Genomic DNA, 55,530 nt, shown 5'->3' on the forward strand with positions numbered 1-55,530 from the left:
GGCGGATGTTGTCGGCCACGCTGAGCTTGCGGAACACCGACGGCTCCTGCGGCAGGTAGCCGACGCCGAGCTTGGCGCGCGCGTACATCGGTTCGCCGGTGATGTCGCGGCCGTCCAGCTCGATGCGGCCGGCGTCGCTCTCGACCAGGCCGACGATCATGTAGAAGCAGGTCGTCTTGCCGGCGCCATTGGGGCCGAGCAGGCCGACCACTTCGCCGGCGTCGAGGGTGAGGCCGAACTCGCGCACGACCTCGCGGTTCTTGTAGCGCTTGCGCAGGCCCTGGGCGACGAGCATTACTTCTTCTCTCCCGCCGCGGCCGGCGTCTTGTTCTTGGGCTGGATCACGGTGCGCACGCGGGTGCCGTCGCCGCCGCTCTGCATGTCGCCGGTGCGGGTGTTGTAGACCATGCGCTGGCCGGCGCTGGAACCGCGCTCGGACTCGACGCGGTAGTTACCGGTCAGCACGATCACCTCGCTGCTGACGTTGTAGTCGAAGTTGTCGGCGCGGGCATTCATCCAGGTGCCATCGTCCATCTGCTGCTTGAGCGTGGCCTGCTTGCCGGCGAGCAGCACGCGTTCGATCTCGCCATCCTTGCGGATCAGGTCGGCGGTGTCGGAGTGGATTTCCATGGTGCCCTGGGTGATCACCACGTTGCCGCTGAAACGGCACTTGCCGTTATCGGCGAAATTACAGTTGTTGGTGTCGGAATTGAGTTCCATGGGCTGATTGCGATCGGCCGCCTTGGCCCATGCCAGCGCGGGAACGAGCAGGGCGGCGAGCATCGCGGTCACCGCGAGCTTAGCGGGCAGCATTGGGTTCATAGCGGGTCTTGACCTGGGAAAGAAGGGAATACTGCCGGGACTTCAGGTCGGCTTCGAAGCCGACGCCGGTCTGCTCCAGGCCCGGGCGGGTCAGGGTGACGCGCTCGGCGGTACGGGCCTGGTTGCGCTCGGGGAAGACGTCCAGCGCGGTGGTGCGGAAGGTCGTGGACGGGGTGGTGCCATCCCGTGGGCTGTCGCCGGCGACGTTGCCGCGCAGGCGCAGTTCCTCGCCCTTGGCGCTGACCCAGCCGGTATCAGCCTGCAGTTGCCAGTGCTGGCCCTCGGCGTCGGGCAGCAGGAACACGGGCCGGGCGATGGTCGAAGTCTGGTCGGCGGCATTGCGCTCCATGGACGGCGCGCGCAGCGTGGCCGTTTCCTTGCCGTCCTTGTCCAGGGTGACGATCTCGAACTGTCCCAGCACGTAATCGGCGCGCACCTGCGAAGCGCCCGACGGGGCTTTCGTCCCGCGGTGCCGCCACGCCGACCAGCCGCTGGCCAGCGCCGCCAGCAGCAGGCCGGTGCCGATGACCATGCGCCAGTTCATCGCGCGAACTCCGCCACGGCCGCGTCGAGCCTGCCCTGCGCGGCCAGCAGCACGTCGCACAGCTCGCGTGCGGCGCCGCGCCCGCCTTCGCTGCGGGTCTGCCAGTGCACGCGTTCGGCGATCAGCGGGTGCGCATTGGCCGGCGCCACCGCCAGCCCGACCGCGCACAGCGGCGCCAGGTCTGGCAGGTCGTCGCCCATGAACGCCACCTGCTCCAGGCCGATGCCGAAGCGCTCGCACAGCACGCGCACGCTGGCCAGCTTGTCGCCGACAGCAATCTGCGTGTCGATGCCGAGGTCGGCGCCGCGCCGCTGCGCCGACAGGCTGTTGCGCGCGGTGATCAGCACCGGGTGGATGCCGTGCTTCTGCAGCAGTTTCAGGCCCAGGCCGTCCTGCACGAAGAACGCCTTGCTCTCGTTGCCGGCGTGGTCATAGAACAGGCGCCCGTCGGTCAGCGTCCCGTCCACGTCGAAGCAGGCCAGCCGGATGTCGGCGGCGACGGCGTGCAGTGCGGCGGGGAAATGGGTGAGGGGAGACCAGGGCATGGTGCGGGCGATCCGTTGCGGCAGGACGGGCCATCTGGCCCGGAAGCGTGATTGTGCGGGCTTTTAAACCACTTTTGCCCGCAACAGGTCATGAATGTTCAAGGCGCCGACGGCGCGGCCGTCGCCATCGACGACGATCAGGCCGTTGATCTTGTACTGCTCCAGCAGGCGCGCGGCCTCCACCGCCAGCTGGTCGGCGCCGATGGTGCGCGGCGCGCGGGTCATCACTTGGGCGATGCCGGCGGTACGCACGTCCAGGTCGGTGTCCAGGGCGCGGCGCAGGTCGCCGTCGGTGAACAGGCCGACCAGGCGGCCGTCGGCATCGACCACGGCGGTCATGCCCAGGCGCTTGCGGCTCATCTCCATCAGCGCCTCGCTGAGGCTGGCGTCCTCGCGCACGCTGGGCAGGTCGGCGCCGGCGTGCATCACGTCGGTGATGTGCAGCAGCAGGCGCCGGCCCAGGCTGCCGGCCGGGTGCGAGCGGGCGAAGTCGTCGGCGGTGAAGCCGCGCGCGTCCAGCAGAGCCACCGCCAGCGCGTCGCCCATGGCCAGCGAGGTGGTGGTGCTGGAGGTCGGCGCCAGCGCCAGCGGGCAGGCCTCGTGGTCGACGTTCACGTCCAGGTGGACGTCGGCGGCGCTGGCCAGGCTGGACTGCGGCCGGCCGGTCATGGCGATCAGCGGGTTGCCCTGGCGCTTGAGCACCGGCAGCAGCATCAGCACCTCGTCCGACTCGCCGGAGTAGGACAGCGCCAGCACCACGTCGTCCTCGGTGATCATGCCCAGGTCGCCGTGGCCGGCTTCGCCCGGGTGCACGTAGAACGCCGGGGTGCCGGTGGAGGCCAGGGTGGCGGCGATCTTGCGCGCGATGTGCCCCGACTTGCCCATGCCGGTGGCGACCACGCGGCCGCGCGAGCCCAGGATCAGCCGGCAGGCGGCGGCGAATTCGGCGCCGATGCGGCCGCCGGTCCGTTCCAGTTCGGCACGTTCGATCTCGAAGACGCGGCGGCCGCTGGCGACCAGGTCGGCATCGCTCAGGGTGTCCAGCGAAAGGGGGGAAGCAGCCATGCGGGCGCCACTCGGAGGGTAGAATGGGCGTTCATTTTATTAGGAAAGCGCTTTGGACGCCGAGACCATCCAGAACCTGATCGAAGCCGGCCTGCCCGGCGCCCGCGCGCAGGTGCAGGGCGAGGATGGCGTGCACTTCGAGGCCACCGTGGTCTGCGAGGCGTTCGCCGGCAAACTGCCGCTGGCCCGGCACCGCATGGTCTATGCGACGCTGGGTGACCTGATGGGCGGCGCGATCCATGCGCTGGCCCTGAAAACCGTCACTCCCGGCGAAGCCGGCTGAGCCGGCTCCCTCCCACCTACTGGCCTCACACACATGGCGAAAATCGTGGTCACCGGCGGCAACGCGCTGAACGGTGAAGTGAATGTCTCCGGCGCCAAGAACGCCGTCCTGCCCATCCTCTGCGCGACCCTGCTGGCCGATGCGCCGGTGGAGATCACCAACGTGCCGCACCTGCACGACGTGATCACCACGGTGAAGCTGCTCGGCGAACTGGGCGCCAAGGTCACCATCGACCAGGGCACGCTCTCGCGCGGCAGCGCGATCGTCGTCGACCCGCGCAGCGTCAACCAGCACGTGGCGCCGTACGAGCTGGTCAAGACCATGCGCGCCTCGATCCTGGTGCTCGGCCCGCTGCTGGCCAAGTACGGCGCGGCGGAGGTGTCGCTGCCCGGCGGCTGCGCCATCGGTTCGCGGCCGGTGGACCAGCACATCAAGGGCCTGCAGGCGCTGGGCGCGGAAATCACCGTCGAGAACGGCTTCATCAAGGCGCGCGCGGACCGCCTGAAGGGCGGCCGCTTCACCTTCGACATGGTCAGCGTCACCGGTACCGAGAACGTGCTGATGGCCGCGGTGCTGGCCGAAGGCACCACCGTGCTGGAAAACGCGGCGATGGAGCCGGAGGTCACCGACCTGGCGCATTGCCTGATCGCGCTGGGCGCCAGGATCGAGGGCCTGGGCACCGCGCGGCTGGTGATCGAGGGCGTCGAGCGCCTGGATGGCGGCCGCCATGCGGTGCTGCCGGACCGCATCGAGACCGGCACCTTCCTGGTCGCCGCGGCGATGACCGGCGGCCGCGTGGTGATGCGCAACGCGCGTCCGGACACGCTCGACGCGGTGCTGGCCAAGCTCATCGAGGCCGGCGCGAAGATCGAGACCACCGAGGACAGCATCACCCTGGACATGCAGGGCAAGCGGCCGAAGGCGGTCAACCTGACCACCGCGCCGTACCCGGCGTTCCCGACCGACATGCAGGCGCAGTTCATGGCGCTCAACTGCGTGGCCGAGGGGGTGGGCGTGATCAACGAGACGATCTTCGAAAACCGCTTCATGCACGTCAACGAACTGCTGCGCCTGGGCGCGGACATCCAGGTCGAAGGCCATACCGCCATCTGCCGCGGCGTCGAGCGCCTGAGCGGGGCGCCGGTGATGGCCACCGACCTGCGCGCGTCGGCCAGCCTGATCCTGGCCGGGCTGGTGGCCGATGGCGATACCACCATCGACCGCATCTACCACCTGGACCGCGGCTACGAGAACATCGAGGAAAAGCTCGGTGCGCTCGGTGCGCGCATCCGCCGGGTGAGCGCGTGATCCTGCGCGGCAGGTTCACCCCGCGCCGCCGCGCGCTGCTGGTCCTGGTGCTGCTGGCGCTGGGCTGGCTCGGCTGGGCCTGGTATGCCGGCATCGCCATCACCCGCGGCGTGGAGAAGGAGCAGATGGACTGGAACGGCGACGGCCAGGTCAGCCGCGACGAGTTCTTCCAGGCCTTCTATGCCGTCACGGTCAAGGACACGCAGGAAGGCAACCGCCACTGCCGCAGTTTCCTCTGGCGCCGCAACGGCGAGGAATTCCGCCGCGACTGCAGGACGGTGTTCAAGGCCGGCGACGCGGCGGAAGCCGCCAAGCCGTAACCGGCCCCGCGGGAGCGGCTGATGCCGCTCCTGCGGACGGCGCAAGGGCACGTGTTGAAGCCCCTGTCGGCGGTGTCCGGCAGCGATGGCGACAAGGCGGGGGAACTGCTCTCCGCGTGCCGGTCTATCCCGAAAGAGAGCCCATCCGGGCGCTGGCCCATCGCCGGCGTTCCCTGCGATGCCCGCGCATCAAAAGCTCCGGACCGCACGCCCGCGACCGTCGGCCCGCGCGCCATCGCCCCCCCCCCCCCGAAACGCAAAACGCCCCTTGCGGGGCGTCATGCCGTGTCGCGCCTTGGCAGGCAGGTCTTACTTGCGGTTCATCCGCGCATTGCGCTGGCCGGTGGCGGCGGATTTCTCGCCGGCGAACGGGTTGAGCTTGCGGGCGATCCACGGGTACTTCGGCCAGTCGCCCTGCAGCCACGGGTGGCCGGGTTCATTCAGGGCCAGCACGCGGCGGGCGTCGTCGGCCAGGGCCTTGTTGCCCAGGTGGACATAGGACTCGCCGAGCAGGGCCACCGCGTCGTTCTGGAAGGCGCTCTGCGGGTAGGTTTCCAGCAGGTAGGTGGCGCGGCCGGCGGCCGAGACCCAGGCGCCGCGGCGGGCGTAGTACAGGGCGTTGTCCATCTCGTGCTGGGCGAACACGTCGCGCAGCTCGACCATGCGCTGGCGCGCGTCGGCGGCGTAGCGGCTGTTGGGGTAGCGCTCGGTGACGATGTTGAAATCAGCGTAGGCCTGGCGCGGCGTGGACAGGTCGCGGCGGCTGGAGTCCAGCGACCACACCCGGCGCAGGAACACGGTGTCGCTGTTGCCGTTGGCCAGCCCGCGCAGGTAGTACAGGTAGGCGATGTTGCGGTGGGTCGGGTAGGTGCGGATGAAGCGGTCGATGCTGGAGACCGCGTCGTCGTTCTTGCCGGCCTTGTACTGGGCGTAGGCGCTTTCGATCATCGCCTGCTCGGTGTACGGGCCATACGGGTACTGCGCGATCAGCCGCTTGAAGCTGTTCTCGGCGCCGGACCAGTTGCCGCCTTCCATCAGCTTGTGGCTCTTTTCGTAGAGCTTCTCGACCGGCATGCCCTCGTCCGCGTTCTTGCTCTTGGTGCCGCGATGGCAGCCAGTGGCGGCGAAGACCAGGACCAGCAGCAGGGCAGTGATGCGGACGGGAGCGGACAGCAACAGGGAGCGTCGGATCATGGGTCGGGGCGGGACGCGGCAGGAATACGAGGGGGCGATGATAGCCTAGTGGCCTGTCCTGCGACTGACTCCCGTCGCCGGGACCCCCCGAATTCCGCCGATACCCCCTGCCATGTCCGACAACGCTTCCCTTCCTTCCCGCCAGGCGCGGGTGCCCGATGCCGCCGCCGGCCGCCGTTTCGACGCGGTGCTGGCCGAGCTGTTCCCCGAATTCTCCCGTTCCCGCCTGAGCGAATGGATCAAGTCCGGGGCGGTCCTGCTCGACGGCTCCCCGGTGCGTGGGCGCGACCCGGTGCGCGGCGGCGAGGTGGCCACCCTGAATGCGATCCTGGACATCGAGACCGATGCCCGGCCCGAGGACATCCCACTGTCGGTGCTGTATGAGGACGAGCACGTCTTCGTGATCGACAAGCCGGCCGGGCTGGTGGTCCACCCCGGCGCCGGCAACCCCAACGGCACCCTGGTCAACGCCCTGTTGTTCCGCGACCCGGCGCTGGCGGCGGTGCCGCGTGCCGGCGTGGTCCACCGGCTGGACAAGGACACCAGCGGCGTGATGGTCGTGGCCCGCACCCTGCAGGCGCAGACCGCGCTGGTCGAGCAGCTGTCTGCGCGCGACGTGCACCGCCAGTACCTGGCGGTGGTGAGCGGCGCGCTGGTCTCCGGCGGCAGCGTCGATGCGCCGATCGACCGCCACCCGCGCGACCGCCTGCGCATGGGCGTGCGCGAGGACGGCCGCGACGCCGTCACCCACTACCGCCTGCGCGAACGCTTCCGCGCCCATACCGCGCTGGAGTGCCGGCTGGAAACCGGCCGCACCCACCAGATCCGCGTGCACATGGCGCACCTGAAGCACCCGATCATCGGCGACCCGCTGTACGGCGGCGCGCTGAAGCTGCCCAAGGGCGCCACCGACGACCTGGTTGCGCAGCTGCGCGGCTTCAAGCGCCAGGCGCTGCACGCCGAGACGCTGGAATTCGTGCACCCGATCACCGGCGAGGCGATCCGCAACAGCGCGCCGGTGCCGGCCGACATGCTGGCGCTGATGAAGGCGCTGCGCGAGGACACCCAGGTTTTCGCCGAACGCGAGCGGCGCTGAACCATGGCCGCCGCGCTGCCGCTGCTGCAGGCTGCCTGGCCGGCGCCGCCGGGGGTGCATGCCTTCACCACGCTGCGGCGCGGCGCGGGCGGCTCGCAGCCGCCGTTCGACAGTTTCAACATGGGCAACCGCAGTTCGGCCGAGGGCGACGACCCGCTGCAGGTGCAGCGCAACCGCGATGAACTGCAGCGGCTGGCGGGCCTGCCGTCGACGCCGCACTGGCTGCGGCAGGTGCACGGCACCGGCGTGCAGCGCTTCGACGCGCCGGCCGTGGCGCAGGCCGCGGACGCCGAGCCCATCGCCGATGCGGCGGTGACCTCGGCGCCCGGCGTGGTGCTGGCCATCCTCACCGCAGACTGCCTGCCGGTGGTCTTCGCCGCCCGCGACGGCCGTGAGGTGGCCGCCGCGCACGCCGGTTGGCGCGGGTTGGCCGACGGCATGCTGGAAGCGACGCTGGCGGCGATGCGCACGCCGGCGGCCGATGTCATCGCCTGGCTCGGTCCGGCGGCCGGCCCGGCACATTACGAGATCGGTGCCGATGTGCGCGAGGCCTTCCTCGCGCATTCGGACAGTGCCGACACCGCGTTCGCCGCCACCCGGCCCGGGCACTGGCGCGTGGACCTGTACGCGCTGGCGCGGCAACGGCTGCAGGCCGCCGGCATGAATCCGGCCGGCATCCACGGTGGCGACCAGTGCACCATCACCGATCCGTCGCGCTGGTTCTCGCACCGGCGCGATCGCCGCAGCGGGCGCATGGCGACGCTGGTATGGATGGCGCGGTGAACCCGCCGCTGTTCGAGCGCGTGCTGGGTGCCGCGTTCGCGCAGCTGCCGCCGGTGCTGCGGGCGCTGCATGCGGTGCCGCGACGTCAGCTCTGGCGCGGCCAGGGCCGCGTGCGCCGCGGCGGGCATTGGCTGGTGGCACCCTGCGCCTGGCTGGCGCGCCTGCCGCCCAGCGCGGACGCGGTACCGGTGACGGTCGAATTCGTGGTGGATGACGCCGGCGAATGCTGGAACCGCCGCTTCGGCGCCGCGCGCATGGTCTCGCGCCTGTGGCAGCGTGACGGGCGCCTGTTCGAGCGCCTGGGGGCGGTGCGCTTCCGTTTCGCCCTGCACGCCATGGACGGCGAAATCCACTGGCGGGCCGAACGGGTCTGGGCGTTCGGCATCGTGCCGCTGCCGGCCGGCTGGTTCGCGCAGGTGCGTTGCCGCGAACGCGAACATGCCGGCCGCTACGAATTCGAGGTGGACGTGGCGTTGCCGCTGGTCGGTCCGCTGATCCGCTACGAAGGCTGGCTGCTGCCCGGAGAAGACGATGCATGACGGTGCCGCGCCGGTGATCGTGTTCGACGGCGTCTGCGCGCTGTGCAGCCGCTGGGTGCGCTTCCTGCTGCGCTTCGACCGCCGCGGCCGCTACCGCTTCGCGGCGATGCAGGGCGCGCATGGGCGGCAGTTGATGGCCGCACATGGGCTGGATCCGGACGATCCGCTGTCGTTCCTGCTGGTCGAGCAGGGCCGGGCGCATACCGATACCGATGCCATCGTGCGCGTGCTGGCCGGGCTGGGCGGCGTCTGGAAGCTGGCGGCGCTGGCGCGGTTGCTGCCTCGGTCCTTGCGCGACCGCGGCTACCGCTGGCTGGCGCGCAACCGCTACCGCTGGTTCGGTCGCCATGACGCCTGCTACCTGCCGACACCGGCGCAGGCGGCACGGTTCCTGGACTGAAGTCGACGCTGCCTGCGCACCTTTCGTGGATGCGGGGCTTGCCCCGCATGCTTGCCTGCCAATCCGTAGGAGCGCACTTCAGTGCGCGATGGAGTTTGCACGCAGATCCCTCTGCAACAGCCCGCACATCCATGTGCGGGGATTCAAATGGAAAGCCCCATCGCGCACTGAAGTGCGCTCCTACAGGGAATCCTGCATGCGGGCGGCGCCGGTTACGCGCTGCCTTCCAATGCCTGCAGGTAATCGCGCCGCCAGCGGTTGATGTCGTACTCGCGCAGGTGCTGCATCATCGCCTGCCAGCGTTCGATGCGTTCGCCGCGCGGCATGTCCGCGGCGGTGGCGATGGCGTCGGCCACGCCATCCAGGTCGTGCGGGTTGACCAGCAGCGCCTGTTTCAGTTCGTCGGCGGCGCCGGCCAGCAGCGACAGCACCAGCACGCCGGGATCGTCCGGGTCCTGCGAGGCCACGTATTCCTTGGCCACCAGGTTCATGCCGTCGCGGAGCGGCGTGACCAGCCCCACCGCGGCCTCGCGGTAGAAGCCGGTGAGGGTGCTGTGCGCGTAGTTCTGGTTGACGTAGCGCAGTGGCGTCCAGTCGGCCTCGGCATGGCCGCCGTTGATATGCCCGGCGATCTGTTCCAGCTCGGCACGCAGGTGGCGATACTCGGTCACGCCGCCCCGCGAGACCGGCGCGATCTGCAGGAAGGTCATGCTGCCCTTCTGCCGCGGGTAGCGCTCGAGGTAGCGCTCGAAGCCATGGAAACGTTCGGGCAGGCCCTTGGAATAGTCCAGCCGGTCCACGCCGATGGCCAGTTTCCGCGGACGCAGGCTCTGCCGCAGCCGGCGTACGGCGGTGTTGTTGACGGCGGCGGTGGCCTGCCGGGCGATGCGTTCGGTGTCGATGCCGATGGGAAAGGCAGCAGCGCGCAGGCGGTGTCCGCCGGGTGCCTGGATGAGCCCTTCGGCCAGGACGCGACCGCCGCCGAACAGACGCGCGTAGGCCTGGAAACGGTCGGCGTCGCGCTGGGTCTGGAAGCCGACCAGATCGCAGGCGTACAGGCTGGAAAACAGCAGCAGGTGCTCGGGCATGGCCTGCAGCAGATCGGCCGAGGGCATCGGCACGTGCAGGAAGAAGCCGATGCGGCAGCCGATGCCGCGCTCGCGCAGCAGCGCCGCCAGCGGGATCAGGTGGTAGTCATGGATCCAGACGGTGTCATCCTCGCGCAGGTACGGCGCCAGCTTGTCTGCGAACAGCGCATTGACCTTGAGGTAGCCCTCGCGGGTGGCGCGGTCGTAGTCCACCAGGTCAAGGCGGAAGTGCAGCAGCGGCCACAGCGTGCGGTTGGAGAAGCCGTTGTAGTAGGTGTCCAGGTCCGGCTTGCCAAGGTCCAGGGTGACAAAGCGGATGTCTCCATCGACCTGCTCGTGCAGCTCGCCGCTGCCAGCGCGGGCGGTCTTGCCGCTCCAGCCGAACCACAGGCCGCCGCGTTCCCGCAGCGCCGCCAGCAGGCCCACGGCGAGGCCGCCGGCGCGGGTTTCGCCGGGCAGCGCGACCCGGTTGGAGACCACCACCAGGCGGCTCACGAGGCTTCCTGCCAGCTGCGCGACAGGCGCATCGCCGCGGTGATCAGGCCCACGTGCGAGTAGGTCTGCGGGAAGTTGCCCCATTGCTCGCCATCGCTGAAGGACAGGTCCTCGGACAGCAGGCCCAGGTGGTTGCGCCGCGTGAGCACGCTTTCGAACAAGGCCCGCGCTTCGTCGAGGCGGCCGATCGCGGCGAGCGCGTCGATGTACCAGAACGTGCAGATGGTGAAGCTGGTCTCCGGCGCGCCGAAGTCGTCCGGGGCGATGTAGCGGAACAGCGCGTCGCCGCGGCGCAGGCCATGGCCGATGGCTTCGACCGTTGCGACATAGCGCGGGTCGGAGGCGTCGACGAAGCCGATGTCGGCCAGCAGCAGCAACGAGGCATCCAGGTGGTTGCCGTCGAAGGTGTCGGTGAAATGCCCCAGCTGCGCGTTCCAGCTGCGCGCCAGCACCCGCTGGCGGATGCTGGCGGCGCGCTCGCGCCACAGCGCGGCACGTTCGCTCAGTTCCAGCCGGCCGGCGATCTTGCCCAGGCGGTCGCAGGCAGCCCAGCACATCGCCGCAGTGTAGGTATGCACCGCGGTACGGCCGCGGAATTCCCACAGTCCGGCGTCGGGCACGTCGTGCAGGGCATAGGCGCGCTCGCCGAGTGGTTCCAGCCGGCCGAAGGTGTGCAGGTTGCCGGGGTCTTTCAGGCGCTGGTCGAAGAACAGCTGGGTCGAGGCCAGCACCACCGAGCCATAGACATCGTGCTGCTGCTGCAGCCAGGCCAGGTTGCCGCGCCGCACCGGGCCCATGCCACGGTAGCCGGCCAGCGATGGCACCTCGTGTTCGTCCAGCCGTTCCTCCATGCCGATGCCGTACAGGGGCTGCAGACTGCCGTCGGTGGTGGCAAGGTTGAAGATGTAGCGCAGGAAATCCTCCATCGACTTCGTGGCGCCAAGGCGGTTGAGCGCGCGCACCACGAAGGCGGCGTCGCGCAGCCAGCAGTAGCGGTAGTCCCAGTTGCGTGCGCTGCCGGGCGCCTCGGGGATGGAGGTGGTCATCGCCGCGATGATCGCGCCGCTGTCCTCGTACTGGCACAGCTTGAGGGTGATGGCGCTGCGGATCACCACGTCCTGCCATTCCAGCGGAATGGACAGGTAGCGCGTCCATTCGCGCCAATAGTCCCCGGTGCGCTGTTGTGCCTCCTGCGCGTAGCTGGCCAGCGAGCGGTCCAGCGTCTCGTCCACGCCCAGCACCAGTTCCATCGGATGCGCGAGCACGAACGGCAGTGCCTCGCGGATGAAACGCACCGGCACGTCGGTGGTCAGGCGCAGGGTGAAGCCCGGCAACAGCCAGCGCACGTGGTTGCTGCCCCAGGTGGATTCGGGTGCGCGCGCCCCCCAGTCGGCCAGCGGCCGCGCCAGCACGCGGATGCGCGGGCTGCCGGCCAGCGGGCGGATGCGGCGGATCACGCTGGGCGGGCGGTAGAAGCGGCCGTTGCGGCGCCAGCGCGGCGCGAAATCGATCACCTCCACCTGGCCGCCGCGGGTGTCGTGCAGCACCGTGCGCAGGATCGCGGTGTTGGTGATGTAGTGCTGTTCGCTGCCGGCGTAGTCTTCCAGTTCGATGGCGAAATCGCCGCCTTCGTGCCCGCGCGGCGACAGCAGAGCGCAGAACGCCGGGTCGCCGTCGAAGGCGGGCAGGCAGCTCCACACCACGCGCGCGTGGCGGTCGATCAGGGCGCCGAAACTGCCGTTGCCGATGACGCCCATCTCAAGGTTGGCTCGAAGCATCGCTTCCTCCTCGCTGGCAGGGAGGTGCCGGCCTCCCATGGGGTTAGCGCCGCGCGACGTCGGCGACGCGGTGCGGAATCAGGCCGCGCCCGCGCGCAGCCAGTCGTGCATCGCGGCCACGTCGGGCAGGACATGGCGCGCCTGGCTGTCCGGGCGGTCGCCGACCAGGATCCCGTAGCCGCCAAGCCGCGTCGCCGCGGCGAAGCCGTCTTCGTCGGTAAGGTCGTCGCCGACGAAAACGGGGTGGCGGCCGGCGAACGGCGCGGTGTCCATCAGCGTGGTCACCGCGGTGCCCTTGTCGTGGCTGGCGGACACCAGTTCCACGACATGGTTGCCCGGCTGCAGGCGTACGCCGGGCAGCAGCGGCAGCTGCGCGTGCGCGAAGGCGACCACGGCCTGCGCGGCGGCCGGCGCGTTGCGCCAGTGCAGGGCCAGAGCCTGGCCTTTCGCCTCCACCCGCACACCGGGATGCGCATGCGCGAAGCGCATCGCCTGCAGGTGCAGTTCGTGCAGCCAGTGTGCGGTTTCCGCGGGCTGCGGTGCGGCGTCGGCGGTGCGCCGCAGCTGTGCGCCGTGCAGGCCGGCGGCCGGCAGGCGCACCGGCGCGAACAGGTGGTCGAGCTGCGCCAGCGGGCGGCCGCTGACCAGCGCCAGCGCGCCGTCCAGGCGTTCGCCGATGCGCACTATCCAGTCGCGGACCCGGGGCGACAGGCGGACATCTTCAGGTTGCGCGGCGAACCCGACCAGTGTGCCGTCCACATCGAGGAACAGGGCACAAGCGGGATCCAGCGCGGGGGGCAGGCTGGTGGACGCTTTGACCATGCCGGCCACCATGCCACGCACGACGTGAGCGGAAAGTTATCGGTGGTGGATGCGGGGCTGGCCCCGCATCCACGGAGGTGCGATCAACAGCGGTGGAGGCAGGGTCCAGAGACGCGGAGAAACCCGCTTCCCCGTTCCCGCTTCCCCACTCCCGCTCAGAACGCGTAGCGCACGCGGCCGTACCAGTACGCGCCATTGCTGCCGATCGGCGACAGCACGTCGTAGGGCAGGTTGCCGAAGTAGCGGATGTCCTCGTTCGAGCGGTCCGGGTAGTTGTCGGTCAGGTTCTGCCCGCCCACGGCCACGCTCCACTTCGGCGTGATGCGGTATTCCACTTCCGCATCCAGCTGCCATTCCGCGCCATAGGTCTGGGTCGGGATGTAGCCGCCGCCGAAATCGAATACGCGCCGTGCGCTGCCGTGACGGCTCAGGCGGCTGCTCAGCGACCAGCGCTCGTCGGCCCAGCTCGCGGCCAGCTGCGCACGGGTGCGCGGCGCGGCATCGGTCAGCGTGTTGCTCTCCTCCACGCCGAACAGCACGTAGTCCGGGTCCAGCGCCAGCAGCTGCGCCGGCGTGGCCAACACGTTCTTCAGTTCGGCCCTGGCATAGCTCCAGGTGCCGGTCAGCAGCAGGTCGCCGCCACCCAGCGACTGCCGCCAGTTGGCGACGAACTCGGCGCCGCGGGTGCGGGTGTCGGCGGCGTTGACGAAGTAATGCGCGCTTTCCAGTCCGCTCACGCCGAAGCGCTGCTGCACGAAATCGGTCAGCGCATCGCCGGTGATGCTTTCCGACAGCGCGATGCGGTCGTCGATGTCGATCTGGAACAGGTCCAGCGACAGGTCGAGGTGGCTGCCGATCTGGCTGGTGAAGCCCAGGCTGTAGTTGATCGACTTCTCCGGCTTCAGGTCGGTGGCACCCAGCGCGCGCGCGATCGGGTTGTTCACCGACAGCAGGCGGCCCTGCACCAGCTGGCCGCCGGCGGTGTAGCCGGTGGAGGTGGATTCGAAGCCGGTCTGGCTCAGCGACGGCGCGTGGAAGTTGTTGGAGATGGCGCCGCGCAGCGCGAACGCCGGGGCGAACGCGTAGCGCGCGCCGAGCTTGCCGGTGAGCTGGCCGCCGAAGTCCTGATAGTGCTCGTAGCGCGCGGCGACGTCGGTGGAGAATTTCTCGCCGAAGGTGGACGACAGGCTGGTGTAGGCGCTGAACACGTCGCGCGTGAGATGCGCCTCGTCCTGCGGGGTCAGGCCGCCGCCGGCCTGCGAGCCGGTCGGGCGGTCGGTCCAGGGGCCGGCAGCATAGCTGGCCGGGTCGCCGGCGCCGGTCTCGTAGCGCTCGCGGCGCGCCTCCACGCCGAAGCCGAGGCTGTGGCTGTCGTCCTGGCGCACGAAGATGCGGCCGAGGTCGAGGTTGGCCAGGGTCTGCTCGAAGGCATAGTCGCCGGTCTTGAAGCGGGTCGGGCTGGCCGGGCCGAGCGAAGCGTTGAGCGAATCGCGCAGGCGGTAGGTGAAGGCATTGCGGCCATGGTCGAGGCTGGCGTCGTAGTTCCACTCGCCCCACTGGCCACGCGCGCCGGCCACCAACTGCACGTCGAGGTTCTCACCCTCCGAGATCGGGCGGTAGCCGTGCGGGTAGACTTCCTTCCAGTTGGCCTCGCCATCGGGATAGCGGAAGTAATTGGCGCCTTCGGTGTCGCGCTGGTTGTAGGTGCCGAAAGCATAAGCCTTGGACGTAGCGCCGAACGGGATCTCGGCGTTGAACCAGGCATTGAGATCCTTGCTGGCGCCATCGCCCAGCGAATAGTTGCGCTTGCCGGCCAGGGCCAGGTTGTCCGGGGTCTGCGCCTCCCATGGCGGGATCTGGTCGAAACCGGCGCGGTTGGTGGCCTCGCGGTTCTTCAGTTCCAGGCCCACGCGCAGGAAACCGCCTTCCTCGCTCAGCGCGGTGCCGACCTTGGCGCTGAAGTAGCTGGTCTGGCCATCGGTGAGGGTCCGGCCGATCGGCTTGAGGTCGGTGTGGTGGGCGCCGAAGCTGGCTTCGATGGCGCCGCCTTCCGGCGCATCGTCGAGGATCACGTTGATCACGCCGGCCACCGCGTCCGAGCCGTACAAGGCACCGGCGCCATCGCGCAGCACCTCGATGCGCTTGATCGCGCTGACCGGGATGGCGTTGAAGTCCACCGGCGTGGTGCCCTTGCCGATCTTGCTGTCGGTGTTGACCAGCGCACTGTTGTGGCGGCGCTTGCCGTTGACCAGCACCAGCACCTGGTCCGGGGACAGGCCGCGCAGCTGCGCGGCGCGCACATGGTCGGCCCCGCCGGAGTTGGACTGGCGCGGGAAATTGAACGAGGGCAGCAGCGCCTGCAGCGCGCTGCCGAGTTCGCCGTTGACCACGCCGGCCTTGCGGATGTCCTCGGCGGTGAGCACGTCCACCGGCGAGGTGGATTCGAGTACGGTGCGGTCGGTGGCGCGGGTGCCGGTGACGATCACGGTATCGAGCGTGGTCGCCTGGCCGGGAGCGTCCTGGGCGTAAGCGGGCGAGGACAATGCCAGCGCTACGGCCAGGCCGAGCGGAGCCGGGGAAATACGGGCCATGGGGGAACTCCGGGGATGACGTGGGAAAGGGTTCCGGATGCTTTGTTACATTCATCCGGATGGAGCGATATGTTATCTTCGCGTGATGCCGGTCCCGGGTGCAAGCCCCGCATGGCATCAGTTCATCCGCAAACGTGATATGCCGGTGCCGTGACAAGGATGCCACCCTGCAGATCCCTACAGAGGTCATCCATGAAGTTTTCCGCTTTCCTGTTTCCGTTGTTGCTGTGTCTGGGCGGGGTTGCCTCCGCCGCGTCTCCTGCGGCCGATCCGCCGCCTACCGCCGCGTTGCACGGCGACTCCGCACGCCCCGCCGAGGGCGCCCACTGGGTGCGCAGCGAGCTGTATTTTGGCGTGGGCCAGGAGAACGGCGACTCCCGTCGCGAACAGACCGACACGATCAGCGAGGCGCAATGGCGCGCCTTCCTCGACCGCGAAGTGACGCCGCGCTTCCCCGATGGCCTGACCGTGTTCGACGCCTATGGCCAATGGCTGTTCCGCGGTGCGCAGCAGCCCGAACGCCTGCGCACCAAGGTGCTGGTGGTGCTGCACGAGGACACGCCGCAGCGCCGCAACGACATCGAGGCGATCCGCCTGGCGTGGAAGCAGGCGACCCACCACCAGTCGGTACTGTGGTCGCGGCAGGCGGTCGAGGTGTCGTTCTGAGCATCGCGTGAGCCGGCCGGAACGCGGCGCATGCGTTCCGGCGACGGCTTCATCCCTTTCCCTTCCGGTCCGCCCATGGCTCCCATTTCCGCTTCCGCCCGCCCGCGCTGGTTCGTCGCCGGCGACCTCAATGGTTTCTTCGGCCTGGTGGTCGACAACCTGTCCATCCTCGGTTTCATCGCCATGGCGCTGGTCGGCATCTTCCAGTTCCCGGCCGAGGTGGTGTTCGGGCGCATGTTCCCCGGCACCGCGTTCGGCGTGCTGGTCGGCAACCTGCTGTACACGCTGATGGCGCGGCGGCTGACCGCGCGCAGCGGCCGCGACGACGTCACCGCGATGCCGCTGGGGCTGGATGCGCCGACCAGCATCGGCATGGCGCTGCTGGTGCTGGGCCCGGCCTTCGCCGGTTTCCGGCAGCAGGGCATGGAGCCGCAGGCCGCGGCGATGGCCACCTGGCAGCTGGGCATGGCGGCGCTGGTGATCATGGGCGTGCTCAAGCTGGTGCTGTCGTTCTTCGGCGAAGCGGTGACGCGCGCGTTGCCGCGCGCCGCGCTGCTCGGCTCCATCGCCGGCATCGCGCTGGTGCTGATGGGGCTGCTGCCGCTGCTGGAGGCGCTGCGCTCGCCGGTGGCGGGCTTCGTCACTCTTGGCCTGCTGCTGTACGTGCTGGTCGCCAAGGGCCGCCTGCCGGTGCGGGCGCCGGGTGTGCTGGTGGCCTTCGTCGTCGGCACCGCGCTGTACTACGGGCTGGGACTGGCCGGGCTGGGCGCACCGGGCTTCAGGCTGCCGCAGTGGACGCCGCCACAGGTGGTGCTGCCGCTGCCGACACTGGGGTTCATCGACGGCCTGCCGGCGGCGATGGACTACCTGCCGCTGCTGCTGCCGTTCGGCCTGCTGATGGTGGTCGGCGGCATCAACGTATCCGAGAGCGCGCGTGCGGCCGGCGACGATTACCGTACCCGCGACATCCTGCTGGTCGAGGCGGTGGCCACGCTGGTGGCCGGGCTCTGCGGCGGCGTCGCCCAGACCACGCCCTACATCGGCCAGCCGGCCTACAAGCACATGGGCGCGCGCAGCGGCTACACACTGCTGACCGGCTTGTTTGTCGGCATCGGCGGCATGCTCGGGGTGATCTCCGGACTGGTGCAGTGGCTGCCGTTGGCGGTGCTGGCGCCGATCATCGTGTACGTGGCCATCGACATCACCACCCAGGCGTTCGAAGCCACGCCGAAGCGGCATGCCGCGGCGATGGTGCTCGGCTTCCTGCCCTCGGTGGCCTACCTGCTGGCGATCAAGGCGCCGGGCTGGATCGCCCCGGAGCGGCTGGTGGAGCTGACCACCACGCTGGACGGCCACGGCCTGCCGGAACTGGCGGTGATCTTCACCCTCGGCAACGGCTTCATCATCACCGCGATGCTGTGGATCGCCACGGTGGTGGCGATGATCGAGCAGCGGCTTCGCCGCGCGTCGGTGCTGCTGCTGGTCGCCGCGCTGCTGACCCTGTTCGGCCTGATCCATTCGGTCGATCCGCGCGGCGGCGTATACCTGCCGTGGGCGCTGCAGGGCCTGCAGCGCAGCATCAGCTTGCAGTTCGCCGGCGCCTACGTGGCGCTGGCGGCGGTACTCGGCCTGCTGTCGCTGCAACGGCAGCAGCGGGCCGGCTGAACCGGCGCAGGGAACCCCCCGCGATCCCCGGGGTCACACCCAGGGTGATCGCAACGACAGAGGTGGTTCCCGATGCAGGACAGGAAAGCGGTATGGCCGTGGGCCGTGGCCGGCGTGCTGGTGCTGGGCGGCGTGGCATGGTGGTTGTTCCGCGACGATCTGCGGACGGTGGCGACGGCCACTTCACCGTTCGCGGCGCAGCCGCCGGCGGACGGCAGCCGGATCGTTCCCGCCGCGGACATGCCGCAGGAAGCGCCGGCCACGACCACGGCGCCGGCCATGCACCCGTTGCCGCGCGATGCGGCCATCGACGCCGCCCTGCCATCGCTCGACGACAGCGATGCGCGCGTGCGCGAAGACCTCGGCACGCTGTTTCCCGAGCCGGTGCTGGCGCTGCTGCTGCCCGATCACCTGATCCAGCGCCTGGTGACGCATATCGACAACCTCACCCAGGCCAGCGTACCGGCCACCGCGCTGGCATTGCGGCCGGTGTCCGGCAGCCTGCAGGTCGAAGGCGACGCCGCGCGCGGCATCGCCAGCGCCAGCGGCAATGCCGCGCGCTACGCGCCGTACGTCACGGCGTTCACCGCCGCCGACGCCGACGCGCTGGCGGCGGCCTACATGCGCCTGTATCCGCTGGTGCAGCAGGCGTACCGCGAACTGGGTCATTCCGGCGGCCACTTCAACGACCGCCTGGTCGGGGTGATCGACCACCTGCTGCAGACGCCCGAGCCGGCGCAGCCGCCTGCGCTGGAGCGCGACGAGCGCGGCCGCTATCGTTTCGTCGATCCCGACCTGCAGGCGCGCTCGATCGGACAGAAGGCCCTGCTGCGGCTGGATGCGGAACAGGCGCGCGCGGTGAAGCGGCAGCTGCGCGCCATCCGCCAGGCGGTCACGCGGGGTGGTGCGGGCTGATTGCGCCGGATCAAAGCGCTGCTGCCGTGCCGGCCCATACTGGAAGGGCGGAGCGGTCGAGGCTGAACGGGCTTCCAGGCCGGGCTTGAATCACACCGCCGCAACCGCATCTGAACGAGTATCGCCGGCAGCGCCGGCCCCTGATTCGGGATGACCACCATGCGGATGGACAAGCTCACCTCCAACTTCCAGAAGGCCCTGGCCGACGCGCAGTCGCTGGCCGTGGGCCGCGACCACAGCATCATCGAGCCGGCGCACGTGCTGGTCGCGCTGCTCGACCAGGCCGGTGGCAGCAGCCGGCCGCTGCTGGCCCAGGCCGGCGTCAACGTGCCGGTGCTGCGCGAGCGCCTGGCCGAGGCGCTGGACGCGCTGCCCAAGGTGTCCGGCCAGGCCGGCAACCTGTCGATGGGCAACGATCTCAGCCGCCTGCTCAACGCCACCGACAAGCTGGCGCAGCAGCACAACGACCAGTTCATCGCCAGCGAATGGTTCCTGCTGGCCGCCACCGACGACGGCGGCGCCGCCGGCATGGCGCTGCGCGCGGCCGGTGCCGACAGGAAGAAGCTGGAGACGGCCATCGACAAGCTGCGCGGCGGCGAAACGGTGCAGAGCGAGAACGCCGAGGAGCAGCGCCAGGCGCTGGAGAAATACACCATCGACCTGACCGCACGCGCCGAGAGCGGCAAGCTCGATCCGGTGATCGGCCGCGACGAGGAAATCCGCCGCACCATCCAGGTCCTGCAGCGCCGCACCAAGAACAACCCGGTGCTGATCGGCGAGCCCGGTGTCGGCAAGACCGCGATCGTCGAGGGCCTGGCCCAGCGCATCATCAACGATGAAGTGCCCGAAGGCCTGCGCGGCAAGCGGGTGCTGTCGCTGGACATGGGCGCGCTGATCGCCGGCGCCAAGTTCCGCGGCGAGTTCGAGGAGCGCCTGAAGGGCGTGCTCAACGACCTGTCCAAGAACGAAGGCCAGATCATCCTGTTCATTGACGAACTGCACACCATGGTCGGCGCCGGCAAGGCCGATGGCGCCATGGATGCGGGCAACATGCTCAAGCCGGCGCTCGCGCGCGGCGAGCTGCATTGCATCGGCGCCACCACGCTGGACGAGTATCGCCAGTACATCGAGAAGGATGCCGCGCTGGAGCGCCGCTTCCAGAAGGTGTTCGTCGGCGAGCCGAGCGTGGAGGACACCATCGCCATCCTGCGCGGGCTGAAGGAAAAGTACGCGGTGCACCACAGCGTGGAGATCACCGACCCGGCCATCGTTGCCGCGGCCACGCTGTCCAACCGCTACATCACCGACCGCCAGCTGCCGGACAAGGCCATCGACCTGATGGACGAGGCCGCCTCGCGCATCCGCATGGAGATCGATTCCAAGCCGGAGGAACTGGACCGCCTCGAACGCCGCCTGATCCAGCTGAAGATCCAGCGCGAGATGCTGAAGAAGGAAAAGGACGACGCGTCGCAGAAGCGTCTGGCCGACCTGGAACTGGACATCGGGAAGCTCGAACGCGAGTTCTCCGACCTCAACGAAATCTGGAAGGCGGAAAAAGCCGCCGTGCAGGGCTCGGCGCAGATCCAGCAGCAGATCGAGCAGAACCGCATCGAACTGGATGCCGCCCAGCGCCGTGGCGATCTCAGCCGTGTGGCCGAACTGCAGTACGGCGTGATTCCCGAGCTGGAGCGCCGCCTGAAGATGGCCGACCAGCAGGAAGGGCAGGCCGCGTTCCGCCTGCTGCGCAACAAGGTGACCGACGAGGAGATCGCCGAGGTCGTCTCGCGCTGGACCGGCATCCCGGTCAGCAGGATGCTCGAGGGCGAGCGCGACAAGCTGCTGCGCATGGAGGATGAACTGCACAAGCGCGTGGTCGGCCAGGAGGAGGCGATCCGCGTGGTGTCCGACGCGGTGCGCCGCTCGCGCGCCGGCCTGTCCGATCCGAACCGCCCGAGCGGTTCGTTCCTGTTCCTCGGTCCGACCGGCGTGGGCAAGACCGAGCTGACCAAGGCGCTGGCCGACTTCCTGTTCGACAGCCCCGACGCGATGGTACGCATCGACATGAGCGAGTTCATGGAGAAGCACAGCGTCGCGCGCCTGATCGGCGCGCCCCCGGGTTACGTCGGCTACGAAGAGGGCGGCTACCTCACCGAGGCGGTGCGACGCCGTCCGTACAGTGTGATCCTGCTGGACGAGGTGGAGAAGGCGCATCCGGACGTGTTCAACATCCTGCTGCAGGTGCTCGACGACGGCCGCCTGACCGATGGACAGGGCCGCACCGTGGACTTCCGCAACACCGTCATCGTGATGACCTCGAACCTGGGCTCGCACCAGATCCAGGAGTTGAGCGCGGACGATTCGCCGGAGGCCTACACGCAGATGAAGGCGGCGGTGATGGGCGTGGTGCAGGCGCACTTCCGCCCGGAATTCATCAATCGCCTGGACGACATCGTCGTGTTCCATCCACTGGACAAGCAGCAGATCCGGCAGATCGCGCGCATCCAGATGCGCGGGCTGGAAAAGCGGCTGGGCGAGCGCGGGTTGAAGCTGGAGGTGGCCGATTCGGCGTTCGACCTGCTGGGCAACGTCGGCTTCGATCCGGTGTACGGCGCCCGCCCGCTCAAGCGCGCGATCCAGCAGCAGCTGGAAAACCCGCTGGCGCAGAAGATCCTCGCCGGCGATTTCGCCAGCGGCGACACCATCCACGTCGAAGCCGGCAGCGGCCAGCTGCGTTTCGCCAAAGGCTGACGTCCACGCGGATGCCTTGCCGTTTCGCGGACGTTGCCGGGAGCCTGCCGATGTTGGCGGGCTTCCGGCGACGGAAGCGGGACAGGTGAGCTGACACCGGCATCGGGAAGGCATCATATTGGCTGATTGCCGTCATGGACGGCATCGGTCGGACGTCCAGTGCGCCGGCGCATGAACGGGGCGACTACCGCCGCATTTTTGTGTCAGGATGCCTCCACGTCCCGTGCCGGCAGTCAGGTACGGGCAGGGGGGAGCATGCGTCATTGGGCAATGACCCGGCATGGCAAAATCCTGCTGTACGGCATGGCGTGCCTGTTGCTGCAGCAGGTAGCCGTTCCTTACCAGCTGGAACTGTGGGGCGATGTCTCCAAGGCCTCGCTGGTGCACCTGCATGCCGGCTTGCTGCTGGCCATCGCCATGCTCGAACGCGACCGCTGGGTGCTGCCGGGGTGTTACCTGCTGGTCACCCTGGGCTGGATGGCGCGCGCGCTGGTTTTTTCCTACACGCCGGTACAGATCGGCATCGGCCTGGTGATTTCCGCGGGTGGTCTCGTGTGGACGTTGCTGTGCGTCCGCGCCATGGGCTGGCCGCGATCGCCGGAGCAGAGCGTGGTGCTGCGCAGCGATCTGCCGCGTTTCGCCCTGATCGGATTGCTGGCCTATCCTGCCGGGTCTGCGTTGCTGGGTTTGCTGTACGGTCTTCCCTATGGCGCCGCTGGTCAACTGGGAGGCTTGATCCAGACCCTGTTCGCCAAGTATTTCGGTGCAGCCACGCTCACCCTGCCGCTGGTCGTAGCCTGGAGCGAGCGACATCGCCCGCCGTTGGTCCGACGCAGCGGGCGCTGGCCGTTGTGGCCGTTGCTGATGGGCGTGGGATTGGCGTCGAGCGTCCTGCTGAGCCGGCGCGTACAGGCGGAGTTCGGCACATTGCCCCCCAGCGGGTTGGTATTGAGCGATTACCGCATTGCCGCACTCGCGGTAGTGGCCTGGTGCATGTTGTACATGCGCCTGGTGGTGGCGATGCCATTGCTGGCCGGCCTGCTGCTGCTGATGGTGTCGCGCCTGGGCGACACCGCCACGTTGAGCCATGCGCCGCTGGGTTTCCTCAACCTGCTGCATCTGGGGCTGGAACTGGGCATCGTGCTGATGGTGCTGTTCTACTACCTGTTGGCCAATCGCGACCGCGAGGATATGGCACAGCGCTTGGATGAGCAGGCGCAGCACGATTCGTTGACCGGCCTGCCGAACCTGCGTGCGTTGCGGCGACAGGCCGAGCAGCGGCCGGAAGCCTGCGGTCTGGCTTGCCTGTTGCTGGACCAGACCGACACGTTGGCGGTCGGCTATGGGCTGGGCGCGCAGTCGGCGGTGATGACCGAGGTGGCCGCGCGGCTGGAGGCCCACAACGTGAACTGCTGTTACCTGGGCAGCGGGCAGTTCGCGCTGCTTGCCGAATGCGGGGGGCGGATCGATTGGGCCTGCCTGCTGCGCGGCATCGAACAGCCGGGTTTTCTTGTGGAAGGGCAGAATGTGCGCCTGTTGCCTTACCTGGGCGTGGCACGCTTCGGCGGCGATACCGGGCTGGATCTGGATGGCGCGCTGATGCTGGCCTCCAGCCTCGCCTTCGAGGCGCGCGCGAGCAACGAGGTCGAGCCGCTGTTCGCCAATGCCGAGCGCGCCACGCTGCAGCAGGCGCAGGAGCGCTTGCATGGGGCCAGTGCGGCATTGGCGCACCTGCGTCGTCCCGGCGGACTGGTGCTGTTCTTCCAGCCGGTGCTGCCGCTGGTCGAGCGCCGGCAGGAGGGGGGAGCGGTCGGCGAAGTGCTGTGTCGGTTGTGTGATGAGCAGGGCGCCCTGCTGCGGCCGGACCGGTTCCTGCCTGCCGTCGAGGCGGCGCGGCGCGGACCCGAGCTGGACCTCGCAGTGGTGACCGAACTGTTCGCGCAACTGCGGCAGGCGCCGGAACTGGCGGCGGGCTGCGCACACATCTCGGTGAACCTGACCGGACAGAGCCTGGCGTCGGAGAGCTTCCGCGTGCGCCTGCTGGAACTGCTGGAACAGGCGCCGCTGCCGCACTCGCGGCTCTGCTTCGAGATCACGGAAACCGTGGCCGTCTTCAGCGCCGAACAGGCGGGACGGCTGCTGGACGAGCTGCGCGGCCGCGGCTGCCGCATCGCCATCGACGATTTCGGCGTGGGCATGCAGAGCTTTGCGCGGCTCAAGGAACTGCCGGTGGACATCATCAAGATCGATGGTTCGTTCGTGCGCAACATCACCCGCGAACACCGCGACTACGCGATGGTGCAGGCCTCGGTGGCGGTGGCGCGCGCCTGCGGCGCGGAAGTGGTGGCCGAGTATGTCGAGGACGAGGACACCGCCGCCTGCCTGCGCAAGCTGGGCGTGCACTGGGGGCAGGGCTACCACTACGCCAGGCCGATGCCGCTGCTGGAAGGGCTGCGCTGGACGCGCGCCGATGGCGACGGCGAGCCGGGCGCGGAAACCGCGGGCGCGGCGCGGCCGCGGGCCAGTTCCGCCTGAGGCGATGACGGCTGCGCGTCCATCGTCCATGGCATGGGCTGATGGCGGACAGGCATAAGTAACCGGGGCAACCAACGGCCTTGCCGTGGACGGTCTGGGCTATGGTCAGCAGCCCCTCACGAGTGGATGCCGCGATGTCCCAGCCGAACTGGAAACCCGAAACCATCGCCGTGCACGGCGGCTACCGTCCCGACCCGACCACCCGCGCGGTGGCGGTGCCGATCTACCAGACGGTGGCCTATGCCTTCGACGACACCCAGCACGGCGCCGATCTGTTCGACCTGAAGGTGCAGGGCAACATCTACACCCGCATCATGAACCCCACCACCGATGTGCTGGAGCAGCGCATCGCCACGCTGGAAGGCGGCATCGGCGCGCTGGCGCTGGCCTCGGGGCAGGCGGCGGTGACCTATGCGATCCAGACCATCGCCGAGGCCGGCGACAACATCCTTGCGTCCAGCGCGCTGTACGGCGGCACCTACAACCTGTTCGCGCATACGCTGCCGCAGTTCGGCATCCAGACCCGCTTCGCCGATTACCGCGATCCGCAGGCCTTCGCCGCGCTGATCGACGAGCGCACCAAGGCGGTGTTCGTCGAATCCATCGGCAACCCGCGCGGCAACATCACCGACATCGAGGCCATCGCCGCGATCGCGCACGCGCATGGCGTGCCGGTGATCGTCGACAACACCGTGGCCACGCCCTACCTGCTGCGCCCGTTCGATTTCGGCGCCGACATCGTGGTGCACTCGCTGACCAAGTACCTGGGCGGGCATGGCACCAGCCTCGGCGGGGCGATCGTCGATTCCGGGCGTTTCCCCTGGGGCGAGCACAAGCAGCGCTTCCCGCGCCTCAACACGCCCGACGTGAGCTATCACGGCGTGGTCTATACCGAGGCGCTGGGACCGGCCGCCTACATCGGCCGCGCGCGCGTCGTGCCGCTGCGCAACACCGGCGCGGCGATCTCTCCGTTCAACGCCTTCCAGATCCTGCAGGGCATCGAAACCCTGGCGCTGCGCATGGACCGGATCAACAGCAACACGCTGGCGGTGGCGACCTACCTGCAGCAGCACGCCAAGGTGGCCTGGGTGAACTATGCGGCGCTGCCCGACCACCCCGAGCACGCGCTGGTGCGGAAGTACCTGCGCGGGCAGGGCTCGGGCGTGCTGACCTTCGGCCTGCCCGGCGGCCGCGAGGCCGGTGCGCGTTTCCTCGATGCGCTGCAGCTGTTCACGCGGCTGGTGAACCTGGGCGACGCCAAATCGCTGGCCACGCACCCGGCGTCGACCACCCATCGCCAGCTCGACGAGGCCGAGCTGGAGAAGGCGGGCGTGACGCTGGACACGGTGCGCCTGTCGGTCGGCATCGAGCACATCGACGATCTGCTGGCCGACCTGGAGCAGGCGCTGGCGCAGGCCTGAGCGTACTGCGCCAGCACGCGGCGCTTCACCAGGCGATGGTGAAGCGCTGGCGCGGATGCCGCGGCTGCTCCAGTTCATCGACCATGGCCACTGCCAGGTCGGCCGGGCTGATCGTGCCGGGGCCGTCGGCGGCCATCAGCGGCGTGTCGCTGCCGGTACGGTAATGGCCGGTGCGCTCGACCGGGCCGCCGGCATGGAAGGCGACCGGCGGGCTGAGGAAGGTCCAGTCCAGCGCCGATTCGCGCTTCAGGTCTTCCAGCGCGTCGCGCGCGGCACGGGCGCCATCGTGAAAGGCGGGCGGGAACTCCGGCGTATCCACCAGTTGCACGCCATCGGCGGTGTACAGGCTGCCGGCGCCGCCGACCACCAGGTAGCGCTTCACGCCGGCGGCCCTGATGCCGGCCACGATCGCGCGCGAGCCCTGCATGAAGTCGTGGTAGATGTCCGGGTTGTCCCAGCCGGCGTTGTAGGCGCTGAGCACCGCGTCGCTGCCGGCCACCGCGGCCTGCACCTGCGCGGCGTCCTGCACGTCGGCGCGGACCACGCGCAGGCGGTCGCGCGCGGCGAGCTTTTCCGGATGGCGGGCCAGGGCGGTGACCTGGTGGCCGCGGGCCAGCAGTTCTTCGAGCAGGGCGCGACCGACGAAACCGGTGGCGCCGATCAGGGCGACGTTCATGGCGATTCCTCGCATGGATGGGAGGCCGCCAGTGTCCTCCCGGCCCGGTGACGGCGGCAGTCTCCGGGGGCCACAATCACCTTGAAGCCAGGCTTCACGATGGCCGGCCGACAGGAGGGGCGATGGAGAATTTCAGGCGCATGGCGCTGTTCGCGCAGGTGGTCCAGCACGGCTCCATGAGCGCGGCGGCGCGCGCGCTGGGCATGAGCACCTCGGCGGTCAGCCAGCAGGTGCGCGCGCTGGAGCGCGAGGCCGGCGTGGCGCTGCTGCACCGTTCGACCCGGCAGCTGTCGCTGACCGACGTGGGCAGCCGCTACTACGCGGCCTGCGCACGCCTGCTGGATGCGGCGGGCGAGGCCGAGGCCGAGCTGTCTGCCGCGCGCCATGCGCCCAGCGGCGAGCTGCGCCTGTCCGCGCCATTGGGCATGGCCGACCACATCGGGCCAGCGCTGGGGTCGTGGCTGCGCGATCACCCGCAGCTGCGCCTGCACCTGCATTTCGAGGACGGCTGGACCGACCTGGTACAGGCACGCATCGACCTGGCGCTGCGCTTCGGCCGGCTGCCGGACAGCGACTGGATGGCACAGCCGCTGGGCGCCCTGCAGCGCTGGCCCTGCGCTTCGCCCGATTGGCTGCAACGGCATGGCGAACCGGCCGATCCGCTGCAGGTGCCAGCCGGCGAATGGCTGGGCCTGGCGCAGGTGCCGGGGTTGGCGTGGCGTCACCGGGCGTCCGGGCAGGAGCGGTTGGTGCCGGCGCACCCGCGCCTGGTCAGCCACAACCAGCCGGCGGTACGCCAGCTGTGCGAGTCGGGACTGGGCGTGGCCGTGCTGACCTGCCTGGACGTGATGCCGCTGCTGGCCGACGGCCGGCTGCTGCGGCTGCTGCCCGAATGGGATGTCCCGGCGTTGCCGGTATGGGCGGTGACGCCGCACCGGCAGACCCAGCCGGCCAAGGTCCGCCAGGCGATCGATCTGCTTGGCGGCTATCTGGAGCGCATCCCCGGCGCTGCCGATGCCGGGGCCTGAGCAGCCCCGCCAGCGCGGTTCCCTCAGCTGGCGGCGGCGCCCGCCCGCATCGCGCGGTACGGCGGCGTGGCCATCACCATTTCCGCCAGCGAGTGCGCCAGTTCGCGCTCGGCCATCACCGTGCCGTCGGCGCCGTGTTCGAGCAGGTGCTTCACCTCGGCATCGCTGTGCGCGCGCGCCAGCAGGGTCAGGTGGGGATTGATGGCGCGCAGCTTGGCCAGCGCCTCGCCGGCTTCCAGCGGCTGCGGAATGGCCAGGATGGCGATGCTGGCGCGCTCGGGATGCGCTTCGGCCAGCACCTTGTCGGCAGCGGCGCTGCCGCGGATGCCGGGGATGCCGGCGGCATGCGCGCGTTCGACGTGGTCGCGGTTGTCGTCGATCACCAGCACCGGCACGCCGCGGTCGCGCAGTACCTGCGCCAGGGTGCTGCCGACGCGGCCGTAGCCGATGACGATGGCATGGTCGTGCAGGTCCAGCGACGGGCCGGGCGGAATGTCCGGCGTCTCCGGCACCGGCAGCGCGTCCTTGTGCCGCGCCTGCCAGCGGTCGAGCAGGCCGAACACCAGCGGGTTGAGCATGATCGACACCAGCGCGCCGGCCAGCACCAGCGACTGCCCGGTGGCGGGAAGGATCTTCAGCGCCACGCCGAGCCCGGCGATGATGAAGGCGAACTCGCCGATCTGCGCCAGCGATGCGGAAATGGTCAGCGCCGTGGCCTTGGAATGGCCGAAGGCGCGCACGATGACGAACGCCGCGGCCGACTTGCCGAACATGATGATCGCCACCGTCGCCAGTACCTGCCATGGGTGCTCGACCATGATCATCGGGTCGAACAGCATGCCGACCGAGACGAAGAACAGCACCGCGAACGCGTCGCGCAGCGGCAGCGAATCGTGCGCGGCCTTGTGGCTCAGTTCCGATTCGTTGAGCATCATGCCGGCGAAGAACGCGCCCAGCGCGAACGACACGCCGAACAGCGCGGCCGCGCCGAACGCCACGCCCAGGGCGATGGCCAGCACGCACAGGGTGAACAGCTCGCGCGAACCGGTGCCGGCGATGCGCTCCAGGATCCATGGGATCACCCGGCGCCCGACCACCAGCATCACCGCGACGAACAGGCCCAGCTGCACGAAGGTCCAGCCGATGGACGCCAGCACGCTGCCGACGCTGTGGTTCTGGCCCTGCGCGTCGGGGCCGAACACGCCGGCGATCACCGGCATCATCACCAGCGCCAGCACGCAGGCCAGGTCCTCCACGATCAGCCAGCCGACCGCGATCTTGCCGCGCGTGGTCTCCAGCAGGCGCCGTTCCTCCATTGCCCGCAGCAGCACCACGGTCGAGGCGGTGGCCAGCGAGAAGCCGAAGATCACGCCGTGCAGCGGCGGCCAGCCCATCAGCGTGGCCACGCCCCAGCCCAGTACCGTGGCCACGGCGATCTGGCCGATGGCGCCGGGAATGGCGATGGCCTTCACCGCCATAAGGTCCTTGAGCGAGAAGTGCAGGCCGACGCCGAACATCAGCAGCATCACGCCGATCTCGGCCAGCTGGTTGGCCAGCGCCTGGTCGGCGACGAAGCCCGGCGTGAACGGCCCGACCACCACCCCCGCGACCAGATAGCCCACCAGCGGCGACAGCCGCAGCCGGTTGGCCAGGGCGCCAAGCACGAAGGCCAGGCCCAGGCCGATGGCGATCATGTTGATCAGGGCGGTGTCATGGTGCATCGGGACTCGCAGGCGTGGGGGATGGAACGATTCTACGGGGGCTGCCCGTGCAGACAAGAAAACGCCGCACGGAATGCGGGAACGTCGCGCGGAAAAAGAATGCCCCGGTTTCCCGGGGCATTCGTCGATACGTCCAGCGGGCTAGGCGCGGCTTACCACTTGTAGCCGACGCGGCCGTAGACATAGGCGCCGTTGAAGCCGGCCGGCGCGTAGTTGCTGTACGGCATCTGGCCCCAGGCGTTGACGCCGGTGAACGCCGGATTGACCTTGTCCGGGTGCGAATCCAGCACGTTGTCCGCACCCAGGGTCAGCGTCCACTGCGCGCTCGGCTTGAAGCTGGCCGACACGTCCAGCACCCACTGCGGGTCGTAGCCCTGGTCCAGCGCGGGGTTGGTCTGGCGCACGGTGAACCTGCCGTAGCGGGTGGCGTTCAGGCCCAGCGTCCACTGGTCCGAGGTCCAGGTGCCGCCGAGGATGGCCTTGTCGCGCGGAAAGGCGTCTTCCAGACGGCCGATCTCGTCGCGCGCCACCAGCGGCGTGGTCAGGCCCAGGCTGGTCAGCACGCCCGGCGAGGGCGCCAGCCGCTTCACTTCGGTCTTGTTGTAGCTGTAGCTGGCGGTCAGGTCCAGGGCGCTGGCGGCCAGCGGGATGTTGTAGCTGCCCACCACGTCGACGCCGCGGGTGCGGGTGTCGGCGGAGTTGTTGAAGTAGCGGAAGGCGGTGACGTTGTTGATGCCCAGCGAGTTCAGCAGCGCGTTGGTGGCCGGGTTGGTGTTGATGGTGGAGGACAGCAGGATGCGGTCGTCGATGTCGATCTGGAACGCATCGACGGTCAGGTACAGGCGCTCGGCCGGCTGCAGCACCAGACCCAGGCTGTAGGAGGTGGAGGTTTCCGCCTGCAGCGGCTTGGAACCCAGCGCCTGCGCCACGACGCTGGTCGCCGGGAAGGTGCCCGATTCGACGAACACGCCGTTGGAGTAATTGCTGGTGATGACCTGGTAGCTCTGCTGCGCCAGCGACGGTGCGCGGAACCCGTTGGAGACGGTGGCGCGCAGCGCCACCTTGTCGGTGAACGCATAGCGGGCCGAGAGCTTGCCCGAGGTCTTGCTGCCGAAGTCCGAATAGTCCTCGTAGCGCGCGGTGGCGCCGGCGGACAGCTTGTCGGTGAGGTCGGCTTCAAGGCCGGCGTAGAACGCGTAGTTGTGGCGGTCGGCATGCACCGCGTTGATCGGGGTGAAGCCGCCGAAGCCCTGCGCGCCGCTGCCGAGGTAGGAGTCGGGCTCGCCCGGCGACTGGTTCCACTTCTCCTGGCGGTATTCGCCGCCGAAGGACAGCGTCACCGGGTAGGCCAGGCCCCAGTCCAGCGCCTGCGAGAAATCGGCGTTGACGATGTTCTGCGTGTACTCCAGCGCGCCGTCGTGGAAGCTGGTCGGGCTGTTGGCGCCCAGCGTGTAGTTCATCGTGTTGCGGGTGGCGAAGTCGATGCGGCTGTAGCCGTAGTTGTAGCTCACGTCCCAGTTGAAGCCGCCTTCGGTGCTGCCCTTCAGGCCGGCCACCAGCGAGCGGTCCTTCAGGTACTGGTTGATCTCCGGCACGAAACCATCGGGATAGAGCAGCGAGGTCGCCGCGTTGTGGTTCTTCGAGCGGTAGAACGCGAACGAGGTGATGTCGCGGTTGCTGGCGATGGCGGTGGCGTAGCCGTGCAGGTTGTCGCTGAAATCGAAACCGGCGTTGGCCGACACGGCGCGGGTATCCACTTCGGGATCGCCGACCACGAACGCCTTCACGCCCACGCCCGGATAGTTGCCGGTGTTCGGCGTCGGATTGCCCGGCAGGCCGTAGGCATTGAACGGGCCGGCGCGGTTGGTGCGGTCCTGGTGCGAGAGCTGGCCGGCGAAATGCACCGTGCCGCGGCCGTCGGCGAAGCTGACGCCGGTGTCGCCGGAGAGCTGGTACTGCTTGCCGTCGCCGGCCGAGTACTGGCCCAGGTCCAGCGCCAGGCTGCCGCCGTTGCCGGCGCCCTTGAGCACGATGTTGACCACGCCGGCGATGGCGTCCGAGCCGTACTGGGCGGACGCGCCGTCGCGCAGCACTTCCACGCGCTCGATCGCGGCCACCGGGATGGTGTTCAGATCCACCGCCGACGAGCCGCGGCCCATGCTGCCGTTGACGTTGAGCTGGCCGGACAGATGGCGGCGCTTGCCATTGATCAGGATCAGCACCTGGTCCGGCGACAGGCCGCGCAGCTGCGCCGGGCGCACGCCGCTGGTGCCGTCGGTCAGGGCCGGACGCGGGAAGTTGAGTGAGGGCAGGGCGCGCGACAGCGCGGTGGCCAGTTCGGTCGAGCCGGTGGCCTGCAGGGCCTCCGGGGTGATGATGTCGATGGGCGATTGCGATTCGGCCACGGTGCGGTCGGCAACGCGGGTGCCGGTGACGATCACGGTGTCGAGCGTCTGCGCGCCGGACTGGGCGAAGGCGGGGGCAACCGGGAGGCCGAGGGCGATGGCGACGGCAACGGCGAGCGTACTGGACTTGCGGTTCATCAGATTGCAGCTCCGGTATGAATGGGCGGCACCGGCGGACAGGTCAGGCCTGTCACGGAGGGGTGGTGCGGTGCGCCATCATGGATTAATGGAATTTTTACGTGGTGTCAAATGCCCATCGGCCTGCCTATATCGTTGCTTTTGAAAGCATTTCGACCGGCATGCGCGGTGCGGACAGGGGTTGGGAAAGGGTGTCCCGGTGCGGAATCCGTGCGCGGGAAGGCGTGAGTCAAGTATTCGTTAACGCTAGAATCGCGTCGCAGGAATGTTGCTTGTGTGCACATTCCTTTTCGTTATAACGGACCCCCTCATGATTTCCCTTCGTAATTTCGCCCTGCGCCGGGGCGAGCGCCTGTTGTTGTCCAACGTCGACCTCACCCTGCACGCGGGCTACCGCGTGGGCGTGGTGGGGCGCAACGGCGCCGGCAAGTCCAGCCTGTTTGCCGCCGTGCGCGGCGAGCTGGAAGCCGACAAGGGGGACGTGTCGCTGCCCGGCAAGATCCGCATCGCCGACGTGGCCCAGGAAACCCCGGCGCTGCCGGACCGCGCCATCGACTTCGTGCTCGGCGGCGACGACGTGGTGGCCGCGGTGCTGGCCGAAGAAGCGGCCGCGGCTGAACGCGAAGACTGGGAAGCGGTCGCCAACGCCCATCAGAAGATGGCCGAGCTGGGCGCCTATGACGCCGAAGCCCGCGCCGGCAAGCTGCTGCATGGACTGGGCTTCCCGGCCGATACCCACAGCCGCCCGGTGGCGGCGTTTTCCGGTGGCTGGCGCGCGCGTCTGAACCTGGCGCGTGCGCTGATGATGCCCAGCGACCTGCTGCTGCTGGACGAACCGACCAACCACCTTGATCTGGACGCGGTCTACTGGCTGGAGCAGTGGCTGCTCAAATATCCCGGCACGCTGCTGCTGATCAGCCATGACCGCGAGTTCCTGGACAACGTCGCCACCCACACCCTGCACCTGCATGGCGGCACCGCAAAGCTGTACCCCGGCGGCTATACCGATTTCGAACGGCAGCGTGCCGAGCACCTGCGCCAGCAGCAGATCGCGCACGAGAAGGAGCAGGCCGAGCGCGCCCACCTGCAGAGCTTCATCGACCGCTTCAAGGCGCAGGCCAGCAAGGCCACCCAGGCGCAGAGCCGGATCAAGCGCCTGGCCAAGATGGCCGGCACCGAGGCGGTGCGCGCCGAGCGCGAGTTCCGCATCGAGTTCTCGCCGCCGGCCAAGCTGCCGTTCTCACTGATCCGCCTCAACGACGTCACCGCCGGTTACGGCCCGGACGCGGTGATCCTGGGCAATGTCGGCTTCGGCCTGGAAGCCGGCCAGCGTGTCGGCCTGCTTGGTCCGAACGGTGCGGGTAAAACCACGCTGGTGAAATCACTGGTCGGCGACCTGCCCTTGCTCGGTGGTGACCGCATGGCGCATCCGGACCTGCAGATTGGTTACTTCGCCCAGCACACGGTGGAGTCGCTGCATGCCGGCATGACGCCGATGGACCACTTCCGCGAAATTTCGCCGGATGGCGTGAACCAGTCGTTCCGCGATTTCCTTGGCAAGTGGAATTTCCCGGGTGACCGCGCGTTCGAGACCGTGGATGGTTTCTCCGGCGGCGAGCGTGCGCGCCTGGCGCTGGCGCTGATCGCCTGGCAGCAGCCCAACGTGCTGCTGCTCGACGAACCGACCAACCACCTGGACCTGGAAATGCGCGAGGCCCTGGCCGAAGCGCTGGCCTTGTTTGAGGGCGCCATCGTGATGGTGTCGCATGATCGCCACCTGGTCGGCCTGGTCTGCGATACCTTCTGGCGCGTTGCCGACGGCGTGGTCGAGCCGTTCGCCGGCGATCTGGACGAATACGCCGCCTGGTTGCGCACCCGCGCCAGCGCACAGGGCGCGCGCAGCAAGGCCGACCGTGCCGACAAGGGGGCCAAGGCGCCGGAACCGGCACCCGCACCGGTGGCGGACAAGCCGGCCGTGGCGAAGAAGCCGGTCAACCCGCACAAGCTGGAAGCGGCGGAGAAGAAGGTCGAACAGCTGGGCACGGCACTGGCCGACATCGACCGCCAGCTGGCCGACCCGGCGAACTACGCCGATGCGGCGAAGATGGGCAGGCTCGGCGGCGAGCGCGATGTGCTCGCGCAGCAGCTGGAGCAGGCCGAAGCGGCGTGGATGGAACTGCTCGACGCATAGGCCGCGCGCCCCTGGATGCGGGGCTTGCCCCCGCATGGAAGCTTTCCCGACAACGCCCCGTGCGGGGCAAGCCCCCGCGCTTACTGCGCCCCCTGCGCCAGCAGCCACAGGCGGAAGCGCCGCAGTGGTTCGCGCTCGTGGCGCGAGCGCAGCCGCGTGAGCCAGTAACGGCCCAGCGTCAGGGTCTGCGCGAAGGGTTGCAGCAGGCGGCCGTCGGCCAGGTCCTGCTCGAACATGCGCAGCGGCAGCAGCGCCACGCCGGCGCCCGCGGCGGCGGCGCTGGCCAGCGCCAGCGAGGAATCGAACACCGGGCCGCGCGCTTCCGCACCGGTCACGCCGGCAGCCTGCAGCCAGCGCGGCCATTCGTCGTTGCGGTAGGAGCGCAGCAGCGGCACGCCGGCCAGGTCGCGCGGCTGCCGCAGGCGGCGCGCCAGCGACGGCGCGCACACCGGCGCGAACGGCGCGTCGACGATCGGCGTGCAGTCCTGGCCCTGCCAGTCGCCGTTGCCGAAGCGGATCGCCAGGTCCAGCCCCTCGCCGGCCAGGTCGATGCGGTTGTTGTGGGTCTGCAGGCGCAGTTCGATATCGGGGTGCGCGGCCTCGAAATCGCCCAGCCTCGGCAGCAGCCAACCGGTGGCGAAGGTGCCGACCACGCCCACCGTCAATACCTCGCGGAAACGGCCGCCGGTGAAACGGTCCAGGGCGATGGCGATGCGGTCGAAGGCATCGGTGAGCACAGGATGCAGCGCCGCGCCCTCGTCGGTGAGCGCCACGCCGCGCGGCAGGCGATGGAACAGCGTCACCTGCAGGCGGTCTTCCAGCGTACGGATCTGGTGGCTCAGCGCGGCCTGGCTGACGCACAGCTCCAGCGCCGCGCGGGTGAAGTTGAGGTGGCGCGCGGCCGCCTCGAAGGCGCGCAGGGCGTTGAGCGGAAGCTGGGGGCGGATCATGCCTGAGTCATAACGGCTGGTGATGGGTGAACCCATTATTCCCGCATGACAGGGTGGAAATTTGATCTTTGCCGCCAATAAATCTAATGGCTTCCGATGGTTTTTCGTGCTGGTGGAGGCTGGCCGCGGCTTCCCATACTCGCCGCCACCCGATAGCCAAGGAGAGCCACATGATCGCCCGCCGCCAGTTCCTCGCCTTCGGTGGCGCCGCCCTTGCCGGCATGGTCGCTGCGCCCGCGCTGGCCCGCGCCGCCGCCACGGCGGCCCCCGCTCCCGCGGCCGTGGGTTTTGCCGCGCTGGAGGCCGAAAGCGGCGGCCGGCTGGGCGTCTGTCTGTGGCATCCGGCCAGTGGCGCGCGCTTCGGCCAGCGCATGGACGAGCGCTTCCCGATGTGCAGCACCTTCAAGTTCCTGCTCGCCGCCGCGGTGCTGCACCGTGCAGGGCAGGGCCGGCTGTCGCTGGACCGGCGCGTGCCGGTGCGGGAGACGGACCTTCTCGGCAACTCGCCGGTCACCGCGCGCCATGCCGGCAAGGACCTGACCGTGCGCGACCTGTGCCGGGCGACGATGATCGCCAGCGACAACGCCGCGGCCAACCTGCTGTTGCCGCTGGTCGACGAACCCGCCGGGCTGACCGCCTTCCTGCGCGCGCAGGGCGATGCGGTCACCGTCACCGCGCGCTACGAGCCGGAGGCCAACCGCTTCGCGCCGGACGACCCGCGCGACACCACTAGCCCGGCGGCGATGGCCGGCAACCTGCAGCGTTTCGTGCTTGGCGACGCGCTGGACGAGGCGTCGCGGCGGCAACTGGCCGACTGGCTGGTCGACAACGAGACCGGCGACGCGCGCCTGCGCGCCGGCCTGCCCAGGGACTGGCGGGTGGGCGACAAGACCGGCAGCAACGGCCGTGACACCACCAACGACATCGCCGTGCTGTGGCCGCAGCGCGGCGGGTCGCCTTGGGTGCTGGCGAGCTATCTGCAGGGTTCCGTGCTGGACGATGACGGCCGCAGTGCCATCCTGCGCCGGGTCGGGGAACTGGCCGGCGCCCACCTGCGTTGACCGGTCCGGCCGGCAGGCAATGACCTGCGCGGCCTGCCATCGGCATTGCGTGTATCTCGGCGGCCTTGTACCTGGACGCGGTCCGGCTGCGTAGCGAAACCGCATCGCCATGGCGACGACCGGATGCCGGCAGCGTGCGGACAGCCGTGCTCCGCGTATCGCCCTGCGCCTGCCTGCCGAGGTGATGGGCGAGGACGGCTTCAACTACCCGGCGCTGCTGGAAACGGCGGCGCAACGGGCCAAAGCCCGCTGCTGCATCGCGTGCAGGAGGTGCGGCGATGCGCCTGCGCGGCTTGTCGCGGTGGCAGGCAGCGGCTAGGGTCGGGGCATGAAGCGCTCTTTCCTCGCAGGTCTCCTGCCGCTGTTCTTCGTTCCGGTGATGTCTACGGCGGCACCGGCTCCTACCGCTGCCGATACTGGCGCCGCCGGGTTCCTGGCGGCCTTGGCGCAGCATTGCGGGCAGGCCTTCGCCGGCCGCGTCGTGACCAATCGGCCTGCGGGTACCGCGCCCGATCCATTCGAGGGCAAGGCGTTGGTGATGCACGTGCGTGGATGCGATGCGCCGGCGCAGGAACTGCGGGTGCCGTTCCATGTCGGGCAGGACCGTTCGCGGACCTGGGTGCTGACCCGCATCGGCGATCAACTGCGGCTGAAGCACGACCATCGCCATGCCGATGGCAGCCCGGATGACGTCACCTTCTATGGCGGCGACACGCAGGACGCGGGCACTGCGCTGCGCCAGCAGTTCCCGGTGGATGCCGAGTCCGTGGCGATGTTCGAGCGCGGGGGCATGGCCGGCTCGGTCCGCAACACCTGGGCGATGGAAGTGGAGCCGGGCCGGCGCTTCCTGTACGAGCTGTCGCGCCCGGACGGCCGTTTGTTCCAGGTCGAGTTCGACCTGGCCCATCCCGTCCCCGCACCGCCGCCGCCCTGGGGCGCCGACGCTGCCGCCACGGAAAAGGGCGCCTGACCGGCGCCCTTTCGTTTCCAGCGGCAGGAGAAAGGTTCAGCGTGCGCCGAAGCGCGCGCGGCAGCCGCCGTTCACCCACAGGCTGTTGCCGTTGTAGCCCCAGTTGCGGCCTTCCACGCACTGGGTCTTGGACAACTGCTGGATCAGCACCGGCCGGCCCTGGCGACGTTCCCAGGCGCAGGAGCGCATGCGGTTGTCGTCGCTGCTGCACTCGATGCTGTAGCTGGAGCCGCCGCCCCAGTTGCCGTTGCCACCGCCCCAGCCGCCACCGCGGCCTTCGGCGAACTCGGCGCGGCAGCCGTCGCTGACCCACACAGCGCCATTGCTGCTGCCCCAGTTGCGGCCCTCGACGCACTGCGACTTGGACAGCTGGCGGACCAGGGTGGCGCGGCGCCAGTCGGTGCGGCAGACGCGCTGGCGGTTGTCGTTGCTCTCGCAGCGGATGGTCTGGCCATCGCCGGCGTTGCCACCACCCCAGTTGCCGCCGCGGCCTTCGGCGAACTCGGCGCGGCAGCCGTTGTCGACCCAGACCGAGCCGTTGCTGCTGCCCCAGTTGCGGCCTTCGATGCACTGGGTGTTGGACAGCTGGCGCACGAGTACCGCGCCGCGCCAGCCGGTGTTGCACACGCGCCGGCGGTTGTCGTTGCTCTCGCAGCGGATGGTGCCGTTGTTGTCGTTCCAGCTGCCGTTGCCGCCGCCGTTGCTCCAGCCGCCACGGCCGGGGCCGAAGTCGGCGCGGCAGCCGTTGCCGACCCACACCGTGCCGTCGCGGCTGCCCCAGTTCTGGCCCTCCACGCAGCGGGTGCTGGACAGCTGGCGGACGATGATGGCGTCGCGCCAGCCGGTATTGCAGACCTGCTGGCGGTTGTTGACGCTCTCGCAGCGCACCGCGGCGACCGTGCCCGGGCCATTGCCATAGGGCGATTGCGCGGCGGCGTCGGCGGCGAGGAAGGCGCCCGGCAGGAGAGCGGAAAGTCCGGCGAGCAGAAGCAGGCGGTTCATGGGCGGCGTCCCTGTTCAGGTTTGGATGGGCGAACTATAGGAGGGGGCCGGCTTAAGCGGGCGTGACTGCGCCGCGGATTTGCCCCGGTCGCCGGCCGGCCGCAAAATAGCCGGCTCGCCGGCACTCTCCCGTGCTGGTATCCCCCTGCGGAGCTTTCCATGCGTACCCACTTCTGCGGCCTGGTCGACGAGACCCTGATCGGCCAAACCGTGACCCTCGCCGGCTGGACCGACGTTGCCCGCAACCAGGGCGGCGTCTGTTTCATCGATCTCCGCGATCACGAAGGCATCGTGCAGGTGACGGTCGAGATCGACAACGCCGAGGTGTTCGCGGTGGCCGCATCGCTGGGCTACGAGGACGTGCTGCAGGTCGAAGGCGTCGTGCGCGCGCGCCATGCGGTCAACGACAAGATGCGCACCGGCAGGGTGGAGGTGATCGCCAGCGCCATCACCGTGCTCAACAAGGCCGCGCCGCTGCCGTTCCACGCCCATGAGAATCCGGGCGAAGACACCCGCCTGAAGTACCGTTACCTGGACCTGCGCCGCCCGGAAATGCAGCGCATGCAGCGCACCCGCATCAAGCTGGTGCAGGCGCTGCGCCGCCACCTGGATGCGCGCGGCTTCCAGGACATCGAAACCCCGATCCTGACCAAGGCCACCCCGGAAGGCGCGCGCGACTTCCTGGTGCCGGCGCGCATGCATCCGGGCGAGTTCTACGCCCTGCCGCAGAGCCCGCAGCTGTTCAAGCAGATCCTGATGGTGGCCGGCTTCGACCGCTATTACCAGATCGCGCGCTGCTTCCGCGATGAAGCCCTGCGCGCCGACCGCCAGCTTGAATTCACCCAGCTGGACATGGAGTTCGCCTTCGTCCGCGAGCGCGACGTGCAGGATTTCGTCGAGGACATGATCCGCTCGATCTTCAAGGAAGTGGTCGACGTCGAGCTCGACGCGCAGTTCCCGCGCATGACCTGGGCCGAGGCGATGCGCCGCTACGGTTCCGACAAACCGGACCTGCGCATCGCGCTGGAGCTGGTCGACGTGGCCGCGCTGGTCAAGGACAGCGAATTCGCCGTATTCACCGGCCCGGCCAACGATGCCGACGGCCGCGTGGCCGCGCTGCGCATCCCCGGTGGCGCAGCGCTGTCGCGCAAGCAGATCGACGAATACGCCGCGCACGCCGCCAAGTACGGCGCCAAGGGACTGGCTTACATCAAGATCGACGAGGCCGGTGCGGTCAGTTCGCCGATCCAGAAGTTCTTCAGCGAGCAGGCTTTCGCCGCGCTGGTCGCCCACGTCGGTGCCGGCAACGGCGACATCGTGTTCTTCGGTGCGGGCGGCTACAACAAGGTCTCCGACTTCATGGGCGCGCTGCGCCTGAAGGCCGGCAAGGACTTCGGCCTGGTCGCGGCCGGCTGGCGCCCGCTGTGGGTCACCGACTTCCCGATGTTCGAATGGGACGAGGAAGAGCAGCGCTACGTGGCCCTGCACCATCCGTTCACCGCACCGGCCGTCGACGACGTGGCCGATCTGCGTGCCAATGCCAGGACCGCGGTGTCGCGCGGCTACGACATGGTGCTCAACGGCAACGAGATCGGCGGCGGCTCGATCCGCATCCATCGCCCGGAAATGCAGAGCGCGGTGTTCGAACTGCTCGGCATCGACGCCGAGGAGGCGCGCGCCAAGTTCGGCTTCCTGCTGGACGCGCTGAACTACGGCGCGCCGCCGCACGGCGGCATCGCCTTCGGCATCGACCGCATCGCCGCGCTGATGGCCGGCACCGAGTCGATCCGCGACGTCATCCCGTTCCCGAAGACCACCGGCGCGCAGTGCCTGATGACCGATGCGCCGTCGCCGATCGCCGACGCGCAGCTGGCCGAAGTGCATGTGCAGGTCCGCCCGAAGGCGCAGTAAGCCGTCGCGTCGCAGGCCTTGAACCAGGAACTGGAGGAAGCCGCAGGCTTTCGCCGGTTCCTGGTTTTTTACGTTTCCATGCCCCGGAATCCCCGCCGATGACCATCCGCCGAGCCACCCCCGACGATGCCGCAATGCTGTGCGCGCTGGCCGAACGTACCTTCGTGGAGACGTTCGGCCACCTGTACCCGCCGCAGGACCTGGCCGATTACCTGGCCGGCGCCTATCCGCAGGACCTGCAGCGCAGGCAGCTGGAGTCGGGCGATTACGCCGCGTGGCTGCTGGAGATCGAGGGCGAAGCGGTCGGCTTCGCCCTGGCCGGCCCCTGCGGCCTGCCGCATGCCGACGTACGGCCCGGCGACGGCGAACTGAAGCGCCTGTATGTGCTGCGCGGCCACCAGAGCGGTGGCTGGGGCGGCAAGCTGTTCGCGCAGGCCGAACAGTGGCTGCTGGAAGCCGGCCCGCGCACGCTGTGGATCGGCGTCTGGTCGGAGAACCTAGGCGCGCAGCGGTTCTATGCGCGTCACGGCTTCGACAGGGTCGGTGAATACGGATTCCCGGTCGGCCGCACGCGCGACCGCGAGTTCATCCTGCGCCGCCAGGCATAGCGACCCGCGCTACCATCCTGCAGGGGGAACGGCGAGGCATCGGGCGATGTATCGCTTCACCCGCCGTTGCGGAACATTCGGCTTCAATCCGGGCGTGATCGAGGCGCCGCTCCGGCGCAGGATGGAAAGCATGACGCACCGCGTGCTGCTGCTGCACGGCATCTGGAACGCACGGGCCTGGGTGGGGCCGTTGGCGTGGCGCCTGCGCGCGCGCGGTTTCGAGGTCGGCGCCTTCGGCTATCCCAGCGTGTTCGGCGGTCCCGAGGTGGCGGTGCCGTCGCTGATCGAGCGCTTGCGCGGGCAGGGCAGGGTCTCGCTGGTCGGCCACAGCCTCGGCGGCCTGGTCGCGCTGGAAGCGTTGCGGCGGGAGCCCGGGCTCGATGTGCCGCGCGTGGTCTGCCTGGGCTCGCCGCTGTGCGGCAGCGAGACCGCGCGGGCGCTGGCCGGACATGGCTGGGCGGCGGCGCTGGGACGCAGCGGCGGCCTGCTGCAGCACGGTCTGCCGGAATGGCATGGGCGGGCGGAAGTGGGGCTGGTGGCCGGCAGCGTGCCGCATGGCCTGGGCGCGCTGATGGGGGCGCTGCACGGCGACTCCGACGGCACCGTGGCGCTGGCCGAAACCCGCCTGCCGGGCCTGGCCGACCACTGCGTGGTGCCGTCCAGCCACAGCGGGCTGGTGCTGTCGCCCGAGGTGGCCGTCTTGACCGCCGCGTTCCTGCGCGACGGGCGTTTCGGGGCAGGGGCCGCGCAGCGGGCGGCATGACGGGCCGCCGTGCGGGGATCGGGTAGAATCCGCCCCCTGTTCCTGACAGATGTACGGTAGATCCCCATGGGTAGAGGTCCTTCCATCGAAGCCCGCAAGAACGCGTCCGACGCGAAGCGCGGCAAGATTTTCACCAAGATCATCCGTGAGATCGGCGTGGCCGCCCGCGGCGGTGGAGGGGACCCCAACAACAACCCGCGCCTGCGCGTGGCCATGGACAAGGGCCTGACCGCGAACATGTCCAAGGACGTGATCGAACGCGCCATCAAGAAGGCCACTGGCGAGCTGGAAGGCGTCGAGTACGAGGAAATCCGTTACGAGGGCTATGCGCCGGGCGGCGTGGCGGTCATCGTCGACTGCCTGACCGACAACCGCGTGCGTACCGTGGCCGACGTGCGCCACGCTTTTTCCAAGTGCGGCGGCAACATGGGCACCGAAGGCTCGGTGGCCTTCATGTTCAAGCGCCTGGGCGTGCTGACCTACGCGCCGGGCGCGGACGAGGCATCCTCGTTTGAAAGCCGGATCACCGAAGCCGCTATCGAGGCCGGCGCCGACGACATCGTCGTGTATCCGGACGACGGTTCGATCGACGTGGTCACCGCGCCGGAGAATTTCCAGTCGGTGAAAGACGCCATGGACGCCGCCGGCCTGGTTCCCGACCATGCCGAGATCACCTTCCGCGCCGACAACGACATCGCCGTCGCCGGCGACACCGCGCTGCAGGTGAAGAAGCTGCTGGACATGCTCGAGGACCTGGACGACGTGCAGGACGTGTACTCCAACGTCGACCAGGCCGGGCTGGAGCAGGCCTGACGGCGCGCCCGCGTCCCGTCATGTGAGACGGCGGCCGGCGATCATGGCCGCCGTTCCTTTCCGGCCGCCATGGCAATGACCCGCATCCTCGGCATCGACCCCGGCTCGCAGCGTACCGGCATCGGCATCATCGAAATCGATGCGGCCGGGCGTGCCCGTCATGTCCACCACCAGCCGCTGGTGCTGCTGGGCGCGGCGGATTTCGCCCAGCGCCTGAAGCGGCTGGTGCATGGCGTGCACGCGCTGATCGACGAGTACCAGCCGCAGGAAGTGGCCATCGAGAAGGTGTTCATGGCCAAGAACGCCGACTCGGCGCTCAAGCTCGGCCAGGCGCGCGGTGCGGCGCTGTGCGCGGTGGTGCTGCGCGACCTGCCGGTCAGCGAGTACGCCGCCACCGAGATCAAGCTGGCGGTGGTCGGCCGCGGCGGCGCCGAGAAGCAGCAGGTGCAGCACATGGTCGGGCTGATGCTCGGCCTGCAGGGCAAGCTGCAGGCCGACGCCGCCGACGCGCTGGCCGTGGCCATCACCCATGCGCACGTACGCGCCACGGCCAACCGGCTGGGCGTAGGCGCGCGCATGGCCTGGAGCCGCAAATGAGCGGGCTGCGCCAGCATGTGCAGAACGCCGGGGCCGGCATGCCTGCCTGCGACCGGCAGATGCACCGGATGGCGGGCCTGTGCAGTCTGCTGCTGTGCATCGCGGTGCTGGTCGCATGCGCCCTCGCCGGATTGCCGCAGGGGCTGGCGCATGTCCTGGTCGTCACGGCGGGCGCGGCCTGGTGCCTGTCGGCGGGCTTCGTGCTGTATGCGTACCTGCGCAGCGGCGTGATCGTTTCCTCGCTGGGACTGCGCTTCGCGAACCCGCAGGTGTATGCGCGCGACCGGCAGCCCATGGATTACTGGCTGTTCCTGCTGTTCTTCGCCATGCTGCTGGCCTGCCTGACCGGCGCGCTGTACCTGGCGGCGGTCCTCGTCCTTCCATCTTTCCAGGGAAACCCATGATCGGTCGTCTGCGCGGCATCCTCGCCCACAAGGCTCCCCCGTGGCTGGTGATCGACGTGGGCGGCGTCGGTTACGAACTGGAGGCGCCGATGAGCACCTTCTACGACCTGCCCGACATCGGCCGCGAGGTGGTGCTGTTCACCCATTACGCGCAGAAGGAGGACAGCGTGTCGCTGTACGGCTTCCTGCGCGAAGGCGAGCGGCGGTTGTTCCGCGACGTGCAGAAGGTCACCGGCGTCGGCGCCAAAATCGCGCTGGCGGTGCTGTCCGGTGTCAGCGTGGACGAGTTCGGCCGGCTGATCCAGGCCGGCGACATCACCGCGCTGACCCGCATCCCCGGCATCGGCAAGAAGACCGCCGAGCGCATGATCGTGGAACTGCGCGACAAGGCCGCCGGATTCTCCGGCGGCAGCTCGCCGGTGGCCGGCCCCCTGGCTGCCGATCCGGTGTCCGAGGCGACGGTGGCCTTGCAGCAACTGGGTTACAAACCCGCCGAGGCGGCGAAGATGGCGCGCGATGCGGCGGCCGAGGGCGACGATGTCGCCACGGTGATCCGCAAGGCGCTGCAATCGGCGCTGCGCTGACGCATCCCTTCATCCCGGGCGACCGAAACCACCATGTCCCACGCTGCTTCCCAGCCTGAAACCTCCGGCCACCATGGCAGTCCTGGCGCCGCCGGCGGCCTGGCGCTGATCATCGGCGCCATCGGCGTCGTATTCGGCGACATCGGCACCAGCCCGCTGTACACGCTCAAGGAGGCGTTCTCGCCGCACTACGGGCTCGACAGCGACCACGACACGGTGCTGGGCGTGCTGTCGCTGGCGTTCTGGGCGCTGAACATGGTGGTCACGCTCAAGTACGTGACCATCATCATGCGCGCCGACAACGACGGCGAGGGCGGCATCATGGCGCTGATGGCGCTGGCCCAGCGCACCCTGCGCAACGGCTCGCGCTCGGCCTACGTGGTCGGCATCCTCGGCATCTTCGGCGCCTCGCTGTTCTTCGGCGACGGCGTGATCACCCCGGCCATCACCGTGATGGGCGCGGTCGAGGGCCTGGAGGTGGCCGCGCCCGGCCTGGGCCGGTTCGTGGTGCCGATCACCCTGGTGGTGCTGGCCATCCTGTTCGCCGCGCAGCGCTTCGGCACCGAGAAGGTGGGCAAGGTGTTCGGGCCAGTGATGCTGGTCTGGTTCCTGTCGCTGGCGGCGATCGGCGTCTGGAACATGATCGCCGCGCCCGAGGTGCTCAAGGCGTTCAATCCGTGGTGGGCAGTGCGCTTCTTCATGGAGCACGGCTGGCACGGCATCTTCATCTTCGGTGCGGTGGTGCTGGCGGTGACCGGTGGCGAGGCGCTGTACGCGGACATGGGCCACTTCGGCGCGCCGCCGATCCGCCACGCCTGGTATTTCTTCGTGCTGCCGTGCCTGGTGCTGAATTACCTGGGGCAGGGCGCGCTGGTGCTGCAGCGGCCGGATGCGGTGGCCAACCCGTTCTTCGAGGCGGTGCCGGGCTGGGCGCTGTACCCGATGATCATCCTGGCGACCATGGCGGCGGTGATCGCCAGCCAGTCGGTGATCACCGGCGCGTTCTCGGTCTCGCGCCAGGCCATGCAGCTGGGCTACATCCCGCGCATGCGCATCCTGCATACCTCGCACGACACCATCGGCCAGATCTACATCCCCGGCATCAACTGGGGGCTGGCGCTGATGGTGTTCGGGCTGGTGCTGGCGTTCCGCAGCTCCAGCAACCTGGCCGTGGCCTACGGCATCTCGGTGTCGGCGACGATGCTGATCGACACCCTGCTGCTGGCGCTGGTGGCGCGCACGCTGTGGCCGCGCGCGCGCCACGGCATCGTCGCGCTGTGCGCGGTGTTCTTCATGATCGACCTGGGCTTCGTCGTCGCCAACGGCGCCAAGCTGCTGCAGGGCGCCTGGGTGCCGGTGGCGCTGGGCATCGTGCTGTTCACGATGATGCGCACCTGGCGCCGCGGCCGCGAACTGCTGCGCGACGAGGTGCGCAAGGACGGCATCCGCATCGACACCTTCCTGCCGGGGCTGATGCTGGCGCCGCCGGTGCGGGTGCCGGGCACCGCGGTGTTCCTGACCGCCGACCCGACGGTGGTGCCGCACGCGCTGATGCACAACCTCAAGCACAACAAGGTGCTGCACGAACGCAACGTGTTCCTGCACGTGGAAACCCTGCCGGTGCCGTACGCGGCGGCGGGGCAGCGGCTGAAGATCGAGCCGGTGGGCGATGAGTTCTACCGCATCTATGTCCGCTTCGGTTTCATGGAGACGCCCGACGTGCCGCTGGCGCTGATGCGCTCCTGCGACCATGGCGGCGTCTATTTCGATCCGATGGACACCACCTTCTTCGCCAGCCGCGAGACCATCGTTGCCAGCGCCAACCGCGGCATGCCGGTCTGGCGCGACAAGCTGTTCGCCTTCATGCACCGCAACGCCGCCCCGGCCACCAACTTCTTCCGCATCCCCGGAAACCGGCTGGTGGAGCTGGGCGCACAGGTGGAGATCTGATGGGGCAGGGCATCGGGCGCCGCGTGCGGCGCGGAGGCGCGGAGGCGCGCTTCCGGTCCACGCGCCGTTGCCGCTTCTCCGCCATAATCCGCGCATGACCGAAAACCGCATCATCGCCGCCGGCGCCACCCGCGAGGACGAGGCCGCCGATGCCAGCATCCGCCCGCGCCGCCTGGCCGATTACCTCGGCCAGGCGCCGGTGCGCGAGCAGCTGGACATCTACATCCAGGCAGCGAAGTCGCGCAGCGAGGCGCTGGACCACGTGCTGATCTTCGGCCCGCCGGGGCTGGGCAAGACCACGCTGAGCCACGTGATCGCCAACGAACTGGGCGTGGGCCTGCGCGTGACCTCCGGCCCGGTGATCGAGAAGGCCGGCGACCTGGCCGCGCTGCTGACCAACCTGCAGCCGTATGACGTGCTGTTCGTGGACGAGATCCATCGCCTGTCGCCGGTGGTCGAGGAAGTGCTGTACCCGGCGATGGAAGACTTCCAGATCGACATCATGATCGGCGAGGGCCCGGCCGCGCGCTCGATCAAGCTCGACCTGCCGCCGTTCACCCTGATCGGCGCCACCACCCGCGCCGGCCTGCTGACCGCGCCGCTGCGCGACCGCTTCGGCATCGTGCAGCGGCTGGAGTTCTATTCGGCCGAGGAGCTGACCCGCATCGTGCGTCGCTCGGCCACCATCCTCGGCATCGACTGCAGCGCCGAGGGCGCTGGCGAGATCGCGCGGCGTTCGCGCGGCACCCCGCGCATCGCCAACCGGCTGCTGCGGCGCGTGCGCGACTACGCCCAGGTCAGGGCCGGCGGCCACATCGACGATGCCGTGGCGCAGGCGGCGATGCAGATGCTCAAAGTCGATCCGGAAGGTTTCGACGAACTGGACCGGCGCCTGCTGCGCACCCTGGTGGAATATTTCGACGGCGGCCCGGTCGGCATCGAATCGCTGGCTGCGGCGCTGTCCGAAGAACGCGGCACGCTGGAAGACGTGGTCGAACCCTACCTGATCCAGCAGGGCTTCCTGGTGCGTACCGCGCGCGGCCGCATGGCCACCCACAAGGCCTACCGGCACATGGGCCTGAAGCCCAAGGCCGCGCCGTCCGACCTGTTCGTGGAGCAGCCCGATGTCGATTGAGGCCCGGTTCAGTTGGCCGACACGCATCTATTGGGAAGATACCGACGCTGGCGGCGTGGTCTACCACGCACGCTACGTGGCCTTCATGGAACGCGCGCGCACCGAATGGATGCGGGCGATGGGCTATGGACAGGAAGCCATGCGCAGTGGCGACGGGCAGGTGTTCGTGGTCCGCGCGATGACGCTGGACTTCCTCAAACCGGCCCGGCTGGACGATGCGTTGCAGACCACGGTGGAACTGCTGCAGTGCCGCCGTGCCAGCCTGGTGATCCGCCAGGCGGTGCTGCGCGACGGCCAGCCGCTGGTGACCGCGCAGGTGCGGCTGGCCGCGGTCGGTGCCCGCGATTTCCGGCCGCAGGCCATGGACGACACGCTGTACGCCACGCTCAAACAGTTCGAAACCCAACACGCGCAAGATTGAGGAACATCGGATGATCGCTTTGCTTCTGGCCCTGCAGGCCACCGTGACCGAGGCGCTGCCGGCGGATGTCAGCGCCGCCGCGGCACAGACCGTGGCCCGCGCCAGCCATGGCGGCATCAACTACCTGGACCTGATGCTCAAGGCCAGCATCCCGGTCAAGCTGATCGTGCTGCTGCTGCTGGCCGGCTCGTTCATCAGCTGGGTGATCATTTTCCGCAAGGCGCGCGTGTTCAAGGCCGCCGACCGCGCCGCCGACGACTTCGAGAACCGCTTCTGGTCCGGCGCCGATCTCGGCAAGCTGTACGCCTCGGCTGCCGACCGCAACCGTTCGGTCGATGGCCTGGAAGCGATCTTCGAGTCCGGCTTCCGCGAATACAGCCGCCTGAACGGCCGCCGCGGGCTGGACAGCCGCACCCAGCTGGAAGGCACCCAGCGCGCCATGCGCACCACCTTCGCCCGCGAGGTCGACGGGCTGGAGCGCAACCTGGAGCTGCTGGCCAACATCGGCTCCAACGCCCCGTACGTGGGCCTGGTCGGCACCGTGTTCGGCATCATGGTGACCATGCACGACATGATCAGCAGCGGCGAGCAGGCGGGCATCGCCTCGGTCGCGCCGGGCATCTCCGAGGCGCTGTTCGCCACCGCCATCGGCCTGTTCGTGGCGATCCCGGCGACGTGGGCCTACAACCGCTTCACCACCCGCGTGGAACGGCTGTCGGTGCGCTACGAGACCTTCGCCGAGGAATTCAGCTCGATCCTGCAGCGCCAGTCCGGCGAAGAGTAAGCAACCATGATCTCCGGCATTTCCCGGCGCAAGCGCCGCAAGCTCAAGTCCGAGATCAACGTCGTGCCGTACATCGACGTGATGCTGGTGCTGCTGATCATCTTCATGGTGACCGCGCCGCTGCTCACGCTCAGCTTCGAGGTCGACCTGCCGACTTCCAACGCCAAGGCGCTGGAGAGCAAGCAGGACCCGGTCATCGTCTCGGTGCTGGCCGACGGGCAGTTGAGCCTGAAGCTGCCCGATGCCAAGAATCCCCAACGCATGGAAGCGGCTGCACTGCAGGCGCAACTGGGCGCGATGGCCTCGCAGGACAAGAGCCTGCGCGTGATCGTCGCCGCCGACCGCAGCGTGACCTATGACAAGGTCGTGTCGGCGATGGACGTGATCAAGGCGGCGAAGATCGAGAAGGTGGGTCTGGCGACTGATGCACACTGACGTCATGCCGCCACCGCGCGACCCCGGCAACGAATGGGGCATGCCCGTCGTACTGGCGTTGCTGGTGCACGTGCTGGTCGCGCTGGTGTTCATCGCGGCCTGGCTGTGGTCGCCTTCGCGCAGCACCGAAGCCGCCGCCGGCAACCCGGCGGTGGAGGCGAGCCTGCAGCTGTCGGCGGCCGAAGCCGCGGCCGCACGCAGCGCGCTGCGCGCCTCGGAGAAACTGCCGCCGCTGCCCGAGCCGGTGCAGGACGTGCAGCCCGAACCGGTACCGGAAGACACCATTCCGCCGCCGCAGCCGATCCCCGAGCCGCGGCCGCAGGATGCGCCCACGCCGCAGCAGCACAACGCGCAGGAACGCATCGCCCAGCCGGATACGGTCGACCAGGAGCGGGTCAGCGCGCTGGCCATCGCCGAAGAGAAGGCCAAGCAGGAGCAGGAGGCCAAGCGCCGGCAGGAGCAGATCGACCTGACCGAGCGCAAGCGCGTGGAGGAGGCCGAGCAGAAACTGCGCCTGGCCAAGCAACAGGAAGAAGCCGACCGGCAGAAGAAGCTGGCCGACGAACAGCGCAAGGCCAACGAGGCCAAGGCCGAGCAGGAGCGCCAGCAGAAGATCGCCGAGATCCGCCGCAAGCGCGAGCAGGCCGAGCGGGAGGTCAAGCTCGCCGAGCAGCGCCAGCGCCAGGTGGCCGATGCCCAGGCCCGCGCGCAGGCGGCCTCGTCCAGCAGCGCCTCGCCGGCCAGCGGTACGCCGCAGGCGTCGCCGGGGCAGGGCGGTACCAGCAACGACCTGACCGCCAAGTACGCCGCGGCGATCCAGCAGGCGGTGCTCAACCAGTGGGTGCGCCCGGACACGATCCCGCGCGGCCAGCGCTGCCGCCTGACCATCCGCCAGCTGCCCGGCGGCGAGGTGGTGGACGTGCAGTTCGCCGCCGGTTGCCCCTACGACGACGCCGGCCGGCGTTCGGTCGAGGCGGCGGTGCTCCGCGCCCAGCCGCTGCCGTACCGCGGTTTCGAGTCGGTGTTCCAGCGCACGTTGAACTTCACCTTCGAGGCGCAGGACCGTTGAATCGCGGCGGCTTCACGCCGCCATCGGCACCCTCGATGATGCTTCCCGCCCGGCTTCCCGGTGCCGATTGCGGTGCCGGGGCTGGATTTCACGGGATTTTCGTTCACGATTGCGAAAATGTTCATCCGCCTGCTGCTATCCCTTGTCCCCCTGTTCATCCGATCGTTGAGCACCCCATGAAGAAACCGCTTCGCTGGCTGGCCGCCCTGACCGTACTGCTGTTGCCCTTGGTGGCGATGGCGCAGCAACGGGGGCTGGAGATCGACATCATCGGCGGCAACGCGTCGGCCATGCCGATCACCGTGGTGCCCATGCCCTACCAGGGCAGCGCCGGTGCGCCGGCCACGGACGTCGCGGCGGTGGTGCGCTCGGACCTGGACCGTTCCGGCCAGTTCCGCACGCTGCCGGAGGCGCAGATCGTCGAGCGCCCGACCCGCGGCAGCGAGGTGCAGTACCCGACCTGGCGCGCGCTCAAGCAGGATTACCTGGTCGTCGGCCGCGTGCTCGACGCCGGTGCCGGCACCTACCGCGTCGAGTACGAGCTGTTCGACGTGGCCAAGGGCGAGCGCATGCTCGGCCTGGCGATGACCGCGCGCTCCAACGCCATGCGCGACGTCGCCCACCAGATGGCCGACGCCATCTACGAGAAGATCACCGGCGTGCGCGGTGCCTTCTGGACCCGCATCGCCTACGTCACCGCCAGCGGCCGTGGCGACGCCATGCGCTATGCGCTGATGGTGGCCGACTCGGACGGTTACAACCCGCAGACCATCGTGCGCTCGGCCGAGCCGCTGCTGTCGCCGTCGTGGAGCCCGGACGGCAACCGCCTGGCCTATGTCAGTTTCGAGCGCGGCAATTCGGCCATCTACATCCAGAACATCTCCACCGGCGCACGCGAACTGGTCGCCAGCTTCCGCGGCATCAACAGCGCCCCGGCGTTCTCGCCGGACGGCCGCCGCCTGGCGCTGACCCTCTCGCGCAGCGGCAACCCCGAGATCTACGTGATGGACCTGGGCAGCAAGCAGCTGACCCAGCTGACCAACCACTTCGCCATCGATACCGAGCCGACCTGGAGCGCGGACGGCAATACCATCTATTTCACCTCCGACCGTGGCGGCCGCCCACAGATCTACCAGGTGCCGTCGTCGGGCGGCAGCGCCAGCCGCGTGACCTTCCAGGGCAACTACAACGCCAAGGTCTCCGTGTCCTATGACGGCAAGAAGCTGGCCATGGCGCAGGGCAGTGGCAACAGCTACAAGATCGCGTTGATGGACAGCAGCCTGGGCTCGCCGCGCTGGAGCACGCTGTCGCCGGGTTCGCTGGACGAATCGCCCAGCTTCGCCCCCAACGCGGGCATGATTCTGTATGCCGCCCGCGAGGGCGGGCGTGGCGTGCTGTATGCGGTGTCGGCCGACGCGCGGGTCCGCCAGCGCCTGGTCCTGGCGGACGGCGATGTGCGCGAGCCGGCATGGGGCCCATACCGTACCGCGCGTTGATTAAATGTTAATATCCCACCCGCATTAATCCCAATCATTGGCTCAGGAGCCTCAGGTATCCCCATGAACAAGTCCACTCGCGTTCTGCTTGTTTCGCTGCTGTCGGTTGCCGCGCTGGCGGGCTGCTCGAAGAAGGTCAAGGAGCAGCCGGCTGCACCGGTCGACAACGGTCCCGCCACCACCCAGCCGAGTGGCCCGTCGACCTCCGGCCTGTACGGCCCGGGCGACCTGGACACCGACGCCTGCCTGCGCCAGCGCGTTGTCTACTTCGACTTCGACAAGGAAGACGTGAAGTCCGAGTTCCAGGCCATCATGGCCTGCCACGCCAAGTACCTGCGTGACCGTCCGTCCTCGCGCATCACCCTGCAGGGCCACACCGACGAGCGCGGCAGCCGCGCCTACAACCAGGCCCTGGGCGAGCGTCGTGGCAATGCCGTGAACTCGGCCCTGCAGGCCAACGGTGGCTCGGCTTCGCAGCTGACCGTCGTGTCCTACGGCGAAGAGCGTCCGGTCTGCACCGAGTCGAACGAGTCCTGCTGGTCGCAGAACCGTCGCGTCGAAATCGTCTACACCGCGCAGTAATCGATGCGTACCGGCATCAAGACGATGATGCTCGTGGTTGCGGCAGCCCTGGTGGCTGCCGCACCCGCCCATGCTCAGCGGCAGAGCCTGGCCGACCGTGTCGGCGCACTGGAGCAGCAGGTCCAGAACAGCCAGGCCAACACCGACATGCTCAACCAGCTGCAGCAGCTGCGCAGCGAGATGCAGGCGCTGCAGGGCACGATCGAGCAGCTCCAGCACGAGAACGAACAGCTCAAGCAGCGCAACCGGGACCAGTACCTGGACCTGGACGGGCGCCTGAACCGCATCGAAGGCGGCGCGGAACAGACGGGCACGCCTGCGTTGCCGGCGCCTCCCGCGGCCAAGCCGGCGGCAGCGGCCGAAAAGCCTCCGACCGTGCGCGGCGATGCCGGCGCGGTCGCCGCGGCGGGCGACGAGCGGAGCGCCTACAACGTGGCCTTCGACGCGCTCAAGGCCGGCAAGTATGACGAGTCGGCGCGTCTTTTCCAGGGCTTCCTGGAGCAGTATCCCAACGGCGTCTATGCCCCCAATGCGCTGTATTGGCTGGGCGAGAGCTATTACGCCACCCGCAATTTCCAGCTGGCCGAGGCGCAGTTCCGCGACCTGGTCGCGCGCTATCCGACCCATGACAAGGCCGCCGGCGGCCTGCTGAAGCTGGGCCTGTCCCAGTTCGGCCAGGGGGACGCGGCCAAGGCCGAGCAGACGCTCGAGCAGGTCGCCACGCGTTTCCCGGGCAGCGATGCCGCGCGGACCGCGCAGGACCGCCTGCAGTCGATCCGGCTCGGCCAGCAGATCCGCTGAGTCCGGCGGGTGTGTCTCCGCGGAGCCGGGCCTTGCCCGGCTGCTTTCGTTTACGGCGTGGGTGAAACCGCCGCCCGTTCCATCCAGAAGTGCCCGACATGACTGCCGTCGTTCCCCTTTCCAACGCCGCCGCCACGCCCAGCGAGATCGTGCAGTCGCCGTTGCCGCGGCTGAAGATCACCGAGATCTTCCTTTCCCTGCAGGGCGAGGCGGACGCCGCCGGCTGGCCGACGGTGTTCGTGCGCCTGACCGGCTGCCCGCTGCGCTGCGGTTACTGCGACACCGAATACGCCTTCCATGGCGGGCAGTGGCGCGATATCGACGACATCGTCGCCGAGGTGCTTGGCCATGGCGTGCGCCACGTCTGCGTGACCGGCGGCGAGCCGCTGGCGCAGAAGCGCTGCCTGGTGCTGCTGCGTGCCCTGTGCGATGCGGGGCTGGACGTCTCGCTGGAGACCTCCGGCGCCCTGGACATCGGCGGCGTCGATCCGCGCGTGTCGCGCGTGGTCGACCTGAAGACGCCGGGCTCGGGCGAGGCGGCGCGCAACCGGCTGGAAAACCTGCCGCTGCTGACCGCGCGCGACCAGGTCAAGTTCGTGCTCTGCGACCGTGACGATTATGACTGGGTGAAGGAAATGGTTGCCGCGCAGCGCCTGCATGAGCGCTGCATGGTGCTGTTCTCGCCGTGCAAGGACCGGCTGGATGCACGCGAACTGGCCGACTGGATCGTCGCCGACCGCCTGCCGGTGCGCTTCCAGATGCAATTGCACAAGATCCTCTGGAACGACGAGCCGGGCAGATAGCCGGGCCGTCGTTTCGACTTTGTACCGGCGCGGGACAGCGTGCTGGCGTTCCCTCCCCAACCGGAATATCACTCCATGAAGAAGGCAGTCGTGCTTCTTTCCGGCGGCATGGATTCGGCCGCCGTCATCGCCATGGCCCAGGAGCAGGGCTTCACCGTGCACGCGCTGAGCGTGCGCTACGGCCAGCGCCATACCTCCGAACTCGATGCGGCCGCGCGCGTGGCGCAGGCGCTGGGCGTGGCGGCGCACAAGGTCGTGGGCGTGGACCTGCGCAGCATCGGCGGCTCGGCGCTGACCGACGACATCGACGTGCCCGACGCCGGCGGCGAAGGCATCCCGGTCACCTACGTGCCGGCGCGCAACACCATCATGCTCTCGCTTGCGCTGGGCTGGGCCGAGGTGCTGGGCGCCAACGACATCTTCTGCGGCGTCAACGCAGTCGATTATTCCGGCTATCCGGATTGCCGCCCCGAGTTCGTCGCCGCCTTCGAGGCGCTGGCCAACCTGGCGACCAAGGCCGGCGTGGAAGGCGCGGGCATCCGCGTCCATGCACCGCTGCAGTACCTGAGCAAGGCGCAGATCGCCAGCGAAGGGGCGCGGCTGGGCGTGGATTTCGCGTTGACCGTGTCCTGCTACCGCGCCGACGAACAGGGGCGCGCCTGCGGCCATTGCGATGCCTGCCGCCTGCGCGCGGACGGTTTCGCCGCGGCCGGTCTGCCCGATCCGACCCGCTACGCGTGAGCGGCCCCAGCGGCGCCATGGGATGCGCCGCTCTTTGCCGCTGGCGCGCCCGCGGTTCGGTCTTGGTCCCGGGCCGTGCCGCGGATCGGTACCGAATTCCGGTTTCAGGCATCTTGCGCTAGAATGCGCACCCCGGCGCCATGCCGGGTCTTTGTTTGGGCCGTTAGCTCAGTCGGTAGAGCAGAAGACTTTTAATCTTTTGGTCGAAGGTTCGAATCCTTCACGGCCCACCATGATCGAGGTCCCGCATGTCCGGGGCCTTTCTTTTTTCGGGTACTGCACGCGGTTTCTGTGAACTGTTGCAGGTTGGCAGCCGGCAGGGCCAGTCCTACCATGGGGACGGTTCGGTTTCCGGCAGCATGGGGGACGCTTGGGTACCCAGATCACGCAACTCCTGCATCGCTGGCAGGGAGGCGACGCGCAGGCGCGGGAGCAGTTGTTCGAAGCCTTGTATTCGGACCTGATGCTGGTCGCCCGCAACCGGCTGTTCAACGATACCGGCGGCACCCTGCAACCGGCGGCGCTGGTCAACGAATCGCTGCTGCGCCTGCTGGGCTCGGACGTGGATTACAAGGATCGCGCCCATTTCATCGCGGTGGCGGCGCTGAAGATGCGTTCGGTGCTGGTCGACCACCTGCGCGCCCGGGCCGCGGACAAGCGCGGCGGAAACCTGGTGCAGTTGACCCTGTCCCACGCCAGCGATGTCCCCGACGACGATGGCAGCGCCTATGACGTGATGGCGCTGCACCAGGCTTTGAGCCAGTTGGCCGAACTGGAGCCGCGGGCGGCGAGCATGGTCGAGCTGACCTATTTCGGTGGCATGAGCCGCGATGAGATCGCCATGGTGATGGGTGTGTCGGCGCCCACCGTGGACCGCGACCTGCGTTTCGCCAGGGCCTGGCTCAATCGACAGCTGGCCTGATGGCGAACGCGGAAGACGAAGGCGACGCGGCGCGTTGGCGCCAGGTGCGTGATCTGTTCGATGCTGTCTGCGACCTGCCGCGCGCGCAGTGGCGGCGGGAGGTGCAGGAGCGTTGCGGCGATTCGGCTCTGGCCGGGGAAGTGCTGCAGCTGCTGCATGCGCAGACCCAGGGCCTGAGCCGGGTCAGCAGCCGGCTGGATACGGCGCTCGCGCGCGCGCTCACGCCGGAATTGTCGGTGGGCCAGCGGCTGGGGCCGTGGCGCCTGACCGCGCGCATTGCCCACGGTGGCATGGGCACCGTGTTCAAGGCCGAACGCGACGACGGCGTCTACCGGCGCACGGTGGCGATCAAGCTGCTGCATGGCCTGCCGGGCGCGGGCGAAGTGGAACGGCTGCAGGCCGAACGGCAGGTACTGGCCGGGTTGAACCTGCCCGACGTCGCCCAGCTCTACGATGGCGGCACGACGCCGGAGGGCTATCCGTACCTGGTGATGGAATACGTCGAGGGTCTGCCGCTGGACCGTCATTGCGCTAGCCATGCGCCGGGGTTGGTGCAGCGGTTGCGGCTGTTCCTGGATATCTGCGCGATCGTGCGTTCGGCGCACGAGCGCCTGGTGCTGCACTGCGATCTCAAGCCGGGCAACGTGCTGGTCCGGCCCGATGGCAGGCCGGTGCTGCTGGACTTTGGCCTGGCGCGCCTGCTCAACGACGCACGCGACCGCGAGGAAGCGGGGTACTGCACGCCGGCCTATGCCAGCCCGGAACTGGTGAGCGGCGAGCCGGTGGGCGTGGCCGGCGATGTCTACAGCCTGGGCGTACTGCTGGTCGAGCTGCTGTCCGCGAGCGCCTGCGCGCGCACGCTGCAGGACAGCGATGCGCCGGTGATCCTGCCTTCGGCCAACGCGCCTGAGGGGCTGCGCTGGCGCAAGGCGCTGCGCGGCGATCT

Annotated in this window: 53 protein-coding genes and 1 tRNA gene (2 of these 54 cut by a window edge); 39 read left to right on the plus strand and 15 right to left on the minus strand. The window is 69.1% G+C overall.

The genetic code is table 11. The features are described from left to right. The 5 genes from lptB to AC1DGW_RS00570 all read right to left on the minus strand — a co-directional run. Positions 1-295: the 5' end (the start) of an LPS export ABC transporter ATP-binding protein gene (gene lptB / locus AC1DGW_RS00550; protein WP_055767868.1), read on the minus strand. 425 nt of this gene lie to the left of the window's left edge; 295 of the gene's 720 nt are visible here — the first part of the coding sequence; it begins with the start codon at positions 293-295; the stop codon falls past the left edge of the window. After that, positions 295-813, minus strand: coding sequence for a lipopolysaccharide transport periplasmic protein LptA (gene lptA, locus AC1DGW_RS00555; RefSeq protein ID WP_478019576.1), 519 nt, complete (start codon positions 811-813; stop codon positions 295-297). Before lptA ends, lptB begins: the two co-directional genes overlap by 1 nt. After that, entirely contained in the window at positions 800-1,366 is a 567-nt protein-coding gene (gene lptC / locus AC1DGW_RS00560; protein ID WP_478018700.1) for an LPS export ABC transporter periplasmic protein LptC, read from the minus strand. Before lptC ends, lptA begins: the two co-directional genes overlap by 14 nt. Further along, on the minus strand, positions 1,363-1,911 hold the full coding sequence (locus AC1DGW_RS00565; RefSeq protein ID WP_478018701.1) for a KdsC family phosphatase: 549 nt from the start codon (positions 1,909-1,911) through the stop codon (positions 1,363-1,365). Before AC1DGW_RS00565 ends, lptC begins: the two co-directional genes overlap by 4 nt. Before the next feature lie 63 nt (positions 1,912-1,974). After that, positions 1,975-2,976, minus strand: a complete 1,002-nt coding sequence (locus AC1DGW_RS00570; protein ID WP_478018702.1) for a KpsF/GutQ family sugar-phosphate isomerase — start codon at positions 2,974-2,976, stop codon at positions 1,975-1,977. A gap of 52 nt (positions 2,977-3,028) precedes the next feature. On the opposite strand from AC1DGW_RS00570, the gene AC1DGW_RS00575 reads away from it, so the two are divergent. Genes AC1DGW_RS00575 through AC1DGW_RS00585 form a run of 3 tightly spaced genes read left to right on the plus strand, consistent with a single transcriptional unit; the run spans position 3,029 to position 4,887 of the window. Further along, entirely contained in the window at positions 3,029-3,259 is a 231-nt protein-coding gene (locus tag AC1DGW_RS00575; RefSeq protein ID WP_478018703.1) for a BolA family protein, read from the plus strand. Between the two features lie 33 nt (positions 3,260-3,292). Then, the gene (gene murA, locus AC1DGW_RS00580) at positions 3,293-4,567 is read left to right on the plus strand and encodes a UDP-N-acetylglucosamine 1-carboxyvinyltransferase (protein WP_478018704.1); all 1,275 of its coding nucleotides are present in this window, start codon (positions 3,293-3,295) and stop codon (positions 4,565-4,567) included. Then, complete coding sequence (locus AC1DGW_RS00585) at positions 4,564-4,887, plus strand: EF-hand domain-containing protein (protein WP_478018705.1); 324 nt, start codon at positions 4,564-4,566, stop codon at positions 4,885-4,887. Before murA ends, AC1DGW_RS00585 begins: the two co-directional genes overlap by 4 nt. A gap of 309 nt (positions 4,888-5,196) precedes the next feature. Here AC1DGW_RS00585 and AC1DGW_RS00590 read toward each other — a convergent pair whose 3' ends face one another. Next, positions 5,197-6,081, minus strand: coding sequence for an outer membrane protein assembly factor BamD (locus tag AC1DGW_RS00590; RefSeq protein ID WP_478018706.1), 885 nt, complete (start codon positions 6,079-6,081; stop codon positions 5,197-5,199). 112 nt (positions 6,082-6,193) lie between these two features. Between AC1DGW_RS00590 and rluD the strand changes: the two genes are divergently transcribed. Genes rluD through AC1DGW_RS00610 form a run of 4 tightly spaced genes read left to right on the plus strand, consistent with a single transcriptional unit; the run spans position 6,194 to position 8,899 of the window. Next, positions 6,194-7,177, plus strand: coding sequence for a 23S rRNA pseudouridine(1911/1915/1917) synthase RluD (gene rluD / locus AC1DGW_RS00595; protein WP_478018707.1), 984 nt, complete (start codon positions 6,194-6,196; stop codon positions 7,175-7,177). Positions 7,178-7,180: 3 nt separating this feature from the next. After that, positions 7,181-7,960 carry a peptidoglycan editing factor PgeF gene (pgeF, locus tag AC1DGW_RS00600; protein WP_478018708.1) on the plus strand — a complete coding sequence of 260 codons (780 nt, stop codon included), beginning with the start codon at positions 7,181-7,183 and terminating at the stop codon, positions 7,958-7,960. After that, a complete protein-coding gene (locus AC1DGW_RS00605; RefSeq protein ID WP_478018709.1) occupies positions 7,945-8,499 on the plus strand; it encodes a DUF4166 domain-containing protein in 555 nt (184 codons plus the stop codon). Before pgeF ends, AC1DGW_RS00605 begins: the two co-directional genes overlap by 16 nt. Continuing rightward, positions 8,492-8,899 (plus strand): thiol-disulfide oxidoreductase DCC family protein, encoded by a 408-nt coding sequence (locus AC1DGW_RS00610; protein ID WP_478018710.1) that lies wholly within the window; start codon positions 8,492-8,494, stop codon positions 8,897-8,899. Before AC1DGW_RS00605 ends, AC1DGW_RS00610 begins: the two co-directional genes overlap by 8 nt. Before the next feature lie 212 nt (positions 8,900-9,111). On the opposite strand, the gene otsA is transcribed toward AC1DGW_RS00610, so the two are convergent. From otsA to AC1DGW_RS00630, 4 genes are all read right to left on the minus strand, one after another. Continuing rightward, complete coding sequence (gene otsA, locus AC1DGW_RS00615) at positions 9,112-10,482, minus strand: alpha,alpha-trehalose-phosphate synthase (UDP-forming) (protein ID WP_478018711.1); 1,371 nt, start codon at positions 10,480-10,482, stop codon at positions 9,112-9,114. Continuing rightward, positions 10,479-12,260: a glycoside hydrolase family 15 protein gene (locus tag AC1DGW_RS00620; protein ID WP_478018712.1), complete on the minus strand. Its 1,782-nt coding sequence runs from the start codon at positions 12,258-12,260 to the stop codon at positions 10,479-10,481. The genes otsA and AC1DGW_RS00620 overlap by 4 nt, the downstream gene beginning before the upstream one ends. Positions 12,261-12,338: 78 nt before the next feature. Next, on the minus strand, positions 12,339-13,082 hold the full coding sequence (otsB, locus tag AC1DGW_RS00625) for a trehalose-phosphatase (protein ID WP_478018714.1): 744 nt from the start codon (positions 13,080-13,082) through the stop codon (positions 12,339-12,341). Between the two features lie 155 nt (positions 13,083-13,237). Beyond that, complete coding sequence (locus AC1DGW_RS00630) at positions 13,238-15,673, minus strand: TonB-dependent receptor plug domain-containing protein (RefSeq protein WP_478018716.1); 2,436 nt, start codon at positions 15,671-15,673, stop codon at positions 13,238-13,240. 192 nt (positions 15,674-15,865) lie between these two features. Here AC1DGW_RS00630 and AC1DGW_RS00635 point away from each other — a divergent pair, with 192 nt between their 5' ends. From AC1DGW_RS00635 to AC1DGW_RS00660, 6 genes are all read left to right on the plus strand, one after another. Beyond that, the gene (locus AC1DGW_RS00635; RefSeq protein WP_478018717.1) at positions 15,866-16,339 is read left to right on the plus strand and encodes a DUF3574 domain-containing protein; all 474 of its coding nucleotides are present in this window, start codon (positions 15,866-15,868) and stop codon (positions 16,337-16,339) included. A 75-nt stretch (positions 16,340-16,414) separates the two neighbouring features. Continuing rightward, positions 16,415-18,004: a SulP family inorganic anion transporter gene (locus tag AC1DGW_RS00640; RefSeq protein ID WP_478018718.1), complete on the plus strand. Its 1,590-nt coding sequence runs from the start codon at positions 16,415-16,417 to the stop codon at positions 18,002-18,004. A 72-nt stretch (positions 18,005-18,076) separates the two neighbouring features. Then, entirely contained in the window at positions 18,077-18,919 is an 843-nt protein-coding gene (locus AC1DGW_RS00645) for a DUF3014 domain-containing protein (protein WP_478018719.1), read from the plus strand. A gap of 159 nt (positions 18,920-19,078) precedes the next feature. Continuing rightward, complete coding sequence (clpB, locus tag AC1DGW_RS00650) at positions 19,079-21,667, plus strand: ATP-dependent chaperone ClpB (RefSeq protein WP_478019579.1); 2,589 nt, start codon at positions 19,079-19,081, stop codon at positions 21,665-21,667. 255 nt (positions 21,668-21,922) lie between these two features. After that, on the plus strand, positions 21,923-24,202 hold the full coding sequence (locus AC1DGW_RS00655; protein WP_478018720.1) for an EAL domain-containing protein: 2,280 nt from the start codon (positions 21,923-21,925) through the stop codon (positions 24,200-24,202). 134 nt (positions 24,203-24,336) lie between these two features. Further along, a complete protein-coding gene (locus tag AC1DGW_RS00660) occupies positions 24,337-25,623 on the plus strand; it encodes an O-acetylhomoserine aminocarboxypropyltransferase/cysteine synthase family protein (protein ID WP_478018722.1) in 1,287 nt (428 codons plus the stop codon). 25 nt (positions 25,624-25,648) lie between these two features. On the opposite strand, the gene AC1DGW_RS00665 is transcribed toward AC1DGW_RS00660, so the two are convergent. Beyond that, positions 25,649-26,299: an NAD(P)-dependent oxidoreductase gene (locus AC1DGW_RS00665; RefSeq protein ID WP_478018723.1), complete on the minus strand. Its 651-nt coding sequence runs from the start codon at positions 26,297-26,299 to the stop codon at positions 25,649-25,651. Between the two features lie 122 nt (positions 26,300-26,421). Here AC1DGW_RS00665 and AC1DGW_RS00670 point away from each other — a divergent pair, with 122 nt between their 5' ends. Further along, positions 26,422-27,327, plus strand: coding sequence for a LysR family transcriptional regulator (locus tag AC1DGW_RS00670; RefSeq protein ID WP_478018724.1), 906 nt, complete (start codon positions 26,422-26,424; stop codon positions 27,325-27,327). 23 nt (positions 27,328-27,350) lie between these two features. Here the strand turns inward: AC1DGW_RS00670 and ybaL are convergent, their stop codons facing one another. Both ybaL and AC1DGW_RS00680 read right to left on the minus strand, forming a co-directional pair. Continuing rightward, a complete protein-coding gene (gene ybaL / locus AC1DGW_RS00675; protein ID WP_478018725.1) occupies positions 27,351-29,048 on the minus strand; it encodes a YbaL family putative K(+) efflux transporter in 1,698 nt (565 codons plus the stop codon). A 152-nt stretch (positions 29,049-29,200) separates the two neighbouring features. After that, on the minus strand, positions 29,201-31,591 hold the full coding sequence (locus AC1DGW_RS00680) for a TonB-dependent receptor plug domain-containing protein (RefSeq protein WP_478018726.1): 2,391 nt from the start codon (positions 31,589-31,591) through the stop codon (positions 29,201-29,203). Between the two features lie 310 nt (positions 31,592-31,901). Here AC1DGW_RS00680 and AC1DGW_RS00685 point away from each other — a divergent pair, with 310 nt between their 5' ends. Further along, a complete protein-coding gene (locus AC1DGW_RS00685) occupies positions 31,902-33,782 on the plus strand; it encodes an ABC-F family ATP-binding cassette domain-containing protein (RefSeq protein ID WP_478018727.1) in 1,881 nt (626 codons plus the stop codon). A gap of 80 nt (positions 33,783-33,862) precedes the next feature. Here the strand turns inward: AC1DGW_RS00685 and AC1DGW_RS00690 are convergent, their stop codons facing one another. Continuing rightward, positions 33,863-34,732 carry a LysR substrate-binding domain-containing protein gene (locus AC1DGW_RS00690; protein ID WP_478018728.1) on the minus strand — a complete coding sequence of 290 codons (870 nt, stop codon included), beginning with the start codon at positions 34,730-34,732 and terminating at the stop codon, positions 33,863-33,865. A gap of 170 nt (positions 34,733-34,902) precedes the next feature. Here AC1DGW_RS00690 and blaCESS point away from each other — a divergent pair, with 170 nt between their 5' ends. The 3 genes from blaCESS to AC1DGW_RS00705 all read left to right on the plus strand — a co-directional run bounded on the left by blaCESS (position 34,903) and on the right by AC1DGW_RS00705 (position 36,763). Then, the gene (blaCESS, locus tag AC1DGW_RS00695; protein WP_478018729.1) at positions 34,903-35,793 is read left to right on the plus strand and encodes a CESS family extended-spectrum class A beta-lactamase; all 891 of its coding nucleotides are present in this window, start codon (positions 34,903-34,905) and stop codon (positions 35,791-35,793) included. A 109-nt stretch (positions 35,794-35,902) separates the two neighbouring features. Then, entirely contained in the window at positions 35,903-36,112 is a 210-nt protein-coding gene (locus AC1DGW_RS00700) for a hypothetical protein (protein WP_478018730.1), read from the plus strand. A gap of 60 nt (positions 36,113-36,172) precedes the next feature. Further along, positions 36,173-36,763 (plus strand): hypothetical protein, encoded by a 591-nt coding sequence (locus AC1DGW_RS00705; protein WP_478019581.1) that lies wholly within the window; start codon positions 36,173-36,175, stop codon positions 36,761-36,763. Positions 36,764-36,799: 36 nt separating this feature from the next. On the opposite strand, the gene AC1DGW_RS00710 is transcribed toward AC1DGW_RS00705, so the two are convergent. Next, positions 36,800-37,765: a DUF3011 domain-containing protein gene (locus tag AC1DGW_RS00710; protein ID WP_478018731.1), complete on the minus strand. Its 966-nt coding sequence runs from the start codon at positions 37,763-37,765 to the stop codon at positions 36,800-36,802. A 159-nt stretch (positions 37,766-37,924) separates the two neighbouring features. On the opposite strand from AC1DGW_RS00710, the gene aspS reads away from it, so the two are divergent. The 21 genes from aspS to AC1DGW_RS00815 all read left to right on the plus strand — a co-directional run. Then, positions 37,925-39,676: an aspartate--tRNA ligase gene (gene aspS / locus AC1DGW_RS00715; RefSeq protein ID WP_478018732.1), complete on the plus strand. Its 1,752-nt coding sequence runs from the start codon at positions 37,925-37,927 to the stop codon at positions 39,674-39,676. Positions 39,677-39,774: 98 nt separating this feature from the next. After that, a complete protein-coding gene (locus tag AC1DGW_RS00720) occupies positions 39,775-40,284 on the plus strand; it encodes an N-acetyltransferase family protein (protein WP_478018733.1) in 510 nt (169 codons plus the stop codon). A 130-nt stretch (positions 40,285-40,414) separates the two neighbouring features. Then, positions 40,415-41,047, plus strand: a complete 633-nt coding sequence (locus AC1DGW_RS00725) for an esterase/lipase family protein (protein WP_478018734.1) — start codon at positions 40,415-40,417, stop codon at positions 41,045-41,047. A 66-nt stretch (positions 41,048-41,113) separates the two neighbouring features. Further along, on the plus strand, positions 41,114-41,860 hold the full coding sequence (locus AC1DGW_RS00730; protein WP_478018735.1) for a YebC/PmpR family DNA-binding transcriptional regulator: 747 nt from the start codon (positions 41,114-41,116) through the stop codon (positions 41,858-41,860). A gap of 75 nt (positions 41,861-41,935) precedes the next feature. Beyond that, a complete protein-coding gene (gene ruvC, locus AC1DGW_RS00735; protein WP_478018736.1) occupies positions 41,936-42,457 on the plus strand; it encodes a crossover junction endodeoxyribonuclease RuvC in 522 nt (173 codons plus the stop codon). Beyond that, positions 42,454-42,861, plus strand: coding sequence for a hypothetical protein (locus tag AC1DGW_RS00740; RefSeq protein WP_478018737.1), 408 nt, complete (start codon positions 42,454-42,456; stop codon positions 42,859-42,861). Before ruvC ends, AC1DGW_RS00740 begins: the two co-directional genes overlap by 4 nt. After that, positions 42,858-43,445: a Holliday junction branch migration protein RuvA gene (gene ruvA / locus AC1DGW_RS00745; RefSeq protein ID WP_478018738.1), complete on the plus strand. Its 588-nt coding sequence runs from the start codon at positions 42,858-42,860 to the stop codon at positions 43,443-43,445. Before AC1DGW_RS00740 ends, ruvA begins: the two co-directional genes overlap by 4 nt. A 33-nt stretch (positions 43,446-43,478) precedes the next feature. Beyond that, positions 43,479-45,395: a potassium transporter Kup gene (locus AC1DGW_RS00750; protein WP_478018739.1), complete on the plus strand. Its 1,917-nt coding sequence runs from the start codon at positions 43,479-43,481 to the stop codon at positions 45,393-45,395. Between the two features lie 94 nt (positions 45,396-45,489). After that, positions 45,490-46,530 (plus strand): Holliday junction branch migration DNA helicase RuvB, encoded by a 1,041-nt coding sequence (ruvB, locus tag AC1DGW_RS00755; RefSeq protein ID WP_478018740.1) that lies wholly within the window; start codon positions 45,490-45,492, stop codon positions 46,528-46,530. Beyond that, on the plus strand, positions 46,520-46,951 hold the full coding sequence (gene ybgC, locus AC1DGW_RS00760) for a tol-pal system-associated acyl-CoA thioesterase (RefSeq protein ID WP_478018742.1): 432 nt from the start codon (positions 46,520-46,522) through the stop codon (positions 46,949-46,951). The genes ruvB and ybgC overlap by 11 nt, the downstream gene beginning before the upstream one ends. Before the next feature lie 10 nt (positions 46,952-46,961). Then, positions 46,962-47,735, plus strand: coding sequence for a protein TolQ (gene tolQ / locus AC1DGW_RS00765; RefSeq protein ID WP_055767984.1), 774 nt, complete (start codon positions 46,962-46,964; stop codon positions 47,733-47,735). 6 nt (positions 47,736-47,741) lie between these two features. After that, complete coding sequence (gene tolR, locus AC1DGW_RS00770; RefSeq protein WP_478018744.1) at positions 47,742-48,170, plus strand: protein TolR; 429 nt, start codon at positions 47,742-47,744, stop codon at positions 48,168-48,170. Further along, positions 48,160-49,239, plus strand: a complete 1,080-nt coding sequence (gene tolA / locus AC1DGW_RS00775; RefSeq protein ID WP_478018745.1) for a cell envelope integrity protein TolA — start codon at positions 48,160-48,162, stop codon at positions 49,237-49,239. Before tolR ends, tolA begins: the two co-directional genes overlap by 11 nt. Before the next feature lie 176 nt (positions 49,240-49,415). After that, on the plus strand, positions 49,416-50,735 hold the full coding sequence (gene tolB, locus AC1DGW_RS00780; protein ID WP_478018746.1) for a Tol-Pal system beta propeller repeat protein TolB: 1,320 nt from the start codon (positions 49,416-49,418) through the stop codon (positions 50,733-50,735). 63 nt (positions 50,736-50,798) lie between these two features. Beyond that, complete coding sequence (pal, locus tag AC1DGW_RS00785) at positions 50,799-51,317, plus strand: peptidoglycan-associated lipoprotein Pal (protein WP_478018747.1); 519 nt, start codon at positions 50,799-50,801, stop codon at positions 51,315-51,317. Positions 51,318-51,320: 3 nt separating this feature from the next. After that, entirely contained in the window at positions 51,321-52,118 is a 798-nt protein-coding gene (gene ybgF / locus AC1DGW_RS00790) for a tol-pal system protein YbgF (protein WP_478018748.1), read from the plus strand. A 98-nt stretch (positions 52,119-52,216) separates the two neighbouring features. Then, positions 52,217-52,921: a 7-carboxy-7-deazaguanine synthase QueE gene (gene queE / locus AC1DGW_RS00795; RefSeq protein ID WP_478018749.1), complete on the plus strand. Its 705-nt coding sequence runs from the start codon at positions 52,217-52,219 to the stop codon at positions 52,919-52,921. Between the two features lie 75 nt (positions 52,922-52,996). Next, positions 52,997-53,662, plus strand: a complete 666-nt coding sequence (gene queC, locus AC1DGW_RS00800; protein WP_478018750.1) for a 7-cyano-7-deazaguanine synthase QueC — start codon at positions 52,997-52,999, stop codon at positions 53,660-53,662. 157 nt (positions 53,663-53,819) lie between these two features. After that, positions 53,820-53,895, plus strand: a tRNA-Lys gene (locus AC1DGW_RS00805). A gap of 137 nt (positions 53,896-54,032) precedes the next feature. Next, positions 54,033-54,584 (plus strand): ECF-type sigma factor, encoded by a 552-nt coding sequence (locus AC1DGW_RS00810; protein WP_478018751.1) that lies wholly within the window; start codon positions 54,033-54,035, stop codon positions 54,582-54,584. Then, a protein-coding gene (locus AC1DGW_RS00815) for a tetratricopeptide repeat protein (protein ID WP_478018752.1) crosses the window boundary here: on the plus strand, positions 54,584-55,530 show its beginning. The gene runs 1,822 nt beyond the window's last position; only the first 947 of its 2,769 coding nucleotides appear in the window; its start codon is at positions 54,584-54,586; the stop codon falls past the right edge of the window. Before AC1DGW_RS00810 ends, AC1DGW_RS00815 begins: the two co-directional genes overlap by 1 nt.

The sequence above is a fragment of the Stenotrophomonas sp. 05N423 genome (genome assembly GCF_056397145.1).

What these genes read in the sequence shown, in the direction of transcription:
- lptA (WP_478019576.1), bottom strand. Translation starts at nt 813, where the DNA reads ATGCTGCCCGCTAAGCTCGCGGTGACCGCGATGCTCGCCGCCCTGCTC.
- lptC (WP_478018700.1), bottom strand. Translation starts at nt 1,366, where the DNA reads ATGAACTGGCGCATGGTCATCGGCACCGGCCTGCTGCTGGCGGCGCTG.
- AC1DGW_RS00565 (WP_478018701.1), bottom strand. Translation starts at nt 1,911, where the DNA reads ATGCCCTGGTCTCCCCTCACCCATTTCCCCGCCGCACTGCACGCCGTC.
- AC1DGW_RS00570 (WP_478018702.1), bottom strand. Translation starts at nt 2,976, where the DNA reads ATGGCTGCTTCCCCCCTTTCGCTGGACACCCTGAGCGATGCCGACCTG.
- murA (WP_478018704.1), top strand. Translation starts at nt 3,293, where the DNA reads ATGGCGAAAATCGTGGTCACCGGCGGCAACGCGCTGAACGGTGAAGTG.
- AC1DGW_RS00590 (WP_478018706.1), bottom strand. Translation starts at nt 6,081, where the DNA reads ATGATCCGACGCTCCCTGTTGCTGTCCGCTCCCGTCCGCATCACTGCC.
- rluD (WP_478018707.1), top strand. Translation starts at nt 6,194, where the DNA reads ATGTCCGACAACGCTTCCCTTCCTTCCCGCCAGGCGCGGGTGCCCGAT.
- pgeF (WP_478018708.1), top strand. Translation starts at nt 7,181, where the DNA reads ATGGCCGCCGCGCTGCCGCTGCTGCAGGCTGCCTGGCCGGCGCCGCCG.
- AC1DGW_RS00605 (WP_478018709.1), top strand. Translation starts at nt 7,945, where the DNA reads ATGGATGGCGCGGTGAACCCGCCGCTGTTCGAGCGCGTGCTGGGTGCC.
- AC1DGW_RS00610 (WP_478018710.1), top strand. Translation starts at nt 8,492, where the DNA reads ATGCATGACGGTGCCGCGCCGGTGATCGTGTTCGACGGCGTCTGCGCG.
- AC1DGW_RS00620 (WP_478018712.1), bottom strand. Translation starts at nt 12,260, where the DNA reads ATGCTTCGAGCCAACCTTGAGATGGGCGTCATCGGCAACGGCAGTTTC.
- otsB (WP_478018714.1), bottom strand. Translation starts at nt 13,082, where the DNA reads ATGGTCAAAGCGTCCACCAGCCTGCCCCCCGCGCTGGATCCCGCTTGT.
- AC1DGW_RS00630 (WP_478018716.1), bottom strand. Translation starts at nt 15,673, where the DNA reads ATGGCCCGTATTTCCCCGGCTCCGCTCGGCCTGGCCGTAGCGCTGGCA.
- AC1DGW_RS00635 (WP_478018717.1), top strand. Translation starts at nt 15,866, where the DNA reads ATGAAGTTTTCCGCTTTCCTGTTTCCGTTGTTGCTGTGTCTGGGCGGG.
- AC1DGW_RS00640 (WP_478018718.1), top strand. Translation starts at nt 16,415, where the DNA reads ATGGCTCCCATTTCCGCTTCCGCCCGCCCGCGCTGGTTCGTCGCCGGC.
- AC1DGW_RS00645 (WP_478018719.1), top strand. Translation starts at nt 18,077, where the DNA reads ATGCAGGACAGGAAAGCGGTATGGCCGTGGGCCGTGGCCGGCGTGCTG.
- clpB (WP_478019579.1), top strand. Translation starts at nt 19,079, where the DNA reads ATGCGGATGGACAAGCTCACCTCCAACTTCCAGAAGGCCCTGGCCGAC.
- AC1DGW_RS00655 (WP_478018720.1), top strand. Translation starts at nt 21,923, where the DNA reads ATGCGTCATTGGGCAATGACCCGGCATGGCAAAATCCTGCTGTACGGC.
- AC1DGW_RS00660 (WP_478018722.1), top strand. Translation starts at nt 24,337, where the DNA reads ATGTCCCAGCCGAACTGGAAACCCGAAACCATCGCCGTGCACGGCGGC.
- AC1DGW_RS00665 (WP_478018723.1), bottom strand. Translation starts at nt 26,299, where the DNA reads ATGAACGTCGCCCTGATCGGCGCCACCGGTTTCGTCGGTCGCGCCCTG.
- AC1DGW_RS00670 (WP_478018724.1), top strand. Translation starts at nt 26,422, where the DNA reads ATGGAGAATTTCAGGCGCATGGCGCTGTTCGCGCAGGTGGTCCAGCAC.
- ybaL (WP_478018725.1), bottom strand. Translation starts at nt 29,048, where the DNA reads ATGCACCATGACACCGCCCTGATCAACATGATCGCCATCGGCCTGGGC.
- AC1DGW_RS00680 (WP_478018726.1), bottom strand. Translation starts at nt 31,591, where the DNA reads ATGAACCGCAAGTCCAGTACGCTCGCCGTTGCCGTCGCCATCGCCCTC.
- AC1DGW_RS00685 (WP_478018727.1), top strand. Translation starts at nt 31,902, where the DNA reads ATGATTTCCCTTCGTAATTTCGCCCTGCGCCGGGGCGAGCGCCTGTTG.
- AC1DGW_RS00690 (WP_478018728.1), bottom strand. Translation starts at nt 34,732, where the DNA reads ATGATCCGCCCCCAGCTTCCGCTCAACGCCCTGCGCGCCTTCGAGGCG.
- blaCESS (WP_478018729.1), top strand. Translation starts at nt 34,903, where the DNA reads ATGATCGCCCGCCGCCAGTTCCTCGCCTTCGGTGGCGCCGCCCTTGCC.
- AC1DGW_RS00700 (WP_478018730.1), top strand. Translation starts at nt 35,903, where the DNA reads ATGGCGACGACCGGATGCCGGCAGCGTGCGGACAGCCGTGCTCCGCGT.
- AC1DGW_RS00705 (WP_478019581.1), top strand. Translation starts at nt 36,173, where the DNA reads ATGTCTACGGCGGCACCGGCTCCTACCGCTGCCGATACTGGCGCCGCC.
- AC1DGW_RS00710 (WP_478018731.1), bottom strand. Translation starts at nt 37,765, where the DNA reads ATGAACCGCCTGCTTCTGCTCGCCGGACTTTCCGCTCTCCTGCCGGGC.
- aspS (WP_478018732.1), top strand. Translation starts at nt 37,925, where the DNA reads ATGCGTACCCACTTCTGCGGCCTGGTCGACGAGACCCTGATCGGCCAA.
- AC1DGW_RS00720 (WP_478018733.1), top strand. Translation starts at nt 39,775, where the DNA reads ATGACCATCCGCCGAGCCACCCCCGACGATGCCGCAATGCTGTGCGCG.
- AC1DGW_RS00725 (WP_478018734.1), top strand. Translation starts at nt 40,415, where the DNA reads ATGACGCACCGCGTGCTGCTGCTGCACGGCATCTGGAACGCACGGGCC.
- AC1DGW_RS00730 (WP_478018735.1), top strand. Translation starts at nt 41,114, where the DNA reads ATGGGTAGAGGTCCTTCCATCGAAGCCCGCAAGAACGCGTCCGACGCG.
- ruvC (WP_478018736.1), top strand. Translation starts at nt 41,936, where the DNA reads ATGACCCGCATCCTCGGCATCGACCCCGGCTCGCAGCGTACCGGCATC.
- AC1DGW_RS00740 (WP_478018737.1), top strand. Translation starts at nt 42,454, where the DNA reads ATGAGCGGGCTGCGCCAGCATGTGCAGAACGCCGGGGCCGGCATGCCT.
- ruvA (WP_478018738.1), top strand. Translation starts at nt 42,858, where the DNA reads ATGATCGGTCGTCTGCGCGGCATCCTCGCCCACAAGGCTCCCCCGTGG.
- AC1DGW_RS00750 (WP_478018739.1), top strand. Translation starts at nt 43,479, where the DNA reads ATGTCCCACGCTGCTTCCCAGCCTGAAACCTCCGGCCACCATGGCAGT.
- ruvB (WP_478018740.1), top strand. Translation starts at nt 45,490, where the DNA reads ATGACCGAAAACCGCATCATCGCCGCCGGCGCCACCCGCGAGGACGAG.
- ybgC (WP_478018742.1), top strand. Translation starts at nt 46,520, where the DNA reads ATGTCGATTGAGGCCCGGTTCAGTTGGCCGACACGCATCTATTGGGAA.
- tolQ (WP_055767984.1), top strand. Translation starts at nt 46,962, where the DNA reads ATGATCGCTTTGCTTCTGGCCCTGCAGGCCACCGTGACCGAGGCGCTG.
- tolR (WP_478018744.1), top strand. Translation starts at nt 47,742, where the DNA reads ATGATCTCCGGCATTTCCCGGCGCAAGCGCCGCAAGCTCAAGTCCGAG.
- tolA (WP_478018745.1), top strand. Translation starts at nt 48,160, where the DNA reads ATGCACACTGACGTCATGCCGCCACCGCGCGACCCCGGCAACGAATGG.
- tolB (WP_478018746.1), top strand. Translation starts at nt 49,416, where the DNA reads ATGAAGAAACCGCTTCGCTGGCTGGCCGCCCTGACCGTACTGCTGTTG.
- pal (WP_478018747.1), top strand. Translation starts at nt 50,799, where the DNA reads ATGAACAAGTCCACTCGCGTTCTGCTTGTTTCGCTGCTGTCGGTTGCC.
- ybgF (WP_478018748.1), top strand. Translation starts at nt 51,321, where the DNA reads ATGCGTACCGGCATCAAGACGATGATGCTCGTGGTTGCGGCAGCCCTG.
- queE (WP_478018749.1), top strand. Translation starts at nt 52,217, where the DNA reads ATGACTGCCGTCGTTCCCCTTTCCAACGCCGCCGCCACGCCCAGCGAG.
- queC (WP_478018750.1), top strand. Translation starts at nt 52,997, where the DNA reads ATGAAGAAGGCAGTCGTGCTTCTTTCCGGCGGCATGGATTCGGCCGCC.